Here is a 56743-nt window from a genome sequence, read left to right on the forward strand (position 1 = left end):
TAACAATCGAATTAAGTTGATTAAGCGACAAGCCTATGGCTTTATGAACTTTGATAACTTTCGAGCAAGGCTATTAGCTTGCTTTTCTGATTAGGTTTGCTTATCACCTTGACTCCAGAAGAGCCGAAGAGGGAAGAAGGAAGAAGGGAAAAGCGAAGCAGAAATCGGGGAATTGGCTTTGGCGGTGGATTTGCCAGTGGGGGCGGAGGATTTGGTCTTGGGGTTTTTGAGTAGTGTGGTAGATTGTGAAGTGCGATCGGCTTCGAGGGCTGCGCTAACGGCTGCTGGCTCAACTTTAGATATCAAAACAGTTTCTCCAACCCGCGAATGGTTGCAAGCTTTGCAGCAGGAATCTGGGATTGTACAAGCAGAATCAGCAGCTTTGGAAAAGTTGGCAACCAAGCTGACTGCTTGGGCTGCACCGCTGCAAAATCAACTATCTCAGCAAAATCAATTTCACACTTGTTTTCAACTAATACCGCCATCGCCAGGGAAAGTTAACTGGAGTTTAAATTATTGCTTGCAAGCAGTGGATGAAACCGATTTTTTGGTAGATGCGACAACTGTTTGGAACAACTCTGTCGAACGTTTAAATTATGCGGGGCGGACAATTGAATTGCCTCAAGAAACTTTACTCAGCGGTTTGGGCTTAGCCTCGAAACTTTATCCGTTAATTGAGCCGACTTTGCAAGCACAACGACCGCAATCTTGTCAACTAAATCCGCTGCAAGCTTACGAGTTTATTAAGTCTGTGGCTTGGCGGTTTGCTGATAGCGGGTTGGGCGTAGTTTTGCCGCCGAGTTTGACAAAGGCTGATGGTTGGGCGAGTCGTTTGGGTTTGAGCATTCAAGCGGAAACAACCCCCCCCAACCCCCCCTTGCTAAGGGGGGGAGCAGGAGAAAGTGGCGGCGGGCTGGGCTTGCAAAGTCTGTTAAGTTTTAAGTGGGAATTGACGATCGGCGGACAGCGCATTTCTAAGGCAGAATTTGACAACTTGATCGCGTTGAATTCGCCTTTGGTGGAAATTAACGGCGAGTGGGTGGAGTTGCGCGCAACCGATGTCAGGGCGGCTCAAAGTTTCTTTGCCAGTCGCAAAGAGCAAATGACTCTTTCTTTGGAAGATGCTTTGCGGTTGGCTTCGGGCGATTCTCAGATGATTGAAAAGTTGCCGGTGGTGAATTTTGAAGCAACTGGTCAACTTCAGGAATTGTTGAATACTTTAAATAATAATGAGGCCGTAAGTGCGATCGCGCCAGCTAGTTTCCGAGGAGAATTGCGGCCTTATCAAGCGTTGGGAGTTGGCTGGCTTGCCTTCTTAGAACGCTGGGGTTTGGGTGCTTGTCTCGCGGACGATATGGGTTGTGGTAAGACCCCTCAACTAATTGCATTATTATTACATTTACAAGAAAATCAAGCTCTGAAAAATCCCACATTACTGGTTTGTCCGACATCAGTCTTGGGGAATTGGGAACGCGAAGTCAAGAAGTTTGGCCCGACGTTGAAAGTATTACTACATTATGGAGACCAACGCGCTAAAGGCAAAGCATTTGCGGCCGCAATTAAGGGAAAAGATTTAATAGTTACCAGTTACTCCCTGGTGTTTCGCGATGCTAAAGAAATTCAAAGCACTAAATGGCAGGGATTGGTTTTAGATGAAGCGCAAAACATTAAGAATTCTGAGGCGAAACAGTCGCAAGCAGTGCGGCAAATCGAAGCATCTTTTAGAATTGCGCTGACGGGAACTCCGGTGGAAAATAGATTGCAAGAATTGTGGTCAATTTTAGAGTTTCTCAATCCCGGATATTTGGGCCCGCGCAATTTCTTTCAGCGCCGATTTGCTATTCCGATCGAGAAATATGGCGATAGAGAATCATTGCATACTTTGCGATCGCTCGTGCAGCCTTTCATCCTCCGCCGCCTCAAAACCGACAAGTCAATCATCCAAGATTTGCCGGAAAAACAGGAAATGACTGTATTTTGCGGGCTCGCGTCAGGACAGGCGGCACTATATCAGAAAGTAGTTGAAGAGTCAATCGCTAATTTAGAATCAGCCGAAGGCATTCAGCGCCGGGGCATGATTCTGGCTTTGCTGGTCAAACTGAAGCAACTTTGCAACCATCCTGCCCTTGTAAAAGCAGAAGGTAAGCCCAAAGAATTGAGCATTAACAGCCAAGAATCGGGAAAATTGCAGCGGTTGGTGGAAATGTTGGAAGAGGTGGTCGCTGAGGGCGATAGGGCTTTGATTTTCACTCAATTTGCTGAATGGGGAAAACTCCTGAAACCGCATCTAGAACAGCATTTGGGGCGAGAAGTTTTGTTTTTGTACGGCAGCATTAAGCAGCAGCAGCGGGAAGAAATGATCGATCGCTTCCAGCACGATCCGCAAGGCCCGCCGATTATGATATTATCGTTGAAAGCTGGCGGTACAGGCTTAAATTTAACTAGAGCTACTCACGTTTTCCACTACGATAGATGGTGGAATCCCGCAGTAGAAAATCAGGCAACTGACCGCGTATTTCGGATCGGTCAAACGAGAAATGTGCAAGTTCACAAATTTGTCTGTACTGGCACCTTAGAGGAGAAAATTCACGATATGATCGAAAGTAAGAAAGCTCTAGCCGAACAAGTAGTCAGCGCGGGCGAAAACTGGCTGACTGAACTCGATACTGACCAACTTCGCAATTTACTAATTCTCGATCGCAATGCTATCATAGAAACAGAAGAAGAATAATTTTTGTTGGTTCGTAGTGAGGACTTCAGTCCTTCTTAAACGCGGACTAAAGTCCTCACTACAAACCTTATTATTTTTTTCTTATTTTTGCGGACTAAAGTCCTCACTACAAACCTTCTTCCTTCTTCCTTCTTCCTTATTTTTGCGGACTAAAGTCCTCACTACAAACCTTCTTCTTCTTCCTTCTTCCTTCTTCCTTCTTCCTTCTTCCTTCTTCCTTCTTCCTTCGGCTTATGATTGACAGAGAATGGTGGACGCAACAATGGCTCGATTTAATCAATACCTACCGCTTCAAAAAGCGATTAGAACGTGGGTGGCAATATGCTCGCGAAGGTAAAGTTCTCAGTATTAAATTTCCCAATCAAGAAGTAATAGCTATAGTTCAAGGTAGCGAACCAAAACCCTATCAAGTTTCTTTGGGACTCGATACCTTGAGCGATGAAGATTGGGAATACGTGATTGAAAATATGTCGCAAAGAGCGGTTTTTTCAGCTAAACTATTAGCAGGAGAAATGCCTCACAATATTGAAGATGTATTTGCCGCGGCCGGAAAAACCCTATTTCCGTTAAGTTTGTCAGATATTCGATCGCGCTGTAGCTGTCCTGACCCGAAAAATCCTTGCAAACACATCAGTGCAGTATACTACTTATTGGGCGATCGCTTCGGCGAAGACCCCTTTGTACTGTTTCAACTGCGCGGTAGAACCAAAGAGCAAATTTTAACCGCACTCCGCCAGAGACGGGGTACCCAAGCAGAGGAAAATTCCCAGCCAAACACCGATGACAATTCCCCCGCCGCGAATGCTAAAGTGCCAAAGGTCGATCGCTTTTGGGAATACAACCAGCAGCTAGAATCATCTCTAGTCGTGATTGTGCCACCGCCCAGCAGCGAAACCGTATTAGATATTTTAGGCCCCATTCCCCTGGCAACCGACGCCAAACTGACAACTACCAAATCCTCCCCCGCATCAGACGCCATCAAACAGCATTTGAGCAAAATCTACCAAACAGTTAGCCAGCAAGCAGTTTTAGCCGCACTGAAACGAAGTGAAGCAGACTAAAAGATTATTCTTTCTTTGTTTCTGGGAATTACGCAAAGTCTAAGAAACCCGGTTTCTGAGAAAATATCTGCTGGGTAGCAAAACATTTCGAGAGAAACCGGGTTTCTGGGAATTATGCAAAGTCTAAGAAACCTGGTTTCTGAGAAAATATCTATATGGATGGCAAAACATTTCCATAGAAACAGGGTTTCGGCGAATTATCCATCAGGTTAAGAAACCCGACTCTAATAGCTGGTAAAAGTATAGTCATCTATGACATGACGTGGGAGGCATCAAGTCCCTCCCCTTTCGCTTTCACTTCGAGCGGATTGACCCGCCTCGGCTGAGCTACGCCCACGACCTATCCCATCGCTAAAAGCATTTGGGATTGCTTTTCTCAAAATATTATACCAAATTCAAAAAATAAGAGAACTAATTGCGCTTGGCAGAAGGCGGGTTGGTGAAACGCAACCAAGTTGCTAAAGTAGCTACGGCGAAAACTGAAGCAAAGCCGAACGTCAAGAAAGTTTCAAAGGCTGACATAATACTGTTCCTCTTTATTTTGAGCGATCGAGTAAATCTTTTCCTTTTTCTTTATATCAGCCTCAATCAATTTCTTCAACCTGTCCGGACATAAAGTATTTACTACTTTACAATGTAAAATATTTCTTTACAAAAAGTTACAGTCTTCCCAGATTACTCATAATATCGAGCAATTCCTGAGGCCGTTCAATCAAAAAATCGGGATTGTGTGCAGCCAAAACTTCCTGAGAATTAAAACCCCAACTTACCGAAATTACCTTAATACCAGTTTTTCTAGCAGCATCTATATCTCGGATTTCATCTCCTACATACACGACTTCTTCAGGATTTATATGCTCTTTTTTCAGCCATTTATTAATAACTTTATGTTTGCCAAAAGTTGAACCAGAGTAAACAAAGCTGAAAGTGTTTTGCAACCCGTTGATTTCTAGCAAGGCTAAGACATTCTCTTGGGAATTAGAGGTGATAATGCCTAGTTGAAAGCCAAGGTTCTTTAACTCCAGCAAAACTTCTTTAATTCCCGCAAATAATTCAATATTAGGCATTTCGCTGTGCAACTCTGCTTTCAATTTTCTAATCAGCAGCGGGAATTTGAAGAGAGAAATTCCAGAATACCGGAGGATTTGCCAAGAAGTTAAGTTGCTTAATTGAGCCAGTTCATCTTTTGTCGCAGACTTAAAGCCGAATTCTACTGACAAACGGTTGGTGATATTCAGGAGAATATCGATTGTATCTGCTAAAGTACCGTCAAAATCAAAAATAATTACTTTCGTCATTGGGGAAGATTACATCACGAAGGGTAAATCTCTTCTATATTACTCATTACCTCTTGATTGTTAACGCAAAAAAAGATAGCAACGGCGGGAATCGCACCCGCATCTCCCGGTATACTCCAGGGAATTCTACCATTTAAACTACGTTGCTGGTGGCAGCGAACCGAATCAAACGGTTGTCTCTCGCCTTGAAGAGGCGATCGCTCTACCACTAAGCTACACTGCCCCATTGCATTATACATTTTAAATGCCACAATTTGAGAATCGTAAAACTGATGCACCTAGACATAAATAACTATAAAGTAGGGTGCGTCAGTTGCGATAATTGTTATTTCCTGCTAACAATCTCAAAACTGACGCACCAATTTTTCCCGATGCGTCAGTTTTGAAATATTTCATTTATCTCAAATTTTTTCTAGCTGATGCACCCCACAAATAAATCATAAATCACAACTTCTTCCTTTTTCCTTCTTGCGACTTTCATCAAACAGAATTCGTGACATCCGCTACATCCGCTACATAATCCGTTGCCGAACTTCCTTCTTCCTTCTACTTATCACCAGGGCGAATCAGCATAATCTTTAAATAATTTACCATAAACATAGCGTTTCTCATTTATGCCCGCATAAATCGGGGCGCAAATTCGTGCCGCCGCATCTATCGCATCAAAAGGAGGTTGAACGCCACGTGCTTGCATCGTTAAAACTTGAGGATGAGGGTGTAGAAAACTCACCCATCCCGGATCGACTGCATTCATAAAAATCTTGTGTTTGGCGTACTCTTTGGCGCAGGTGCGAGTCATCATGTTCAGTGAGGCTTTTGCCATGTTAGTATGCGGGTGACGCCAAGATTTGTCACCGTCAAATTGCCCTTCTTTTGAGGAAATATTGATAATATATTTGCAGTTGTCTGGAAGATTGTTCATTAGTCGCTTGAGCCTGCTGTTGATTGCAAAAGGAGCGATTGCATTGATTACATGAACTTCTAACAACTCCAAAATGCTCACCTCATCGTCTTTCATCAGCCAACTGTTGAAAGGGCGCAAATCTATTTGCTGTCCGTCGCTATCGTACATCCCCACCGGAAACCAACTAGGGTTATCTTCCTCTGATATCAAGTTTTCTCCATCCAAAGAGACAGCTAAAGTGCTGAGAGTTTTACTGTCTGAATCTTCGGGTGCGATCGACTTTTTTGACATATCGCCACCAATATTATCAGCCAAAAAGTGCGTTCGCGCTACCAGCCGCTTAATTTCCGCAGGCAAAACCTCGAAAGGCAGAGCCTCTAAATCCCTCAAATGCTGGTAAAATTCCGGAGGACGACGAACGGTTTGAGCCGCATTGTTGACAATAATATCGAGTCGGGGATAGCAAGATGTGAGGTGTTCTGCAAAACGCTCAACCTTCGCAATATACCGCAAGTCTAACTCGTAAACGTGCAGGCGATCGCCCCAATCGCCAAAATCCAATTCTCCAGCATACCTTTGAGCAGCATCGCGAGGAAAACGAGTGGTAACAATTACCGAAGCACCAGCCCTCAGCAACCTCAGAGTTACAGCATAGCCAATTTTTACCCTCGCTCCCGTCACCAAAGCAAACAGTCCCTGCAAATTAGCCGTTTCGTTGCGTTTTGCATAATTCACTTCGCCACAATCACAACACAAACCGCTATAAAAAAAATGCGGCTGTTGAAAACTATTCTTGCAGACAAAACAGCGTTGCCGTTTATCCATATTCAATCCCTCATAGAAATCAAACAAGACTAATTATCATCTCCAAGCACATCGCGAAAGATTAGCTTCATTAAAAATCACCCCATCAATATTAGCTTTTTTCAAAATAGCACCGCTCAGATTAGCCTGTGTGAAATTAGCCCCGCTGAGATTTGCTTTCAGGAAATTTGCTCTTTTGGTAATAGCACCACTGAGATTAGCACCAGCTAAATTAGCCTTATTAAAATCTGCATCGCACAGGTTAGCTCCCGTAAAATCTGCTTGAGAAAAATCAGCATTTGTCAAATCAGTTTTCTCCAAATTAGCACCGCGCAAATTAGCTCCCGCAAAACAAGCACCTGCGAAGGTACTCCACCGCAGATTAGCTCCTGCCAAAACAAACCTATTAAAATTTGAGCCATTCAAGTTCGATCGAATTAATTTAATCCCCGCCAGATTTGCTCCTGTCAATTTTGCTCCCTCCAGATTGGCCAGACTCAAATCAGCACCAGTCAAATCCGCACCAGTCAAATCCGCACCGCTCAAATCAGCCCCACCAAGTTTAGCTTTTTTCAGGATAGTTTGACATAAATTAGCTTGGCGCAAATTAACTAAACGGAGGTTTGCTTGACTCAGATTTGCTCCCTGCAAATCAGCCCCGCTGAGATTCGAGCGACTCAGGTTAGCTCCACTCAAATCGGCATTTTTAAGATTACTTACTTCCAAGTTACTCTGAAAAATTTTAGCATTTTGTAAATTACAGCCTTCAAAACTTGCTCCTGCTAAATTAGACTCCCTCAAGTTAGCTCCACTCAAATTATATCCGCTCAAATTTGCCCAACTCAAATCTAAATATCCGCCCAATAAAAGTATATTTTGCACTCTCCATTTATTCCAGATTGTTGTACTTTTTTTAAGCAAGCTAATTTGTTCTTCCCGACAAAACATGGCAGCGGCGGCAGCTCGCACCCGCTCGTCACCATCGTCAAAAACTGTAATTGCTGCTTCTAAACCTGCTTCTGGGTAGTTCAAAGCATCCGAAAGTGCTGCTAACCTTGCTTCAGCTAGGGGGCTGGCTAAGCGTTGCTTGACTCCTGCTATGCCGCCCAAGACAGCAGCATTAATTGGAGGTGGATTTTTACCGCCCAAAATTGCATCGTATTGTGTGGGTTCATGGGCCGACATAAATTTGAGAAGCAGGAATAAGAAAAAAATACGGTAACTACTAATGATAGTATGTCCTTCGAGAATTCCTATAATAATATTGGTTCGTAGTGAGGACTTTAGTCCTTTCTTGGATGCGGACTAAAGTCCTCACTACGAACCTTTTGACTTTAGTCCTTTCTTGGATGCGGACTTTAGTCCTCACTACGAACCTTTTATTTGATTTGCTTTGGCATTTCTGCGTAGCATTTCGGGTTTAATTCGCCGCAGTGCCGAAGCTGTAAATCGGCGGTTCCATTCTTCATCGGAAATTGTGGCTAATTCTGCAAGCGTTGGTGCTATGTTTTCAGGATAAGGCTCAAATTCTGCAACATCCGTTGGTTTGGCAAATCGCTGATTCCAAGGACAAACATCTTGACAAATATCGCAACCTGCTACCCAACCTTGTAAATTAGATGCTATTTCGTCGGGCAGTTTTTCGGCCCGATTCTCGATCGTATGATAAGCTATGCACCGATCGGCATTCACGACAAAAGGCTCAGTAATTGCTTTCGTCGGACAGGCCTCAATGCAGCGAGTGCAAGTACCGCAATGTTCGGTGTGTGGCGCGTCGGGATCTAACTCCACATTAGTCAAGATTTCGCCCAAAAACATCCAAGAACCGTATTCCCGCGAAATCACATTGCCATTTTTAGCAATCCAGCCAATCCCCGCCCGCTGGGCCCACATTTTATCCTGAACCGGCCCGGTATCAGCATAATACCGTGCTTCAATTCCTTCGCCTTGCGATCGCACCCAATTTGCTAACAGCTTGAGTTTTTTGTGCAGAATTTTGTGGTAATCCCGCCCCCAACCGTAGCGAGAGATTTTAGCATACTCTCTGACTGCATCGTCTCCCTCCAACGAGGGATTCTCGGGGCGTTGGTGAGGCGTGTAGTAATTGAGGGCGACACATATTAATGACTGCACGTCTGGCACGAGCGATCGAATATCCAGCCGTTTCGGGTTGGTCATCCATGCCATATCCGCCTGATAACCGTTGTCCAGCCAAGCCTGCAATCTTTGTGCATCTACCTGGGTTTGGGTTTGTGCTGAGGCGATCCCAATCTTGTGAAATCCTAACTCTAGGGCTTTTTGCTTAATGCGATCGCTATTAATTGATATTTTCATAGGATTATAATCAAATGCACAAAATGCGTCACAAGTCTAGCAATCTTGAGCTTAATTTGGGACAGCATTGATAATACTTTTGCAACCTTTATATTTATAAATTTGAACTCTAAAATGTTAAAGATTTCACACAACGTTACATAATGTAATGAAGGGAGAATTCGATTCGCCTATTCAAGTACGCAAGTAAAACCCACAGCGAATCGCAGAATATACACATGGCAGTTAGTATTCAATCCGCTCAATCTATTTTCTCCAACACCGAGATTGCTAGTGCTGTTCCGGCTACTACCGACGCTTTCTACAAACTCAGCGTCGAAGACCAACTAGCACTGCTCTGGTATGCTTACACCGAAATGGGCATTTCTATCACCGCAGCAGCCCCCGGAGTAGCGAGCATGGCGCTTGTCGAAGGCGTGCTGGGCGAAATCAAACAGATGTCGCCGGCTGCTCAAAGCAAAACCATGTTTGACCTAGCAAGCAATGCCGACACCACCATCGGCCGGATTTACACTTCCTTGCGCGTCAACACTAAACTCGGTTTCTGGTACGAGTTGGGACAGTTGATGAAACAGGGCGCTGTCGCTCCCATCCCTGCTGGCTATCAAATGTCTCCCGAAGCAACCACAGTCCTTGAAAGCATCAAGAAGCTCGATCCGGGTCAACAAATTACTGTACTTCGCAACACCGTAGTTCACATGGGCTACGATCCCGATTTCAGCCAAGAATACGGCAAACGCTCTGCTCCTCGCAGCACTCCTACGGCTGTAGCAGAGCGGGTGAAAACCAAGATTGAGGGTATCAGCGAGCAAACTGTGCTCAGCTACATCGACAACATGAACGCCTTCGACTTCACCCCAGCCGTCGGTTTATTTGCTGAAGACGGTGCTCTCCAACCGCCTTTCCAAAAGCCGATCGTCGGTCGCGAAGCTATCCTCAACTATATGCGGGAAGAGTGCATCGGCCTGAAAATGCTGCCCGAGCGAGGTGTGTCGGAGCCGGCTGAAGATGGCTACCGCCAAGTCAAAGTCACGGGTAAAGTCGAAACTCCTTGGTTCGGCGCGAATGTGGGTATGAACATCGCGTGGCGGTTTATGCTCGATCCTCAAGGTCAAATTTTCTTTGTGGCGATCGACTTGTTGGCTTCTCCTAAGGAATTGATGAATTTGATGCGGAAATAGCATCTTCTTGTTTAACAAAGACTCTACAGCAACCCAGATGCCACGAGGTGTCTGGGTTTAGTTGATTTGAGATTTGAGATTTGAGATTTGAGATTTGAGATTTGAAGGATTCAAGGATTGGGAATGGCTGATGGCATAAGGGTTTGCGACTTGCCTACAGTTGCATTATTTTTGGTAACTGGTACGATTTCGGTCGATCGGCCTCAAAGCTCCAGGAGGCGCATAGCATTATTGATTTTTTAGATAAAATTTATGACCCTAGTTATATCTTTTGATGGATTTCCTGCGACCGAGAGAATGATTACATTAGATTTATTCATCTCAAATCACTTCTTATATGACCGCCACAACTCGACCTATTTTAACTCGCTCTATAAATATCGTCGGTGTCACAAAGCCTGCGGTACAGCAATATTTTGAAACTTTTAACGCGGGTGATTTTGAATCCACCGCTAATCTGTTTGCTGAGGACGGAGTTCTGCACGCGCCCTTTGAAGAGCCAATTATCGGCAAAAGCTCGATCGCCAGTTATCTAAAAACAGAAGCGCCAGGAATGCATCTCGAACCCCAGCAAAGTGTAAGCAAAATTTTAGAAGATGGAACAGTTGAAATTCAGGTCAGCGGCCGGGTGCAAACTCCCGCATTTGGTATTAATGTCGGATGGTTTTTTTTGCTCAATTTTCAGCAAGAAATTGTTTCTGTTACCGTCAAACTCTTAGCATCTCCCCAAGAATTGCTGACTCTACGGCCTAAGAAATTTGGTTCTTGATATAGGAATTATCCAGGGAGTGAGGCACAAATTGGTAATTGGTAATTGCCAAGAAAGCGACCGCAATGAAATTGTTTTATAGTGAGGAATAACCTCATCTCCAGAGGGAGCATCCCAATGAATGCAAAAAAGCAATTTTTTTACAGTGCTATCCCCGAAAAGCGAGTGTTGAATATATCGCTCTTCGGGGACAGCACTATAAAATCAAAACTGAGAGGCTCCCATCTATCTAAGCATAGCCAACGCTATAGAAAGCCGATTTTTTCAGTATTTATCAGCCCGCAACAGTACCTAGAGCAACCGCAGCCGACAGCTAAAACGTTGTTATGTTATACGATTTATAAAAAGTATTGGTACATAATTGTTGGGGATGAGTAAAACGAGGAGTTGTTTGCTTAACTCGCGATAGAGGTGCGTCGCTACTCTAAAAGTCGCTTTTCTTTACGGATTTTTAATAGCGACGCACCCTACAGCTACTGTTGCTTGTTTCTTCTTAATTCTTTCTTCTTCCTTCGGCTCTACAATCTTAGAGTCTGGTTAGAGAGGGACGAGATTGCAAGAAAAAGTGGCTGTCACCGCACGGTGCGACAGACAACCACTAGAATCAAAAACATTGTCAATCACTAATGACTAATGACTAATGACTAATGACTAAACGGTGCGACAGACAACCACTAGAATCAAAAACATTGTCAATCACTAATGACTAATGACTAATGACTAATGACTAATTAAGATTTTTCCGGCAAACTCGCTTCCAACTTCAGACAGTTACGACCGTCTAATTGCAAAGTGTAGTCCACCCGATCCATAAGTCGGCTCATAATCAGCCAGCCATAGCCACTTTCTTGTTTAGCTTCCGGCCTCGGGGGACTGTAAGTATCCATTTCGTAACCTTTACCGTAATCCCAAATTTCTAAACCAATATCCCGATTTTTTAAATTCAAGCGAATTAAAACTGGCAGATTGGGTTGATCTTTGTGAGCATGGCGGATCACGTTAGAATAGGCTTCTGCTAACACCAAGCGCAAACGATTCGACTGACGCGGCCAATCGACGTGCTCTCCTAGCTCAACTTCCAAACTGCTCAGCAACCAATTTTCAACTATTGTTAAAAACCGCAAGTCGCTTGGCACATGAAGCTCAGTATTCATAAAAAAATCCCGTAAGTTTGAAAACCCTGTGTCTTCAGACCAGGTTTGACACTCAAGCGGGCTAAAGCCGCTGAGATTCTACTGACAGAATTAGACAAAGGGTGTGACCTAAATCTAATCTCGTTACGACCGTCAAGCGCCGTCTACTTAGTCACTCATCGTCAAGCGATAGTTACTAGCTAATGATTGTTGTTTCTAATGCTTTCAGAATCCATCACGCTTGCCAAGACGCGGTACGCTCGACATCCTGCCATTATTAGCTCTTTTTGTGTTGCCTCTCACTCTTGCGTACTAAGTTGCAGGGATTTCTCCGATACTAGGATGTTTCAACACGTAGATGTTTTTGTTCTTACTCACAATCTAAATTGTATCATACTACGAAGAACACGGGGACTAAAGTCCTCCGCGTCACTTTCCTAGGAAGGACTAAAGTCTCTGAGTTTCCCGCATCCCGTATTAGTTTTATGAAACATGACGCACCAAATTTATCTGGCGTTAATATTTGCCACTACATAGAGGATACTCAATAGCGGGCGATCGATGCAATAGACTTTTTTGAAAGCGTCGATCGCAAAGCATCAGTTAAAAGTTAGGCATTGACCCGCCCAAAAACGGATACCGTGCCACCTACTTCAGTCGTGGAGAGATCCAAATTTTAGAGGAAAGTTCAAGCTCCCAGATTCAATGCGAGAGTCAAATCTAAAATCTAAAATCTAAAATCTAAAATCTAAAATCTAAAATCGACTGACGTGCTAGTTCTCTAACTTTTGCCGTTAGCGAAGCCCGCCCCTACGGGGGCTACGCCAACGAAGACGATCGCCCGCGTTCTCTGTATTAATCTGTAGGCCCTCAACTGACGGCTGGAGTTTTTGAGACCCAAAGCCCCCGACTCTTCGTCGGCATGACTGACAGATTCAGAGAACCTCCAGAGAGAGTATGGTTTGGTCATCTTCCTGAACGGGATTGTCAGCTCGGATGTAAGCCAACAAATTGTCCAAGTTGAAGGAACCAGGCTCTTGAATCAAAAGTTGCCAAAGCCCTTCTTGTTGTAGCATAGAACGGGTTTCTTCGCCCCCTGCGACCGCCTTAGTGGTCACGCTAGCTTCAGTAATCCCGTCACTTGTCAGCAGAAATACATCTCCTGACTTTAATTCGATCGCACCAGCTTTACCTTTCCAGACTGGCAATATCCCCAAGGGAATACCGCGAGCTTTGAGGAAATTCGGCTCTGCTGGTGTTCCACCGCTAGCTGCTTGAGCTTTCACCTCTGAGTTAGACCAAACGATGGGATAAATGTGACCGGCATTAGCAAAAGCCAGGTGTCCCGTTGACGGAGTGTAACGAGCTACAACCATGGTAATAAAATGGTTGTTGCCGATCAGATCGTCAGCCATACTGCTGTTCATATTCTGCATCACTCTCTCGGGTTCGGGAGAAACTTCTTGAGAAAGTTCGCGCCGCATCACCGAAATCGCGCTAGCCATAAATAGAGCAGCCGGAACACCCTTACCGGAAACATCTCCCACAGCTATCCAAATATCCCCTTGAGAGTGGACGTAGACCTCAAAAAAGTCACCGCCAACTTCCCGCGCGGGATAGCAACAAGCTTGCACCCTGACAGTTTCAAAATCCGGCCAACTTTGGCGCAACAAGTTTGTTTGGATTTGGCGGGCCACCTCCAACTCGTTTTGCATCTGATTGGCTAAATCCAGAGTGCGCTGATAGAGCTTAGCTTGAGACAGGGCGAGAGCAGCTTGAGCTGCTACACCTTCTATTAACTCTATCTCTTCTCCCGACCAAGGGTTAGTGCCACCTTGCTGACACAGGGCTAGTACCGCCAGCAAGTCTTGCTGATAAGTTAGGGGCACAGCAATCTCAACCGAGTTACCGTCAGCCCCACTGTTGGCGCTGACTTGAGTTTGGCGGCTGGCTACGGCTTGAACCAGCAAATTTTCATCAAAAGAAAAGCTGCTAGGTTCGGCGTTTTGGGCTTGGTAGGGAAAGGTACTGGGTAATAGTCGATCGACCTCTACCGGCCGCAGCATACAATAGTTGGCCTCAAAAGTTTGACCTACGGTTTGAACAATAGTTTGTACCATACTAGAGTAATCTAGCGACCCGCGAATCACGCTCATCACCTCATTAAACAGAGATTCCTTACGTAAAGCGCGACGCAGTGCAACGCTGCGCTGCTTGTAGTATTTGTAAGTTTCTGACGCTTGATTGATAACTGATTTCAGTTCTTCAGGATTCCACGGTTTGGTGATGTATTTGAAAACTTGACCTGCATTAATTGCCTCTACCAAGTCTTCAACATCGGTATATCCCGTCAGCAGAATCCGAATTGTATCCGGAAAACGTTCGACTGTTTTCCCCAAGAACTCGGTACCATTCATTTCTGGCATCCGCTGGTCAGATATAATCACCGCCATCTCGCCCTGTTCGTCTAGAACTTCCAGGGCGCTGAGGGCGCTATCTGCTTTGTAAACCTGAAAATCGCGTCGAAACGTCCGGTACAGCAAATCCAAGTTGTCGGGTTCGTCATCGACCACCATTAGTTTCAGTTTGCTTCCATCTCCCCGACTCATGCTATTCCCTACTCCTAGGCGAATTAATCAGGTCTAAAACTAGCTTGTCAAGTACCCTTGGCGGATTCAGCGGAGCCGAATCTGCGTGAGGGGTTCGGGTTTCATAGGTCAGTGCCATGACGCGTGATACTACAAGGAAGTTCGGAACTTGCATCCGGTCGCGGTCTTACCAGACCTCGCCGCCTTTGAGAGCTCGTCCTTTATTCCGCTTACTGCCGAATCAAGTTAATTTTTCTGCCAGTCTGAGCTTAGCAGAACGAGAGCGGGGATTTCTAGCAAGTTCGTCGGATTGGGGGACGATCGGCTTTTTTGTCAGTACCTGCAAACACTCTGTTGCTCTCAACTGGTGCTTGACCGGCCTGTCTTCGAGACTGTGAAAAGTAATAATTCCCATTCTCCCACCGGGTTTTAACCATTTAGGCGCTTGGCTGAGGAAAGTATCTAAAGACGCAAGTTCGGAGTTGACAGCTATCCTTAAAGCTTGGAAAGTGCGGGTGGCGGGATGGATTCTACCGTTGCGCTGCTTGGGTGGGAAGGTAGACGCGATCGCACCTGCGAGCTCTGTAGTAGTTTCAAAAGGACGCGATTGCACAATCCGCCTCGCGATGCGCCGAGACAGTCGTTCCTCGCCGTACTTGTAAATAATATCTGCTAGTTTAACTTCTTCCCAGTGATTGATAATCTCTTCTGCGGTCAAAGATTGCTGCTGGTCCATACGCATATCTAGTTGAGCTGGATGGCGAAAACTAAAGCCTCGTTCCGGTGTATCGAACTGAGCCGAGCTAACACCCAAATCTGCTATAATACCATCAAATTTGGCATCAGGAGACTGATATTGGGCAAAATTGCCGTGCCAAAACTCGACGGGCGAGTTAGCAAATCGGGCCCGGCAAAAACGGATGGCTTCTTCATCGCGATCGATCGCCACCACCGTCACATCAGGGGCGGCCGCCAAAATCAAACTCGTGTGTCCGCCGCCCCCAAGCGTCGCATCCAAATAGCGCCCGCCGGCACGCACAGCTAAACCCGTAATTAATTCATTACCTAAAACTGGAACGTGATAGGTGTCAGCGCAGACATCCGATCCAGGGGTGTCCTTCTCAGAGAGCTCGATATCCTTCATAATCTATAAAAGTGAAACAAAAATCAACAATAGTCAGTAATCATTAAGTCATTTAATTATGTCAAGAATCGAGACTAGAACCGAACCAATGGTGCTCAACATGGGCCCGCACCACCCATCCATGCACGGCGTACTGAGGTTGATTGTCACCCTAGACGGCGAAGACGTAGTGGACTGCGAGCCTGTTTTGGGCTATCTGCACCGCGGCATGGAAAAAATTGCCGAAAACCGCACCAACGTGATGTACGTCCCCTACGTGAGCCGCTGGGACTACGCTGCGGGGATGTTTAATGAAGCAGTCACAGTCAATGCACCGGAAAAGTTAGCGAATATAGCTGTGCCCAAACGGGCGAGTTACATTCGGGTAATCATGCTGGAGTTGAACCGGATTGCTAACCACTTGATGTGGGTGGGGCCGTTTTTGGCAGACGTGGGCGCGCAAACTCCCTTTTTCTACACTATGCGCGATCGCGAACCAATTCTCGACTTGTGGGAAGCAGCCACCGGCTACCGCATGGTAAACAACAACTACTTCCGCATCGGCGGAGTCGCAGCAGATTTACCCTACGGTTGGGTAGACAAGTGCGAAGATTTCTGCGATTACTTCCTTCCCAAAATTGACGAATACGAACGTTTAATCACCAACAACCCTATCTTCCGTCGCCGGATTGAAGGTTTGGGTACAATTTCCCGCGCCGAAGCGATTAACTGGGGACTCTCCGGGCCGATGTTGCGGGGTTCCGGCGTTAATTGGGATTTGCGGAAAGTTGACCATTACGAATGCTACGACGACTTCGACTGGGAAGTTTGCACTGAAGCTGCGGGCGATTGTTTAGCCCGCTACTTAGTCCGAATTCGCGAGATGCGCGAGTCAGTTAAAATCCTCTATCAAGCTTTGAAAGCACTCCCCGGCGGCCCTTACGAAAACTTGGAAGCCAAGCGCTTAGAAAGCGGGCCAAAATCTGAGTGGAACAGTTTCGACTATCAGTTTATTGGCAAAAAAGTAGCGCCAACTTTCAAGATTCCTAAGGGCGAACATTACGTGCGCGTTGAAAGCGGCAAGGGTGAGTTGGGAATCTATATTATCGGCGATGACAGCGTGTTTCCTTGGCGCTGGAAGATTCGCGCTGCGGATTTCAATAATTTGCAGATTTTGCCCCACATCGTGCGCGGTGTAAAGATTGCGGACTTGGTGGCGATTCTGGGCAGTATTGATATTATCATGGGTTCGGTGGATAGGTAGGTAGAGGAAAAGGGCGATCGTATTTTTGGGCTATTTGCTAAAAAGTGCGATCGCTACTTGTTAGCAGTATATTAATCTCTGTTTTGTCACTATTGGGAAAATTAACGATTTTGTGAGGATACAATCCACTGAAGATCGAGGTTTCACCTCAGTTGGACAAAAGAAGGTTAATAATCGCAGCTAAAAATGAGCTCAGTTTTGCACTGCGTGCAAATATACTCAGTAATATCCTCATCTACTCTTAACCAGCCCAAGTTTGTGCTGTTGCAGTAGGGGCAATACTGAGTGACAGATAAACTTTCAGTGGGGATACACTGCCATTTTGGTAACTTAACAGCTACCTCTGACTCTAGGGAAGTTAATTTATTAACAGGTAAACTCCATACCCTATCTAGTAATTCATTGACTTTGAAACTTAATTCATTAACATTTTCAACCCACAAATAGCCGCAGCGGACAGCACGACAGATCGAAACGTTTCTCTCTTCTTCAATAAATATAGAATTTCCCTTGGGGTCGATCGCCTCGCATTTCCACAATGTTAATACTATAGGAACTTCTTGTGCGTAATTCACTATCAAATCGGGAATATCATTAAGTTGCTGTTCTGTAAAACAAGCCACCCATATATCGCCGGCAATTCTCTTGCATCTTTCTAAAGAAAGGCAATTTTTTAACAAATTATCGAAGGCGATGATATCTTTGTCTAATTCATCGTGACCTAAGTAATTATTGCGTCTTTTTGTGTCTGCAAGATCGAAGATAACTAAATAAGCTGGTAATAATAACTCGCTCGATTTTTTGAACTCTTCTAAAAATGACTCTCTCGACATACAGAAGGATTATATTTAAAAGCTAAGGCTAGCTTATCACAGCGATAGAAAACTGCCAATCTCAAATCTCAATTTTGCGATCGGCTGCAAAATGATATAATAAATTTTGAAAAACAGAGATGTTATAGAATGAATGCCAAATTTATGAACATCAAAATTTCTCTCTTTTCTCTTCCTCTGCGCCCTCTGTGCCCTCTGCGGTAAAAAAATCTTTATTTCATAAATAAAATAACATCAACTATAAACTATGACAGTCCAGCAATTAGATATTAACGATAGCAACCCAGAACTCTGCGCTTTAATCAGCGAAAGAATTGCCGCAAGTCCCCAGCAGCGCATTACCTTTGCGGAATATATGGATTTGGCACTATATCACCCGCAGTATGGTTATTATAATGGCGATCGGCCGAACATCGGCAAACAAGGAGATTTTATCACCTCCCCTCATTGGAGTGCAGATTTTGCTGAAGTTTTGGGCGAGCAATTTGTGGAAATGTGGCAAATTCTCGGCAAACCTCATCCTTTTACTATAGTAGAAATGGGTGCGGGGCGGGGAATTTTTGCCACACATTTACTGCAATACCTACAACGACAATATCCCGATTTATTTAAAATTTTAGAATACATTATTGTTGAAATATCTCCTGTACAGCAAGCGGTGCAGCAGCAAAATTTAGCTGAATTTAAAATAGTCAAGTGGTGCAAGTGGAATGAAATAGCTAATAACTCGATTGTCGGCTGCTTCTTTTCTAACGAGTTAGTAGATGCTTTTCCAGTTCATCAATTTATCATCGAACAAGGGCAACTTCGGGAAATTTACGTTAGCGAATCCGCAGAACAAGACGAACAATCTGGAAGCAAGTTTATTGAAATAGTAGGCGAGCTTTCAAATCCTAAGATTGCCGAATATTTTGATTTAGTAGGAATTGATTTATCGGCGAGTGTCTATGCGGATGGTTATCGCAGTGAAGTTAATTTAGCAGCTTTAGAGTGGATAAAAACAGTTGCAGAAAAATTGCAGCGCGGTTATTTGTTAACAATTGATTACGGTCATCCGGCGCACCGCTATTACAATCCGAGACGCACAGAGGGAACGCTGCAATGTTATTATCGCCACCGCTATCACAGCAATCCTTATATTAATGTGGGGTGGCAAGATTTAACTGCCCATGCTGATTTTACGGCGCTGGAAAAACAAGGTGAATTGTGCGGCTTGGAGATGATGGGTTTTACTCAGCAGGCTTGGTTTTTGATGGTGTTGGGTGTGGGCGATAGAATTGCTTCTCTATCTGCAAATGATGCACAAGTATTGGATTTGGCAACATTTTTACGCAGGCGGGAAGCGCTGTATCAATTGATCGATCAGATGGGTTTGGGGGGGTTTGGGGTTTTGGTGCAGTGTAAGGGGCTGAGTGAGGAGGAGAAAGGGGAAAAGATTAAAGGCTTGAGAGTGCCAGATTAGTTATTTAGATTAGTTTTTTCAGTTGATATTTGGACTTAATTTGGTTCCAAAAATCTTGATTTACAGTCAACTAATAGAGTAAGAGGGCTGAAGCCCAACAACGTACCTCATCTTTCTGAGAATTGATATAATTTTACTTCCTGAGTTATTTCTAGTGGATCGCAAGACCGTATTTATGTGCGGACTCTAGAGAAACGTCTGGAAGGTTGAGCAGCAGTTCATCCCATGTAATGTGATTTTGTAAAGCCTCTACAACTACTCGCAGCGGCTCAGATAAAATGGTTTGAAAGTCTGCTTCTTCAGGAAACTGAATTTTAAATGCTAATTGCTCTTGAGGAGGTGTGAATTGAGCATTAACATTGTCGCGATTTCCTCTTGCATCAACGCGATACCAGCCTACTTTGGGTAAGTAAATGGCATTGAAACCGTGCAAGGTGTAGGGCGCACCTTTGTCATCAAAGCTCAATCTTTGGTAGCAAAAACCTGCGGGAATGTTGTTAGCCCTCAGCAATGCTGCTAATAAGTGACTTTTCGCAAAGCAATAACCTGTTTTGTGCTCCAGTACGTCTGATGCTCGACAGGTGACGGGATTCATCTGATAGTCGTAGCTGTGGCGAATTTCGTCTCGAACCCACTCAAAACTAGATTGGGCGATCGCCTCTGATGTATGATGTTGTGATGCTATCTTGTTCGCGAGTGCTAAAATTGCGGGATGATCGCGATCGATAATTTCAGTCGCTGCTAAATAGGTTTTCATTTCTGGAATCATTTTTTTGATAGCCTTTCTGCCTGAGAATTGCTACAATCTTCTCATAAACCTGATGATTCTCCCAATCGAAGCAGCAAAAAGTTATGTTTTGAGGAGCGCCGTTTTTTTGCATTTCTTCGTAGCAGATTTTGACTGCAATCTCACCTGCTAAATCCTTGGGATATTTGTAAATGCCGGTGCTAATGCAAGGAAATGCGATACTCTCGAACTTTTGCTCGATCGCGATTTCCATGCACTTGCGGTAACATTGGGCTAAGAGTTGGGGTTCTCCGCAGCCACCTCCTTGCCATACGGGGCCTACGGTGTGGATTATGAAGCGCGCAGGTAAGCGATATCCTTTTGTGAGTTTAGCATCCCCGGTTTTGCATCCTCGGAGCGATCGACATTCGTCTAGAAGTTCCGGGCCTGCTGCTTTGTGGATTGCGCCATCTACTCCACCACCTCCAAGCAAACTGGTATTTGCAGCATTGACGATCGCATCTACTTTCAGTTGTGTGATGTTGCCTAAAATAATTTGCATAAAAATAATTCAGCTTTAAAAGCCCATACATATAATGATACAGATGGAGTGAGTGCGATCGCCACGAAATGAACAATTTGCGATCGCATCAAATCCCAGATTCAGTACAAGCTAGATTCAAATCATCAATCAACCCCAATTGTTCGGCCCAGTCTGTTAAGTAACCCTGCTCCAAATGCTCAGCTTGGACTTTCATAATTCCCAAAACATCAGTCCATCGAAATTGAGACGAATGAAATGACCTCGTTCGGGGATGTAGTTTACCAAACTTCTTCTCCTTCTGGTTTTCCCCAAGAGATTTATTCGCTGGGTTCTATTTCGCCTGTTAATAGTTCATCTAGGGTATATTTGGAAATTTTCTGATTTACAGGTTCTATGACCATTTTTCCATTTTCTATACTGCAAATTACGGAATCATCTGCTTTCAGATTGAACAATTTTACAATATAGTCCGGTATTGGCAAAGCTAAGGAATTACCCAAGTTGCTGAGGTGTATTTTTGCTGTCATACATTTGCGATTTTAATGCTCAGGTTTATCTATTATAACCGCTAGATAAGGTTGGGCGCGATCGCGCGCAGGGGTTTAGAAACCGGGTTTCTTCGGAAAATCTCGTGGGGAGGCGTCAATTGTCGCAGAAACCCGGTTTCTTGGATTTCGCGGGGGGACTCAGAAACGGGGTTTCTTCACAAACCTAGTCAACGATTAAAGTTCAGACAAGTAGAAAATCAGGTAATCATCGATCGGAAAACTCCGTACATTTTCCATTAACTCATCCCGATTGCGTCCCAGAAGGAGGAAACTGCGAGAGGGTTTGACACTTATTGTTAATTCTGTCGAGAAAGCTTTCTGCTGCATCAAAACCGCTGCGATCGGCAATATAGTCCATAATGTTTTCTATATCCCGACTTGCCGGAACTGTAAATCTACAAATCTGATTCATCTATCTGCTTGCGTGCGACGTTGTTGCAGCTTTAAGCGCAAACTCCGAAACATATCTTCAGCATTAATTACTTCACCTCGATCGGCCGCATCCATTCCCAGACGAATTTCTTGCTGGAGTTCTTTGAATCGTCCTTTATAGATATCTTCCCATTTATCGGACTGCAAGAGTTTGATGAAAGCTAAGACTTCTTGTTGCCGATCTGGCGATAAGACCTTGACATTTTCCAAAATAGCTTGTTCGACGGTCATAATTATCTGTTTCCTTTTGATTGCTATTTGTACAATCGAGTAACAAGATTATATCAAACGGGTGGCTCAACAGCAATTCGGGGGTGAGTTCAATTGCGATCGGTTGTGGATCGCTCAATTAAATCGCAAATAACTTCCAGGTAGCGTCGCAACTGCTACAGTATTTCCCAACAGATCGAAAAACTAAATGATTAAGAAAATAGTCAATTTGACTCATCTCATCTAGATTAGTCTATTTTTATGCTATCGTCTGATTTGATTAAAGAGTAGCTCACCGACTTGTGCTACCGTCTAGGGGTTGCGATTGGCTTCCCTGGTGTCGCAGGCGATCGCGAGCCGGAAAAAATCCCATCCTCTTATCCCACATTCCCAATCCTCCATTATGATAGCTAAAAACTCTCCCACAATTGGACTGATTGAACCTCCAGCAACGGGACTCTATGATGCAGAAGGTAAAAATTGGACTTCTTTATACAGACATCGTTCCTTAATCAGCAAGCAAGTTTTGATTCCTGACTTGCAAGCTGGGGGATTTGATGCCCGATTGGTCAACCTCAGAGACGACAATTATAGTGAAGAATTTGGGGAAATTGTCTGGAAAGGGATGACCCTGCGGAAAACTTACGTTGGGGGCAAAATTGCTGCCCTAGATCCCCATGCCTTCGATGCTTGGGGCATTACAGTGAATTTCTCCCAAGACCGTCAAGTCACTTGTATGGTGATTGAGCATCTGGCTAAGGGAGGTCGTCCCATTGTCGTTGGTGGGTCGGATGCTTTCGCTGAACCGCACCACTACTTGAAGGCTGGCGCAGCAGCAGTCGTTCAGGATAAATCTGGGGCAGCGAATTGGGCTATTTTTGACTATGTACTGGGAAAAACCCCACGAGAAGAACTCACGGGTGTCATTCTCGCAGATGGTAGACAGTATCCCAGGAAGGCTAAAGCCAAAAGTCCAGAGGAGTGGGCACTACCATCGGTGGAAGTGGCGCGGGAGTGTTTAGGGACACTGCCCAATGTCCAGGGAACTGTTCCAGTAGGTTCGTTGGTAGCTGACATTGGTTGCGATCGCACCTGCGATTTTTGCATGACACCTACCTACGGCACTGGCTTTCGGAGAATGTCTCCTGAAACATCCCTCAAATGGTTGGCGATTCAAAAAGAAGCGGGAGCTCGATCGATCAATATCGGTTCCGATCAATTCCTCGCCCGCGGACTCTTTCCTGAGGGGCGACAAGAGATCCTCGACATTACCAATGGTGCGCGGGAGATGGGAATAACTCTCATGTGGCCCAATGGTTTAGAACTGAGGAAAACAACTCTGGGAGCTGGGCGTAACTACGAAAGCAGCGACCTCAGACCTGACGAAGAACTGATTGAAGCACTCTTTGGCTGGGACGGCAAAGTCGGTTGTCCTTTGGCTTATATCCCTGCCGAACGTCCCGTTTTTGGACGAGAAGCTTACAAGAAGCTCCTTCCTTGGCAAGAGCATTGTACCTTGATGAAATCTGTGGTCAGAACTGGTGTACCTGTGATTGCTTATGGCATCATTATCGGGCTACCCGATGATGACCATGAGGACTTGTTACTTCTTGAGGAAGCCATCTCAGAATTGGTCGATGAACTGGTAAAGATTAACCCGCAATTGGAATTTCAGACTTCGTGCTACAGCATTATTCCCTTGCCCGGAACTCCGCAATCTTATGACTTACGGAAATCAGGAATGCTACAGTTTGAAGACCCCTGTCTTTGGGGGGTATGGACAACGACTTCCAACACTAAGCACCTTACCTACGAGGAGGTTTCCGATTGGCAAATTCGTCTATCTAATATTCGGAGATCTCCGTCTGAATTTACCAACTATAACGGCGAATATTCAGCGATGGTTAGTGACGCTTCCTCCGACGACTCAAAGGTTGTGTTGGCAAATTTGAACTAAACACCGCTCGTGGGAGATTACATCGGCGAATTTGCGAGCGAGGATGCAGAAAATGAAGAGGAATCTGAGGTATAATCAATGCCTTTTTGACGCTTAGCAGAACGCTCGATTCCTCAATGTACAAACGATATTCCAAAACCCGGTTTCTCGGATGGTTTAGCTGGTTTCAGAAACCGGGTTTCTCTCTGGAATCTCTCACTTTCATCAAACATCGATATCAGTAACCGTCTAGAAATTAAGACAGATATACGAGTCCGATGCTAGCGGAGTTGATATAACTTCCAGGTAGCGTCACAACTGCTACAGTGTTTCCCAACAAATCGAAGAACTCAATGCTATAACCTGTTTCTAGTCCTTCAACGAGTGCTATTGATTTACCAGTCCTCGCAGTTCCTTAATGTCGATGTGGATTCCTTGACGTTTCAGATATTGGCTCAAGTTAATCTGGATGAATAAATCTTTGAGTTCTTCAGCAATCTCTGCCGGGGGATTGCCAGATAACGCAGTTGCAATTAGACGTTCTGCTATTCGTAATTCGCCACATTCGATCGCTAAAGATGCTGCGCTGCGGTGAAGCACAGAACGAGTGGGTTCAGCATCAAGGGCGCTAGCAATTAAGGTTGCGGCCTGAGTTTCTTGTTCAAAGGCTTGGCGCGTGAATTGTGCAGCCAACTCCAACGCACCTCTTAAGCTGGCGACTGCTGCTGCTTCGGCTAAATCCATTGCTTGTTTGTGGAGCGATTGAATCTGGCTCATTGGAGTACGGTTCCTTTAACTTGTTAATCTGGAATCAGAAAAACGTGCTTTCCGACAAAAGTGTTTCAATCGCTTTCATGGCCTGTCTGCATCATAATTGACTTGCAACAGGAATTTTTAACTTGACAAGGGATTTCTGTAGAACGCTGGGTTTAACGCTCAACCAAACTTGTTGGCGATCGTCTTTAGTGTAGCCAATGACAACAGCACCAACAGGCGAATCAATATCGGGATACATTTCTGGTGTCATCGAGCCGGTATCGAGAAAGTCGGAAATTTGAATAAGTCCTTTTACCTCTGCATCGCCAAGATTGACAAATACTCCAAAAGGTGCATGAAATTCTATCTTGCCGTATATGAGTTTTCCAAGTGGATACTTGGATTCGATCGAGTTCCAAAATTCTTGATTCATAGTCAACTATTGCTGTTTTAGGATTCTCGGAAACTGATTCAAAATGGGAAAAAGATTGTGCGGGATTGCTAGTTCAATACTTGGGCCGCCCTGATAGAATGTTTCCAGTGGCTTAAATGTTATCTCGTAAGTTTGCTTGTCTATTATCACCTCCAATATTCCTTGCTGGTAATGATTGTTATATTCTTCAGCCAGACTTCTCGAATCGGGGGCTGCGAAGTAGCATTTGCCATTTTCGTAGGGTGGATTGTGTGGAAAATCTGCTGGCTGGAAACCATCTTGCAGTAATTTTTGCGCTAACCCTGGTTGGGGAGCTTTGTAAATTGTGACTGTTTGAGTAGAATTATCTGATGTCATCTATCTAGTAACAACATTATATCAAACGGGTCGGGCAACAGCAATTTGGAGTGAGTTCAATGGCGAATCGCTCAATTAAATCACAAATAACTTCCAGGTAGCGTCACAACAGCTACAGCGTTTCCCTTGACCTTAAGTTGTGGTAATCTACAATGATTGTAGCCGATCGTCTTAGTCATTTGAGGAGCCACCATGAAAACAATTGGGCTAATTGGGGGAATGAGTTGGGAGTCTTCAATTGAGTATTATCGCATCATTAACGAGGTCACCAAGAGCAAGCTTGGGGGATTGCATTCTGCTAAAAGCGTGATGTACTCAGTTGATTTTGCAGAAATCGAGGCTTTGCAACATCAAAGTCGCTGGCAAGAAGCAGCAGGTTTTATGGTTGCAGCAGCACAAAGCATTGAACGGGCAGGAGCTGATTTTATCGTTCTCTGTACTAACACAATGCATAAACTTGCGGATGAGATTGAGGCAAATATTCAAGTTCCGTTTCTCCATATTGCGGATGCGACGGCTGAGAAGATTCAGTCCAGTGGCATTCAAAAGATCGGCTTGTTGGGTACTCGTTTTACGATGGAGGAGGATTTTTATCGAGGGCGACTGGTAGATAAACATGGGCTAGAGGTGCTCATTCCAAATGATGATGAACGAGAGGTGGTACATCGAGTCATTTATGAAGAACTGTGTCTTGGAATTATTAATCCAGAATCTAGAAAGCAATATATCAAGATTATGAATAGCTTAGTTGAATCCGGTGCAGAAGGCATTATTTTAGGCTGCACAGAGATTGAGTTACTAATTCATACTGGAGATGCTACGGTTGGATTGTTTCCGACAACGAGGATTCATGCAGAAGCGGCAGTAGAAAAAGCAACAACTGCCGTACTTATTTGCGATCGCAAATAACTTCCAGGTAGCGTCGCAACTGCTACAGTGTTTCCCAACAGATCGAAGAATTCAACACTATTTTGGGGCTGTTGGTGAGGAGTTAGAAACCGGGTTTCTTCCTGAATCTGGGTGGGGATGCCGAGATTGTCGTAGAAACCCGGTTTCTTTGATTTTGGGGTGATTGGTGGGGGGTTAGAAACCGGGTTTCTTTCCTAAATCTGGGTGGGGATTCGGAGATTGTCGCAGAAACCCGGTTTCTTGGACTTTGGCTATTCTTCAAAGGTTAGATGGTGGATTAATTTATCGCTAGTTAAGTCTTCTAAAAAGTAGCGATAAGCTTCTGCTGACTGAAATTGCGATCGCACTTCATCTATTTTAGGTAAACTCCCATGACGCAAATCGATATATTCTTAGCTGGAAAATTCCCAGTCTTCTGCTTTTTCAACTATGTTAGCAGAGACTGGGTTTAAGTGAATATAGCGAGTTAGGTGTAATAAATACTCTTCTCTATCTACATGAATCGCTTGAAACCTTCCCTGAAACAGCGAACCGACTTTTTGATAGCGTTTATTGATAGCCTTGACATAGGACAGAGTAAATGACTGCATCAGCTTAGAAAAACGATCGGTTTTCAGGTAAACCAATAAATGATAGTGGTTCGGCATCAAACAATAAGCGATAATATCGACACCATTAGTAATCAAATGGTGTCTTAATAGGCGTAAAAAATAAATATAGTTTTCTTGTTGAAAAAATATCAACTGACGGTCATTACCTCGGTTATAAACATGGTAGTAATTACCCGCTTGTAAGATAACTTCACGATGTGGCATATGGCATATCGGTGGGGAGTTAGAAACCGTTGGTGGGGAGTCAGAAACCGGGTTTCTCACCCAAATCTTGGCATCCTCACCAAGATCAAGATTATCGCAGAAACCCGGTTTCTTGGACTAGGCGCGGGGGCTCAGAAACCGGGTTTCTTTCCACAATCTCGGTGATGATGCAGAAATTATCGCAGAAACCCGGTTTCTCTGCTGTGATGCAGAGTTCCAGGTACACCGAGGCCTCAGAAACCGGGTTTCTTTCCACAATCTCGGCGATGATGCAGAAATTATCGCAGAAACCCGGTTTCTCTGCTGTGATGCAGAGTTCCAGGTACACCGAGGCCTCAGAAACCGGGTTTCTTTCCACAATCTCGGCGATGATGCAGAAATTATCACAGAAACCCGGTTTCTCTGCTGTGACGATAGAGCTCCTGGTACACCGAGGCCTCAGAAACCGGGTTTCTTTCCACAATCTCGGCGATGATGCAGAAATTATCGCAGAAACCCGGTTTCTCTGCTGTGACGCAGAACCCTAGCTACCCCCAATCCGAGCGACATCGCGAGCGTTTTCTTCAAATGCAGCCGTCAGCGCATCATCACCGCTCAAACCCGCAGCGATCGCCCTTTGGATGGCCTGCAACACCCGCTTGTAATCCTTCGGCATCACCTTCACAAACACCGGTAACATCCCATCCCAATTTGCCAAAACCTTCGATGCGATCGCACTTCCAGTCAAATCAAAATGAGTCTGAATTAACTGCCGCAAATCGGCAATTTCCTCAGCATCCTCCAGTGTTTCCAGCGCTACCATCGACATATTGCAGCGAGTTGCAAAATCACCGGCTTCATCCAAAATGTAAGCGACACCGCCACTCATTCCTGCTGCAAAATTGCGCCCGGTGGCACCCAAAACTACAACTTTGCCGCCAGTCATGTACTCGCAACCGTGATCGCCCACGCCCTCGACTACCGCATTCACGCCGGAGTTACGCACCCCAAAACGTTCGCCGGCCATCCCCCGGATGAAAACCTCCCCAGATGTGGCTCCGTAAAGCGCCACGTTGCCTGCAATCACGTTTTCTTCTGCGACGAAGGTAGAAGCTGGCGACGGGTACAGGACGATTTTGCCGCCGCTGAGGCCTTTGCCCAAATAGTCGTTGGCTTCGCCTTCGAGCTCTAGGGTGACTCCCTTGGGTACGAATGCCCCAAAGCTTTGTCCCGCACTGCCTTGGAAGTGCAGGTGCACGGTATCATCGGGCAAGCCTTCCCAGTGGCGTTTGGTGATTTCGTTGCCGAGAATTGTGCCGACAACGCGGTTGACGTTGGTAATCGGGAGAGTGGCTTTGACTGGTGTACCGTGTTCGATCGCACTTTTGCACAAATCCAGCAGTACACTAAGGTCGATCGACTTTTCCAAACCGTGATCCTGCGGCATCTGACAGTAGCGCCCGACATCCGCCCCAACTTCGGGTTGATACAGGATGTTCGAGAAGTCCAAACCCTTAGCCTTCCAATGTTCCACCGCTTGTTGTGCTTCCAAAACATCGGTGCGCCCTACCATTTCATTCAAAGTGCGGAAGCCCAACTGCGCCATGATTTCGCGGACTTCTTGGGCGATAAATGTCATAAAGTTTACCGTGTGTTGCGGATCTCCCGTGAAGTTTTTCCGCAGCAGGGGATCTTGGGTGGCAACGCCCACAGGGCAAGTGTTCTGGTGGCACACGCGCATCATGATGCAGCCCAATGTCACCAGCGGCGCGGTGGCAAAACCGAATTCCTCTGCGCCAAGCAGTGCAGCAATTGCTACATCGCGGCCGGTTTTGAGTTGTCCGTCGGTTTCCACGGCAATTCGGCTGCGGAGATTGTTGAGTACCAGGGTTTGGTGAGTTTCGGCCAATCCCAACTCCCAAGGCAATCCGGCGTGTTTGATCGAAGTTTGCGGTGACGCGCCCGTACCGCCGTCGTACCCGGAGATGAGCACGACATCGGCGTGGGCTTTGGCGACACCGGCTGCGATCGTCCCAACTCCCACTTCTGACACTAATTTGACGCTAATTCGGGCTTCCCGGTTGGAATTTTTCAAGTCGTGAATCAATTCGGCCAAATCTTCGATCGAATAAATGTCGTGGTGAGGCGGAGGCGAAATCAAGCCTACACCGGGAGTTGAGTGCCGGACTTTGGCAATCCACGGGTATACTTTTTTACCGGGTAACTGTCCGCCTTCTCCGGGTTTTGCCCCTTGCGCCATCTTGATTTGGAGCTCCTTCGCTTGGGAAAGGTACAAGCTGGTAACGCCGAAACGCCCGGAAGCAACTTGTTTGATCGCACTGTTTTTTGAGTCACCGCGATCGTTTGTCCAAGTATATCTTTCCGGATCTTCCCCGCCTTCACCGGTGTTCGATTTGCCACCAATGCGATTCATGGCGACGGCTAAAGATTCATGGGCTTCTTGGGAAATCGAACCGTAACTCATCGCCCCGGTTTTGAAGCGTTTGAGAATAGCTTCCACTGGTTCAACTTCTTCAATTGTGATCGATTCTCGCTGCTTGAATTCCAACAAACCGCGCAGGGTAAAATGCTGTTGATTTTGTTCGTTAACTAGCCCGGAATACTGTTTGAAAAGTGGATAACTTCCTTCGCGCACGGCTTTTTGCAGGGCGTGAATAGTTTGCGGGCTGAACAAGTGGGCTTCGCCTTCCTTGCGCCATTGGTATTCGCCGCCGACATCCAGGGTGTTGCCGCTGGAAGGGCGATCGGGGAATGCGTGAGTATGGCGTAAAATTGCTTCTTGGGCGATGACTTCGAGGTCAACTCCGGCAATTCGCGATGCTGTCCAAGTGAAGTATTTATCGACTACGGATTTGTTTAAGCCGATCGCCTCAAATATCTGCGCGCCGCGATAACTTTGAATTGTGGAAATCCCAATTTTCGACGCAACTTTGGTCACGCCTTTGGTTGCGGCTTTCACGTAGTTTTTGCAAGCTGTCTTGGTATCAACATTTACCAGCAAACCTTCGCGGATCGAATCTGCGATCGTCTCGAAGGCCAAATAGGGATTGATCGCACCGCAACCGTAGCCGATTAAAGTCGCAAAGTGGTGGACTTCGCGCGGTTCGCCGGATTCGAGCACCAGTCCCGCCCGCGTCCGCGTACCTTGGCGGATTAGGTGATGGTGGAGGCCCGCAACTGCTAGCAGCGCCGGAATTGGAGCGTTTTCGGCATCGATTCCCCGATCGCACAAAATGAGAATATTTACCCCAGAGGCGATCGCGCGATCGGCTGCTGCGAACACATCTTCTAAGGCTTGTTCCAAACCTTTGACACCTGTTTTCGGGTCGAACAAAATTGGTATGGTAATCGACTTGAAATTACCTTGGGAAACGTGTTTGAGTTTGGCCAATTCTTCATTGCTGAGAATCGGTGTTTTCAGTTCAATTAAATGACAACTTTCTGGTTCCGGCTTGAGCAAATTGCGTTCCGATCCAATCGTTGTTTCCGCAGAAGTCACAATCTCTTCACGGATCGAATCAATCGGCGGATTCGTAACTTGGGCGAACAGTTGCTGGAAGTATTCATAAAGCAATTTTTGCCTGTTCGATAACACAGCTAACGGCGTATCCGCACCCATCGCCCCGACAGCTTCCACTCCATCCCGTGCCATCGGTGCTAACAGCATCCGCAGTTCTTCAAAGGTGTAACCAAAAGCCATTTGCTGCTGCAATAGATCCACTGTCTCCTTGGGAGAGTTGGCTGAATCTGCGGGCGCATCTGGAAGTTTGGCAATCTCGACCATGTGCGTGTCAATCCACTCGCGGTATGGATGTTCGGAGGCAATTTGATGTTTAATTTCCTCGTCAGAAACGATGCGGCCTTCTGCTGTATTTACCAGGAACATCCGGCCCGGTTGCAAACGGCCTTTTGAAAGAATTCGTTCCGGTGCGATCGGCAAAACTCCGGCTTCCGATGCCATAATTACTAAGTCATCCTTAGTGATACAGTAGCGAGATGGACGCAAACCATTGCGATCGAGAACAGCGCCGATCGATGTACCATCAGTAAAGGCGATCGAAGCAGGCCCGTCCCAAGGTTCCATCAAGCAAGAATGGTATTCGTAGAAAGCCTTTTTCTCATCACTCATCGACTCGTGGGCTGTCCAAGGTTCCGGAATCATCATCATAATGGCATGAGGCAAAGAACGCCCGGCCAAAGTCAGCAATTCTAAAGCATTATCAAAGATAGTGGAGTCGCTACCCTCGACATTGATTAAATTGGGGATTTTCTTTAAATCGTCTCCGAACAAGTCCGACTCGAACATCGATTGCCGCGCGTTCATCCAATTGATGTTGCCGCGCATCGTGTTAATTTCGCCATTGTGGGCGATGTAGCGGTAAGGGTGCGATCGTTCCCAACTTGGGAAAGTATTCGTGCTGAAGCGCGAGTGAACCAGTGCTAAAGCGCTTTCCATGTCGGGGTCATGCAGTTCGGGATAATAATCTCCGACTTGCACCGGCATCAGCATTCCCTTGTAGACGATCGTCCGGCATGACAGCGTAGAATTATACCAGTACGGGTCTACCTTCTGCCTGCGGATCGCATTGTGAGCTCGCTTGCGGATGACGTAAAGTTTCCGTTCAAAACCCGCCTCGTCCATACCTGCGGCGCGACTCAGAAACACCTGCTGCATCAAAGGTTCGCTGGCTTTGGCGGTATCTCCGAGGGACGAGTTATCAGTAGGAACTTCGCGCCAACCGAGCACGGGACAACCTTCTTCGGCGGCGATTTCAGCAAAGATGCGTTTGCCGTTTTCCCGTTGAGTTCGATCGCGCGACGAATAAATCGCACCGACGCCGTACTCGCCTGCTTCGGGAAGTTCGATATTTAAAGCTGCGGCTGCTTTCTTAAGAAACTTGTGGGGCACTTGCATCAAAATGCCCGCGCCATCTCCGGTATTGGGCTCGCAGCCACACGCACCTCGGTGATCGAGATTCAGTAGAATTGTCAGTGCCTGTTCGACTATTTCGTGAGATTTGTTACCCTTGACGTGTACAATGAATCCGACTCCGCAAGCGTCGTGCTCGAACTGGGGATCGTACAGGCCTTGCTTTTGTGGCAGTCCGTGGTTGTTCATTTTGATGTGTCTCTCAAAGTGACGAAAAGATTTTGATCTAGAGTTGAGCGTGGAATGGCGATCGACCTAGTATCATGTATTATATGTGGATCTACTGCATTGGGTAGATCCATCAAAAAATCAAAGCTTGTGCGATCGAGTGACGGTGAAAAAATAGTTAAAGCTGAGATGTTACGCCATTGTCAGCAATAGGCATCTTGCCTGTTCATAAATAAGTAAAAAATAGTTTGTTGGTAATTAATTGATAAATTAGATATTTGGATTTTTTTTTAACCGCAGAGGCCACAGAGAGCGCAGAGGAAGAGAAGAGAGATGAGTAATTGTGATAGCGACTCACATCTAGAGGATATTCAAGCTGCGATCGCGCCGAATGAAGCTGGACACGATCGGGATCTGAACAGTGATAGGATAAAATCGCTACATCCGCTCTTTCTCTGCGCCCTCTGCGCCCTCTGCGGTTAAAAAAATCCAAAACAACCATAAATCTTATAAAATGTTCCCATTAAATAAAGAACCAGCCGCCCCAGATGAAGATTTGATGTAGATTTGGTCGATCGCACCCATCACAGGTGACAACTACTATAGTGATTTTGCTATGGTTGTTAAGGCTGGTCGATCGGGAAGAGCAGATTTCACAGTAAAATGTACAGTTCGCTAACCCTTCCGCGCAGGTGAGGTTAGATTTTAACAACAAATTAGCTCACCTCAAAAACCAACATCGTTTACTAAAGGCTTCAACAAGCAATCCCGAAGGAGTAAAAAATCATGGTTCAAACTCAAGAACTTTCTCAAACATTAACTCTGCTTGCATCTGCTGCACCCAACGGAATTTCCGCTACAGAATCACGCCCGTGGGGTTCTTTTACAACACTTGAAGAAGGCCCGGGATACAAAATTAAGCGGATCGAAGTCAAGCCGGGACACCGCCTCAGCCTGCAAATGCACCACCACCGCAGCGAACACTGGATCGTAGTTTCCGGTACTGCTAAAGTTACTTGTGGCGAAACCGAAGAAGTTCTATTTACAAATCAGTCTACCTATGTTCCACAGTGCATTTCTCACCGTCTGGAAAATCCGGGAGTGATTCCCCTGATTTTAATTGAAGTGCAGAATGGTGAATATCTAGGAGAAGATGATATTGTGCGCTTTCAAGACGATTACGCGCGGACAGAATCTAAGGCTAAATAACCTATAAACTGGTTATTTGTTATTTGTTGTTTGTTATTTGTTATTCGCACCAATCAGTAACCAGTAACCAATAACCAGTAACCAATAACCAATAACCAGTAACCAATAACCAGTAACCAATAACCAATAACCAATAAAATTAATGATTCATCTAAGCAAAACAGCAGCCACAGAAGTAAAGCGCCTCAAGTCAAAGTATCCCAATCCCAATGCTTTGTTTCGTCTGGGCGTAGAATCGAGCGGCTGTTCCGGTTTGTCCTATACAATGGCATTTGACGATGCACCCGTCCCAGAAGACACTCTCTGCGAGTCTGAGGGAGTTCAAGTTGCGATCGACCCCCAGCACTTAAAATATCTCAATGAGCTAACCTTGGATTATTCAGAAGACTTGATGGGCGGAGGTTTCCGGTTCCACAATCCCAATGCAGCCCAAAGCTGTAGCTGCGGTAACTCCTTTTCTACGAGGTAAAAATTAATATGATGACACTCAAAGACTTAGAAAAAGTCCAAAAAACCTTCAAAGAAGCCGGTCAAGACTACCAACTTGAACTAGAAAGCGGGAAAATTATCATTGTGGGCCCCTCAGATATTGTATCAAGTGAAATTGGTGTACTTTTCATTTGGCTGCTTGCCAATTGGGTTTATCCCCGGCGTTTGGGCCGAATTTTTGACTCCGCAGGTGGCTTTATTTTGCCTGACGCGACGCTCACAGCACCCGATGTTTCCTTTGTGCGGGCCGCCCGGATCCGGCAAAGTACCCGTTATTTCGCAGAATTAGTCCCAGACTTGGTAGTAGAAATTAAATCACAGAGCGATCGTATTAAACCGCTCGAAAAAAAGATTCTCAATTTTATCCAACTCGGCGCACAAGTAGGCATTCTGATCGACCCGGATGAAGAAACTGTTACAGTTTACCGTCCCGAAGGCGAACCAATTGTGCTGGGTAATGGAGATATTTTGACGGTATCCGAACTTTTTCCTGGTTGGGAATTGCCCATTGCTGAACTTTGGCCGCCAATTTATACTGAAGCTGAAACTGAAGGATAATCTCGCATTTTAATATAAGTAGTTTGAACGAACCGCGAAGGCGCAAAGGACGCGAAGGAAGAGAGGAGAAGAGAAAAGAAAGATTTAACAATGGCTAATAAATCAGAAGAAACTCAAGATTGGTATAGTGAATATACCACTACCTACAGTTACGAACAGCGAAAAAATTGGTACAGCGAAATAGCAGGTTTCTACAACAAAACTAGACCGCGCTATCCCCAACAACTAATTAATCGCGTTGTCGAATTAGCCGAACTTCCCTCAAACGCCAACATTCTTGAAATCGGATGCGGCCCCGGAATAGCCACTGTTCCGTTTGCGGAATTAGGCTTTGCAATGCTTTGTCTCGAACCCAGTCAGCCAGCTTGTCAGCTAGCGCGACAAAACTGTAAAACTTATCCATCTGTAAAGATTAAAAATCAAACTTTGGAAGAGTGGGAATTAGAAACTGATAAATTCAATGCTGTGCTGGCGGCGACTTCTTTTCATTGGGTGTCACCAGAGATTCGCTATCAAAAAACGGCCGCCGCATTAAAAGATAAAGGTTCATTGATTTTGCTCTGGAATGCCGGAGTTTTGCCAGAAGATGAAGTTTACCGAGTTTTAAATGAAGTTTGTCAAACTCAAGCTCCATCTCTAGCAGTATATCATGCCAAAGAAAGAGTCAATCAAGCAGAAAGTATCAAAGAAATCGGACAAAATATCATCGACTCAGGCCTGTACGAAGATTTAATTTACGAACAGTTAGTATGTGAAATTACCTACAGTATTGAGGATTATCTGAATCTTTTGCAGACTTACTCGGAGTACATCGCGCTAGACGAGCAAAAAAGAAAATCATTGTTAACAAATTTGGGGGAAGCGCTCGCAAAAAACTGCGTAAATATCATCAAAGCTTCCTATATTTCAGCATTTCACATTGCCAAAAAACTTTAGCACTTTTTCTCTTCTCTTCCTTCGTGTCCTTTGCGCCTTCGCGGTTCGTTAAAAAAACCTTATTTACCAATCTAAGAAGGTTCGTAGTGAGGACTTTAGTCCTCTAAGAAGGACTAAATTCCTCACTACAAACCTATTGTAGTATAGCTGCTGAGAATAACCCACTGCATTAACTGCTGCCATTCGGGAGATTGAGTTAATAAATCTGCATCCAATTCATTGCCCGCATCCTGCGAAAATTCCGTAAAACACTCCGCCCAATTAATTACTGTTTCCACTGGCAAATAAGGCGTATAATTCCAAGAACGCTGCAAAAATTCTGCCATCTCAACAGGATGACCGGTGCGGTGCAAATACCAAGCAATCCAAACCAACGTACTGTACTTGATTTGCTTTTCCAACAAACGTATTTTATCCGGCACTTCGGGCCGCGCAAAAAAATTGTCCATTACCGCCGCCAAGGATTTAGCCTGCGGTAAACCTTTGTACATGGCACTTTGTTCGTGCTGGCGGTAGCAAACTGTTATTTGCCGCAGCCATTCTGTTTCGCATCCCATTAATGCTAAACGCAGCGCTAAATCTGTATCTTCAGCCGGGGGAAATCGAGGATCGAAACCGCCAGCGCGCTCTAACCATTCGCGGCGAAACATCATTGCGCTGGGCAATACTGGTTTCCACCGCAGCCACATTTCTAGGTCTAATTTAGGGACGTTTTTCCAGGGTTTGACATCTTTAATCCGTTCGCCTATACTGTTGACTTGACGCCAGCCACTGTGGACTATTCCTAGATTTGGTTGCGCTCTGAATACAGCAATTTGTGCTGCTAATTTCTCGGGTAAAAAGTAGTCATCTGCATCGAGAAAGGCGATGAATTCTCCTTGCGCTAGTTCGATGCCGCGATTTCGGGCAATGGAAACTCCTTGATTTTGTTGGTAAATGTAGCGAATGCGATCGCCATATTGCTCTAAAACTAATTTGGTGTCGTCTCGGGAACCATCGTCTACTACAATAATTTCCCAGTCAGTATAGGTTTGGCGCAGCACGCTATCTACGGCTTGGCCGACGTAAGCAGCACAGTTGTAAGCCGGAATCACCACGCTTACCTGCGGAGTTCGATCGCTCATCATGAATATCAAGTCCGAAGCATTAGAATCTATATAGGCTGGGCGGATTTACTAAAATGCTGGCTGTGAAATCCAGAAAAATTATACACTCGCCCCTCAAAGATTTATTTATCAAATCTAGTTGCGTCTTTATTATAATACGTTTAAGGTGCGACAGAGACTGACGCACCGGATAAGGGATGCTTTTTGAGCATAAATTTGGTTCAAGAATTTGCCAAAGTAAGTTGCCGCGAATTCAGTAAATTGTCGGGGCGAATTCCTAAAGGGTTGCGATCGCCTTTTACCTTTAAATACTTCTGAGCTATTTGCAAAACCTGTTCCGGATTGGGCGGCTTGCTCAAAAAATCGGAAGCACCTGTAAGTTTGGCTCGCGTGCGATCGATTATACTGTCTTTACCAGTCAAAAACACGATCGGAGTTTCCCGAAAACTAGGTGTTTGTCGCAAAAAATTGCACAAAGCAAAGCCGTTTGTCTTCGGCATTACCACGTCCATAAAAATTAAAGCAGGCTTTTGTTTGGCAATGATGCCCACTCCATCCATCGGATCTTGAATTTTTAGAACTCGATACCCCGCCGGCAATAAAATTTGTTGTAAAAATTCGCATACTGTCGGACTGTCATCAATACAGGCAATCAAAGGGCGAACCTGCCCAGCCATCGACGCAGCAAGGCGCCACTGTTCTATAGGCGACGGTAAGTCTGGTACTGTGCGGAAATTTACTAAACCCTGCTTCATGTAATTAACTAAAGCGCGAGTTGCGACTGTCACGCACTGCTTTTTCTTCAATGCAATATCCCAAAGAGTATTCTCGCCGTTAAATACGTTAGCCAAAGCTATCAAAGAGTTAGAACTAAATCGATTTTCCTGCAACTGGGCAGACGCTTTTAAAAGGGGTGCTTGTTCTGGTTCTACCAGCCACAAACCCATGCCTTTCCACTTCTGCCAAATTAGTTCTGTAGAGTACAGAATTTGTTCTACTTCCGTTACAGACAGCAGCAAAGAAGATATTATTTTAGAAAAATATTTTTCCGACGGACGCCACTCCCGACGCAAACCCGATTGACCGATCAGAGCAAACAAAACTTCGGAAATGCTGCTGTGGACGATCGCCTTAGCTTGTTGCAAACTCATTTCGCTGGCAGCTAGCCCTTGCTGAATCAGTTGATATTCCCACAGTTCCCGAGCCTCCAGATCTCTAAGATCCACTTGAAAGTTGGGACAGTGTTGTCCAATAGCCCTGTACCAGCGCCTCGCTCTGTGCGCTCCTCCTGTGGCATAAACCAAACTACCCTGAAAAAAGTATAGTTGCCACTGTTGCTCACCTTGCTCTAATAGCAGTTTTCCCGTTGCTTGTTTCTGGCTGAGGACTGCCAAAGTATGAGAAAGCATTTTGTACCCGATTGCGGTAGCAGACATATCAACTCGCATTCCCTGTACTCCTGTTTTCCCTATTATATCGCTGCTGAGTTTGGGAAAAAAACAGTAATATTACTGAATTGCGTTCAAAATAACAAATTACCTGATGCTAGTTTAAACAGTTGACAGTTGACAGTTGACAGTTGACAGTCTTAATCAGTTGACAGTTGACAGTTGACTAACGACTAATGACTAATAACTAACGACTAATGACTAATGACTAATGACTAATCGCTATCTTTGGGAGGTACGGGATCGTAACCCCCCGGATGAAAAGGATGACAGCGCAAAATCCGCTTAACTGCCATCGAGCCGCCGCGGGCTGGCCCAAATCTTTCTATGGCTTCGATCGCGTATTGGGAACAAGTGGGCTGAAATCTACAGGCGTTAGGCAAATAAGGAGAAATCCCCATTTTGTAGCCTCGAATTAATCCGATCAGCAATACTTTCACAATCTTCACCTCAGCGCTTAATTAAATTAATCGCAAAATCTTGTCCCATACCGCTGAAAGCTAGGTTAATCCACAGCATTCCCAAAGGTTCCAACAATCTAGCTTGTTGGAGTGTCCCTGCATCTACAACTTCAAATCCGATATCTTTCGCAAGATTGGTGACAATTTTCTTCGCCTCTACATCGTCTCCGCAAATAAAAGCAGTTGCTGTTTGCGAACCGAACTGCAAGTTCTCAAAACAGCTTGCGCCAATGTTGTTAAACGCTTTTACAACTTGCGATCCGATCGCCCATTTGGCAATTTCTTCGGCTGCCGAGGTAGTGTATCCGATTGTCAGTCCAGCAGCAAGTCCAGCGGGTGTCATCTCGATCGGGTTAGTGGCGTCAATTATAATTTTGCCAGTCAAATCTCCCGCAGCGGCGATCGCCTCTTGCGTGCCATTCCAAGGCGTAGCTAAGATCAAAACTTGACCGTGACTTGCAGCTTCCCCAACGCTAGCTGCTCGCGCATTTCCTCCTGTCGCTTCCACCGCCGACTGCACTTTTGCACTCTGGGGGTCTCTAACGCCAAATACAATGGAGTGACCTTTTTGAGTTAAAATGCGTCCCAGAGTTCCGCCAACATTTCCAGCACCAATTATACCTATTTTCATTTTCACCTCTTGGATACCTAAAAGACAATTTGAGGAGACAATATGGTAGTTGTATCTGAGTTTGCTACCTGACCGATACCTAAAAAATTACCATCTCGATCGTAAACTTGCAAGGGATAGGGAGGTTCGGGTATTAAGTTTTCAGGGGGATTGTTGCTACTTTTCTCGGCTTCTATCGTCGTTTCGGGAATCGGGAGGCGCTGTCCTTGAAACCAGCGTTTGGTATATTCAGGAGAAAGGACGATCGCACCTAAGTGTCTCAAAACCGCCGATGGCAAAATCGGGCTGAATGTATTCTCCTGCAATTGCACTTCTAATTCTTCAAACGTGAGACTTTGGTCGATCGAGAAACCGCTGCTTTCGGTGCGAGTCAAACCAGCCAAAGTACCGCCTGCATTCAATAGTGCGCCCAAGTCTCTGGCGATCGCCCGAATGTATGTACCGGCCCCGCAGGCGATCGACAAATCCAATTCTGGAAAATCGCCGGGCCGCCAACCCAAGATATCCAGCCGAAACACCTCAACATTCCTAGCCGCAACTTCCACAGTTTCGCCTTTTCTAGCTAACTCATAAAGCCGTTTTCCTCCCACCTGCACTGCACTAAAACTCGGCGGAAATTGCTCGATTTTGCCGATAAAATTCGGCAGTGCAGCTTGCACTTGTTCTAAACTCAACTCCGGGACAGGTTGAGAATTCAGGATTTCTCCTTCTAAATCGTCCGTAGCGGTAGTTAAGCCAAACCGAATCGTACCTCGGTAAGCTTTGTGGTGTTGGAGGAATTGCAGCAGTCTGGTTGCTCTTCCAAGGGCGATCGGCAAAACGCCAGTCACAGCCGGATCGAGGGTTCCTCCGTGTCCCACTCGTTTGAGTTTCAACATTCGGCGCACTCGCCCCACGCAGTCGTGAGATGTCATGCCGGCAGGTTTGTTGAGATTGAGAAAACCGTCAATAGTCATTAGTAAGAAAGAAGGAAGAGGGAAGTTCGGCAACGAGCAGTGTACGGGATATAACGGATGTAATGGAAATCGGTTCGAGGGAAGATGGAACAAGGAACAAGGAACAAGAAATAAGGAAAAAGAAACGTTTTGACATTGCTTTGTTGGTCGCAACGCTTCCGGTTTTCAGTTAAAAAGTTCAACATTGAAAACTTAAAACTAAAAAGTACCCGCAAGCCCAATTACCAATTACCAATTACCAAATTCTCAATCCCCATTACCAGAAATAATTGGTTGAAAGCCTCTCCGTTTTAGGGGGAAATTAAAATCAGACGATTCATTAATGCAATCCTCGGACTTATAAGTAGAGGTTCCTCTCAAACTGTCAACTGTCAACTGTTAACTGTCAACTGTTGAACCATTCCCAATTAAAAAATAAAGTCCGTCCGAGAGATAGTAACTCCCAATACAGTAGCCAGAGTTTCCTTGGTACTTGTAAACTGAACAATTGTACTCGGCACGGTTCCGGGCCCAGCAGAAATGGTGAGTTCGGCAAAAGTGAGGTCAGCTCTCAAGCGAATTTTATCCGTACCAACAGTAAAATCGGTAATCACATCGCCATCTGCCGATCGCCCGATCGAAAAAGTATCATTCCCTGCGCCACCAGTTAAAGTATCTCTGCCGCGATCGCCCGACAAACAATCATCGCCCAGCCCACCAAACAGCGAGTCATCGCCGGCACCGCCAAAAAACGTATCATTGCCCGCGTCGCCCAACAAAGTATCGTTGTCTTGGTTGCCAAACAGCAAATCATTGCCATCATCCCCGCTTAACGAGTCAGCACCTTTCCCCCCGTAGAAAGTATCGTCGCCCGCGCCGCCCAAAACGCTGTCGCGGGCTGCACCGCCGAACAGCAAATCATTACCAGCGTCGCCCTGTATTGAGTCGTCGCCGTCACCGCCGTAGAGGCTATCGTCTCCCCCCAAACCTAAAATGCTGTCAGCGCCTCCCAAACCGAAGATCAAGTCAGCGCCGGCAGTACCGCTGAGGGAGTCAGGGCCGCTGGTGCCATTGCGAGCGGTAGCAGAGCCTCCGGGCCTTGTACCCGGGCTGGTTGGGGTTGGGGTTGTGACTACGATCGTAACTGGTACTGCTGATGGCATGGTTTTGAAGACTTCTAGAAATTTGCCATTCTAACTTAGCGTAAAAGTGTAAGTTACAGAAAGTACCACGAACACCTGGTGTCTTCATGCGGGGAAGTGGTAAAAAATCTGTTAGCAGCCTTGCTTGTTTGAGGATAAATTCAAGTAGCGTTGGCTGGCAAACAATTCTGAATTTAAATTGCATATTTGGAGCGGCGTCTGAGGAACGGCTCACTCCTGGTTTGATTATTTCTTGATGTCTAATTTCAGTGCCGAGCGAGCCGATCGCCTTTGACGAAATAAATCTGCCCATCAATAGTTACGATCGTATAGTTTGGCAGTTGGTTCAATACATAAAATTTAGGTATAACCTTCATTCAGTTGACTTAAGAAAAATCTGACTTGCCCAAAATGGCTATATTGCCAGAAAATCGTCAGATGAAATTCATCAAAAGCATTAAGTAAACCGTATTGAAATACAATCCACTCCATCAAGAGAAGAGTTTTGAACCGTATTGGGGCGCTTTTGGCGCAGAGGGAAGAGTATTGCGAGGGTTTTGGATGTCGTAAAAAAACCTTTTATCCCTCCCCTCTCTGTGTTCTCTGTGTTCTCTGCGGTAAAATCTTCTTAATATCTACTTCACCTCTTTATAATCCAAAAATCGTCAGATGAAATTCATCAAAAGCGTTAAGTAAACCCTATTGAGGTATAACCGTAAAATTATTCTTAAAAATTACAGTTATAGTAAAATTAAATATATGCTACAAATAGGCTATAGCTTTTAAGAGATAAATGAGAAGCGCGAAAGAATTATTCCTCACCAGCTTGACCGCTATTACTATGAGTTGGGTTTTCGGGACTCCTATTCAGAGGATACCAGGGGCGATCGCCCAGACAAAGGTTCCGATGAGACTGCAACACGGGGAAGGAACCTATACCCTTACGGTGTCGGAGGCGGACACCACAAAATCTGCCTATGGGGGTCAGTTGCGACTCTATGACGTGCACATCGCTAAGATGTTTGAAGTGACCTATGCTGATTGCCAGGAGATACCCAGGGCTGGCTTTAGAGATTGGGAGTACAGGGCCGGAAATGGCAGAATTAGCATGGGGACATTCAGAATCACCTGTCTGTTGGCGGGAGATATTGCGAAGACTTACGGTTTAGGCAAACCAGAGCGTAGTGCGATCGAATATTCTCAGGAAGAAGCAGGGCCGCCAATATCCAGAACTCGTTCTATCCCAATGTTAGACATTACTGGCAATAAAGTCGATCGCTGGCTGAATTTTGTGCAGAGTTTTCGACCAATTTAAAAATAACTTCGAGGAGGCTATAAAAATGACAACCATATCCAACGAACAAGCAGCGATTATCCGTACAGAAAGAGGACTGTCGATCGCAGGTACGCGCATCACGATCTACGACATCATGGACTATGTAACGGCTCAATATCCGCCCAAGTTTATCAGGGGATTGTTCGATCTGACAGAGGAACAAATTAATGCGGCTTTAGCTTATATTGAGGCAAATCGCGCTGATGTTGAAGCTGAGTATCAAATGGTTCTTAAGGAAGCTGAGGAACTTCGGCTGTATTATGAAGAAAAAAATCGCGATCTGATTGCCCGAATTGCCGCCCTACCACCAAGGCCAGGAACAGAAGCAGCTTGGGAAAAGCTGCGAGCAGCCAAGGCCAAACTTAAGTCTCAGTCATGAATTTTTTGGGCGATCGTAATTTGGAATGAAAAACTCTATTTTTCATCCACTAGCTGAACAAGTATTAATTGATGCTATAACTTATTTATAAAGTCATTAGCTAGAAATCCATAAAGGAGAGTGCTTTAATATGTTAACTAAATACATCCAAGCTGCCATGAAGCAAGCTAAGTATGAAATTTTCCCTGATGATGGGACTTTCTACGGAGAAATTCCTATCTGTGAAGGAGTCTATGCAAATGCTGTAACTCTCGAAGCTTGTCGGGAAGAATTGCAAGAGGTATTGGAAGACTGGATTTTACTTGGTCTCACCATGAATCTTCCTTTACCGATCCTCGATAATATCGACCTTACAATTACCAAAGATGTTGCCTGATGCCACCTTTGATTCCAAAGTATGATAGAATTAGTGTATCATAAAACCCTTAAATATTATGACCATTGAAAATCTTGAAGCTGAGGTTATGGCATTGCCAAGGGATTCTCAAGCAATATTGCTATCGCGACTCCTAAAGCACTTGGGACAAAGTAGTGAAATCGATCCAGAAGTGGCATCTGTCTGGGTCGAAGAAGCCCAAAGGCGCGATCGAGAAATGGATGGCGGCCAAGTCACTGGTATTCCGGCTGAACAAGTGTTTGAGAAGATTCGTGGGCTTCTGCAATGAAAAACGTGATATTTCATCCACTAGCCGAACAAGAATTAATTGATGCCACTGCCTATCACGAAGAACAAAAACCTGGGCTTGGGTTAGAGTTTTTGGGAGAAGTAGAAGACGCAGTAAACTTCCTCATGCTATATCCTGAAGCTGGTTCAAAGGTTAAAAGTTCTGTTCGTCGGGTGATTTTACCAAAGTTCTCCTACTCTCTGCTTTATCGTATTTTAGAAGGCGATCTGATTCGCATTTTAGCGGTTGCACATCACAAGCGTAGAACACAATACTGGGTTGATCGAAAGTAGCAATCTAAAATCAGATGTTAATGAGGTGCGATCGCTATTTGATTACCAATAAATATAGCGTGTGTAACCAAGGAAGAAGCAAAACTTTTTTCTTTAGCTAAACTAAAGCTCTATAATACAACTATCCAATAGTTTTCAAGGGACAAATGAGAGGCACAAAAGAATTATTGCTAACAAGTTTAGGTGCTATTACTTTAAGTTGGGGAGCTGTAACTCCCATTCAGAGGATACCAGAGGCGATCGCTCAAACACAAGTTCCAATGAGATTACAACACGCAGAAGGAACCTATACCCTTACGGTGTCAGAAACCAATACCACAAAATCTGCTTATGGGGGTCAGTTGCGCCTCTATGACGTGCATATTGCCAAGATGTTTGAGGTGACATATTCTGATTGTCAGGAGATACCCAACGCTGGCGGTAGGACTTGGTATTACCGCGCCGGAAATGGTAAAATTGACATGGGGCAATTCAGAATAAATTGTCAGTTGGCTAGCGATATTGCTAACACTTATGGTTTAGGGAAGCCAGAGCGTACTGCGATCGAATATTCTCAGGAGGAGGCTGGGCGGCCAATATCAAGGACTCGTTCTATTCCAATTTTAGATATTACTGGTAATAAAATTCAGCGGTGGACTAATTTTGTGCAAGGGTTTCGCCCTCAGTCTGCTAATTCTGAAGCTGGTAATTCTCAATCGAGTATTTCTTTTCCAGTTCGTGAAATTCTTTCGCACATGGAAGGTAAGACGAGAGTCCCAATTTTTCTACCCAGTCAGCTTCCATTCCCAAAACAAATTTACTTGGAAAGCCGAGTCGAAACGCAGAGCTATAGCGTTGTAATGAGCTCCATACCTAATTGCAGCGGTACGCCGTGCTACATCGGGAGTATCTCAGCAGAAAGAGGTGGACAAGCAGCAACACCAGCGCCTAGAGGATTTAGGGGTGAATTCAAAACTATTCAATTAGCTGGCAGAACACAAGGAGTTTTTTCTAATGGTTGTGGTGCTTACTGCACGGCTTTAGTTGAATGGCAGTATCAAGGTGTTTTGTACCGAGTAACGATGAAGAATGGGCAAGAGAAAATGCTCGTTCAGATAGCCAATTCTGCAATTGAAGCTGGGCCTCGCTAGCTAAAAGTGGAGATAACAGTTAGGGAAACTATACTTTAAAAAAGTAGCGCGCTTGATCGCGCCGTTTCCCTATTTTGCTGTTAGACTAGCAAATATTATATCTGTCTCAATCTCTGTCAAACTCACTGTAGGATAAAGTTTACGATGCTACCTCAAATTACAATCGCTAACAAGTTGATTAGCAAGTTTTTAATTGTCGCATTTTTATGTTTTGGAATCCTCCTAATGCACCCGGCTCAAGTCAGAGCAGAAGGAAGTCCACCTAATGTCACTAAAAAAACTGATTGCTTTTTAGTTTTCGGACAAGGAACTTGTGGCAGTAAAGACTCTACAAGCAATGCAGTAGCCACTGAAACCGAAATCAAACCAGGTGCTAACCTCAGTGGGAAGAATCTACAAGGTGTTAACCTGCATAATGCTGATTTGAGAAGATCCGATTTGAGTGGTGCAAATTTGACTGGCGTAGACTTAACAGGTGCTGACTTGAGTGAAGTCAAAATCAGCAAAGTTAAAAACCCTGGCAACTTAGATTTCCAGGGATTTGACTGGAGTAAAATTAGATTGAGTAAGGAAGATTCCATCAAAATATTGACAGTTAACTTGAGCAAGCAAGATTTAGTCAATTTCATCAAAGCTGACCCTAGTAACTTGGATTTCAGCGGGTTAGACTGGAATAAAGTTAACTTAAGCCAGCAAGATGTACAGAAGCTAGTCAACTCTAAGCTAAATCAGCATGATTTAATTAACTTAATCAAAAGCGATCCTAATCAGGTAAATCTTAGTAAGGACGAATTACTAGGGTTAATTCAGCTACATCTAAATAACAGCGCTTTATGGCGAAGTTCCACGCTAAATAGCCAAGACTTACTAAATTTACTAGCAAACAAGTTGAGTGCAGTAGACTTAAGTGGGGTTGACTTACAAAAAGCCAACTTTACTGGTAGCAACTTACAGCAAGCTAACCTGAGTGGTGCAGACTTGAGACAAGCAAATCTAAATGGGGCAAAAATGCCTGATGGCACTCTCTATCGACGTTAGTTTTACTTGGTAGAGTGTGTCACCTGCTCAAATGTATCTGTTCGATCGCAAATTCCTATAAAGGTGATGTACTCTACTAATACTGGTTATTCTTTACAATCAACCGATCGCAAATTATCCCGATCGCAATTCTGGCAAGCCATACAATCCTTAACCCGACGCAGCTTAGTGGAAAAAGTGTTAGTAGGAGGGCGATCGCAATTTCAGATTAATCCTGTATTTAAAGAATATATTCAATCCAAGTAACATTCCACCCATTTATTTCTTAGTCTGCGGAGGCAGACTTTGTTTTTGTAGACGCGGTTTCAACCGCCGGGTTTGTTAAATCATCGATCGCATAAAAGCATTCACCGCATCATATTGATCCGCCATCCGCGAATAAAACTCGATCGATCGCAAATCCAACTCCGGTAACAGTTCGCTCTTACTAACCAACTCATACCCCGTAGAGCGCAAACAATAAACCGAAATTACACCATCCTCCCAAAACCAAACCTCCCGCACTCCTATCCGACGATAGATTTCCAGCGTATCAATTCCACCACTTGTCACCGTCACTTCAATTGCCAAATCAGGAACTGACTTGCGCGTACCCAAACAATAAGACTCATCTGGTTCTTTCCGTGCACCCAACTCCTTCATCCCGATAGTTGTACTACCACGGGCGTAGAAACGAATGTCCTTCGTCCGCATATAAACTTCTAAAACCTGACCTAAAGTTTTTTTAGGTTCTTCATGAGCATCAGATAAAGGAGCCATAATTTCTAAACACCCATCCAAATAAGTTAAACGCGCCCCAGTTCCCGCCAAATCTGCATCCAACTTTTCCAGAGTCTCCCACGTCACGTTTGACAGGAAAGCCGCACCTGTACCCAATCCTGCTTTAGAAATTGCGACAACCATTTGACTTACCTTTTACGATCGCTTTCATAAATCAATACACTAACAGGACTTACGAACGAGGCAAAAAACCCGGTTTCTGCCTCAACATTAATTCCTGTAGGGGCGGGTTCGCCAAAATCCTTACTAAAAACGAAAAATCCTATAAACCCGCCCCGGCCTTGAATCGAGGTCAATTTACCAGACACGATCTAAATCATATCGCTAAAAAATATATTTTCCCAAACAAAAAGCGCCCCCCTTGCGGAGAGCGCTTTTTGTAATCTCAGACTAAAACTTAGCCATTGATGGAAGGAGCAACCAAAGCAACTGGAGTGGTTTCGCCAGCAGCCAAGTCGAGAGGGAAGTTGTGAGCGTTGCGCTCGTGCATTACTTCCATACCCAAGTTAGCGCGGTTGATGACATCAGCCCAGGTATTGATTACGCGACCTTGAGAGTCGATAATCGATTGGTTGAAGTTGAAACCGTTCAAGTTGAATGCCATTGTGGAAATACCCAAAGCGGTAAACCAAATGCCAACTACTGGCCATGCACCTAACAAGAAGTGCAAGGAACGGCTGTTGTTGAAGGAAGCGTATTGGAAGATCAAACGACCGAAGTAGCCGTGGGCTGCAACGATGTTGTAGGTTTCTTCTTCTTGACCGAATTTGTAACCGTAGTTTTGTGACTCGGTTTCAGTTGTTTCGCGAACCAAAGAAGAGGTAACTAAAGAACCGTGCATAGCGGAGAACAAGCTACCACCGAAGACACCGGCAACTCCCAACATGTGGAAGGGGTGCATCAGGATGTTGTGCTCGGCTTGGAACACGATCATGAAGTTAAATGTGCCGGAGATACCCAAGGGCATACCGTCGGAGAAGGAACCTTGACCAATTGGGTAGATCAAGAATACTGCGGTAGCTGCTGCTACTGGAGCAGAGTATGCTACGCAGATCCAAGGACGCATACCTAAGCGGTAGGACAATTCCCATTCGCGACCCATGTAGCAAAATACACCGATCAAGAAGTGGAAAATTACCAATTGGTAAGGGCCGCCGTTGTACAACCACTCATCCAAGGAAGCAGCTTCCCAGATTGGGTAGAAGTGCAAGCCAATCGCGTTTGAGGAAGGAACAACAGCACCGGAGATGATGTTGTTACCCAGCATCAAGGAACCAGCAACTGGTTCGCGGATGCCGTCGATGTCCACTGGAGGAGCAGCGATGAAGGCGATGATGTAGCAGATTGTGGCAGTCAGCAAGGTAGGAATCATCAAGACTCCGAACCAACCTACATAAATGCGGTTGTCGGTCGAAGTGACCCAGTTGCAAAACTGCGACCAGATATTAGCGCTTTCGCGCTGCTGTAAGGTTGCTGTCATGTGTTTATGATTGCTATTGGTTTTTCAATGTTCGGATGATGTCTCTATTATTAACGGTCTTGTTAAGCTTTGTAAAGGGGTGTAACGACAGCTTAACTGATGGGAGTCATCAGGAAAGCTGATGAAACGATCGAGAGGGGAAAAAAGAGTGCACCGCTTCGATCGCACTTAACCCTAACGGGGAACAGGAGCTACCGGAGGTGGAGCAACTGGAGAAGGTGGAGCAACTGGAGCGATCGCAGGTGCAGGGCTGCGAGGAGGTGGAGCACTGCTGAACTGTTGCAGTTGCTGCGGGGTGAGCGATCGCAAAATTCTCAGTCCCAGAGTGTTTCGGGAAATGCTCAGGGCGTAGTTTGGCTCTAAATACGGGCGGAACTTTGATTTGTTGTTCAAATAGCTTTCCATGAAGGCTAGGCTAAGTCCGTTGAGGTAGCGGCGGGCTAAGGCGGGTTCGGGCCCGATCGCCTGTGCTGGTGGCAAAAAGACGCTTTGAGGGGATTGGTCGATCGTGGAAAAGTGAGTCCCGTTGTTCATCAGCACCAGATATTTGTTGGGCGATGTCAGCCATGTGAAGGGTTGAATTTGTTCGAGCAAAGCCGGGGCGACGGTATCGGCGGTGCCTGCGATTACCATGATTGGGATTTGGATTTTGCTGAGGTTTGTTTCTCCTAAAATGCTGCTGGCGATCGGGTTGATGGCGATCGCAGCTTTGATGCGCGGATCGCTGAAATTGTACTGGTTGCGCTCTAGGCTGCGGGCGCGGCACTGCAACAGCAGCGAGAGGTTCCAAGTTTCGTTTTCCAGCTTGCAGTCTTTGTCTAGCTGTGCAAAGTTAATCTCGGCTCCCGCTAATGTTAAAGCCGTATAGCCTCCGAAAGATTGGCCGATGACGCCGACTCGCTGCAAGTCTAGCTGTCCTCGGTAGACCGGATTGCTTGTCGAAAGTTTGGTTAAATAATCGAGCAGCTCTTTGATGTCTAGGGGGCGGTTGACAAATTCTGCTGGTTCTGCTACTTCGCTGGCTCTGCCTGTTACTAGGTCTTGGATTTGTTGGGCGTTGCTCCCGGGGTGTTCGGGGACGGCGACGGCAAAGCCGTAGGAGGCTAGGTGTTTGGCTAAATACTCGTAGGAAATGCGATCGGAACCTAAACCGTGAGAAATTACTACGACTGGAGCCGGTTGCGGACTTTTGAGCGGCAGGTAAATGTCGATATCAAAGGTACGATCGCGATTTGGACTCGTCAGAGTTACCGATGATTTTTTCCAATTATAGGGGCCCTTTTCCTGGATCTGTAGCATTTCGGCGGGCGGTATCCCAGACTCCTCGGCTGCTTGTGTTTCCGACAAGTTGGTGACTCCGGCGATCGTCCGATTGGAACGGTTGATCAGCGATGTCAGCTCGTTGGCGATACCCAAGCCGCGTGCAATGTCAATCCTGATGCCGTAAGTGGGGAATTTCCGCAGCACGTTGAGAATTGTCATGCCTTCTGGATCTGAGGCAGCTAAAATTAGGGCTGCTCGGATGGCATAAAATCCGGGCTGCCGAGCTTTGGTTTGAATTACTCGCCCCAAGCGTTCCAGCAGCACTTCTCCTTGAGGCGTGTAGAGGAATTGGGCTATTGTCACGTGGCTGATTTCTGCTTTCGCTTGCAAGCCGTTGCGAATCTCCGCTAGCTGTGATTCTTTGGCGTACTGAGCAAAGCCGTCCAAGTTTGAATCGATTTTGCCTTCTTTGGCAAAGAGTGTCAGGGATTCGATCGGCACTGATACTTCTAGCGGCCCGTAAGTTATATAGATTCGTTCTGCTCCCAAGGCCGGTGCAGCGGTGCAAACAGCCGTGAAGGCAAACAATCCTAGGTATTTTGGGGCGATCGACCGCCGAGCGCGAATGGCCGCAGTAGAGAGACTCCGAAACAGACAGTTCATAACTTTAACACCTAGAACTTCTAATAATTAGTCGGTGAAACGATGTAAATTGTTTCACTAATACTTAATACCAAAAAATCGATCTTTTACTTGGGAAATTAGGTTATCGTGGGAAGTATATCCAAAAGAGCAATTTTCTGACCTAACAAGACTAGCTGAACTTTAAAATTCAACCCCGAGGGGTGAATGGATTTGAGAGTTGAGAGTTGAGATTTGAGATTAACTCGGCAGATGAATCTGGAAGCTGAAACTTGGGTCTAAAATTTGGGAGCATCTAGGACTTAAGCCTGCGCTTGTATCCGTCTTTGGGCGAGGGGTCAAACCTATTCTAATGCCCATTGATTATTGTTTCAGCTATCCCAGATATTTGCGATCGAGTTTGCAACTATAGCCTGAGTGAGAGAATTTATCATGTTCAATGCAACTGCCATCCTGATTGACGCTTTTGTACAAGAGCTACAGGCCGGCTACCGCCGCACCTACGGCAAGTACAAGCCTGACTACCCTGAAATTATCGCCTGGGCGGGGACTATGGCTCTCGAAAACATCGCTAACTGCGATGCTCTTTACCACAATGTGGAACACACAATGCTCGTGGCCTTGGTGGGACAAGAGATTCTCCGGGGCAAGCATATTCGCGAAGGAGGTGTGTCACCGGAAGATTGGCTGCACTACCTGATCTCGCTGCTGTGCCACGATATCGGCTACGTGAAAGGTGTTTGCCGCCAAGACCAAGAATCTGTGGGACTCTATGCTACTGGTATTGATGGAGGCATGGTTTCTGTGGCGATCGGCGCCACTTCTGCTAGTTTAACTCCTTATCATGTCGATCGAGGAAAACTCGTAATAGACGAACGCTTCGGCGGCCACACATTAATTGATGCCGAACAAATCAAGCGCAATATTGAGTTGACACGCTTCCCAGTTCCTGCTAGCGAAACCCATCAAGACAGAAACAACTATTCTGGACTCGCCAGGGCCGCCGATTTGATCGGTCAGTTGAGTGACCCAAATTACCTCCGCAAAATCAGCGCCCTATTCTACGAATTTGAGGAAGTCGGCACTAATAAAATCTTGGGCTACAAATCCCCGGGAGATTTGCGCCAAAATTACGCCAAGTTTTATTGGAACGGAGTTTTCCCATACATTCCAGCAGCTTTGAACTACTTGGAATTGACCCAGGGTGGCAAACAGATTATTGCCAACCTATACGCTAACGTGTTTCAAGTAGAACACGCTGAACCGCTTGCTTTCACCAAGCCGAACTCTCAAGATTCGATCAAATCCCGCGCCAACGGCAACTCGAATGGCGAAAAAGATGGTGATAATCTTCAACCTTCCATGTCCGGGGGGGATAACAACAAGAAGTTTAGCGATTTTTCCGACCTGAATTTGTGAGAGTGTTTTCGCATAATTCATGATTTATCGATGCGAGTCATCATTAGAAAGTTTTAAGATTTTCTACTTGCTGGCTCCTTTTTGTTTGAGCTACAATAAATACTGTTTACTAGATTCGTAATACAAATTAGGTACGTTGTTGGGCTTGGGCCCTCTTTATAATATTCGGAAAGAGGGCCCAAGCCCAACAACGTACCTCATCTGCTTCCTTGCTCTTGTAGGACAAGATTAAGTAAAATGTATTGAGTTATAATAAAATCAAGAAATCGTTGTCCCTTAGGGAAATTCAGGTCATGGCAACCAACAACATTGAAGTCGTTTTTAGCTTTGATACAACTGGCAGTATGTACCCTTGCTTGACGCAAGTTCGTAGGAAAATCAAAGAAACGGTAACAAGATTGCTTGATGAAATTCCTGGCATTCGCATTGGCATTATTGCTCATGGCGACTATTGCGACGCCGGGAGCACCTACGTGACTAAACACCTCGATTTGTCGGGCGATGTCGGCAAGATTTGCAATTTTGTGGAAAATGTCGAACCTACTGGCGGCGGCGATGCTCCAGAATGTTGTCAGTAACTCAGCTCTCTCATAGACTGAGCTTGTAAGAAATTGCAAGCTGTGTTGACCAGCCTAAGTCTTAACTGACTACGTTATTTGGGTCACGACACCAAGCGAATGCTCTCGCTAGTTCCTTGCTCTGTCATCTGCAATTAAACAGTCTTAAAGTCACTGAGACAGTGTTGCAGATCTAACAAGCTCTTATAACATTGGCGAAGCTAACATTACACGCAAGTGGAGGGACACAACAATGTCCAATTTTATTTTCGTACTTGATACAAACAAGAAACCGCTCACACCTTGCAAGCCATCAATGGCTCGTAAGTTATTAACTGCTGGTAAAGCAGCAATCTTCAGAAGATTCCCTTTCACCATTATTCTCAAAAAAGCAGTAACAGCAACCGTCAAATCGATCGCTCTCAAATTAGATCCAGGTTCAAAAACTACAGGCATCGCATTATTGCAGGGTGAGAAAGTGATTTTTGGTGCTGAGTTAACCCATCGCGGTCAAGCTATTAAAGCAAGTCTTGAATCTCGTCGCTCACTGCGTCGAGGAAGGCGAAATCGCCATACTCGTTACCGTCAAGCAAGGTTCTTCAACCGTACCCGCAAAAAAGGTTGGTTAGCGCCATCCTTGCAGCACCGTGTAGAAACAACCCTGACTTGGGTCGATAAATTACGCAGGCTTGCACCTATCGGTTTAATCTTTCAAGAGCTGGTCAGATTTGACCTGCAACAATTACAAAATCCTGAAATCTCAGGCATTGAATACCAGCAAGGCGAACTACAAGGCTACGAAGTTCGGCAATATTTGCTTGACAAATGGAACAGGAAATGCGCTTACTGCGGCACTGAAAATGTAGCTTTGCAGGTTGAGCACATTCATCCCAAAGCCAAAGGTGGAAGCAATCGAATTTCTAATCTTTGCCTTGCTTGCGAGAAATGCAATCTCAAGAAAGGCACTCAAAACATTGAACAATTCTTAGCCAAGAAGCCTGACATTTTGAAGCACATTATTGCACAAGCCAAACGTCCGCTCAAGGACGCTGCTGCCGTGAATTCGACTCGATGGGCGTTGTTCTCTGGACTGAAAGAAACGGGGCTGACTGTTTTAACTGGTTCGGGTGGATTGACTAAGTTCAATAGAGTACGGTTTAATTTACCTAAAACTCATTGGCTTGATGCTGCTTGTGTCGGTCAAGTTGAATCGCTCGAAGTATTAACAAATAAACCACTGCTAATCAAAGCAACTGGATACGGAACTCGTCAAATGTGTCGCACAGACAGGTTTGGCTTTCCATCTCGATACGTTCCTCAAAACAAGTTTGTTAAAGGCTTTCAAACTGGTGACATTGTAAAAGCAGTTGTCACAAGTGGCAAGAAAATAGGTGAATATGTTGGTCGGGTTGCAGTTAGAACGACGGGTTCGTTCAATATCTCAGCATCAGAATTGGTGCAAGGGATTAGCCATAAATACTGCAAAATAGTTCACAGAAAAGATGGCTACAGTTACGCATTTTAAGACTGACGGGGACTGAAGTCCCCCTTATAGCTTCCCTAAGAAGGGCTAAAGCCGCGCTCGTTTCCCCTATCCCGTATTAATTTTTATGAGTCAGCAGAATTGCGGGCTGTCAAACCGGGGAGATTTCAGATTCTGGAAGTAGACAATGAGATTTCGATTAAAGCTTTTGTTCTGGAAAATGGTTTGGCTTTTAAAACCGGGCGCGGGTTTTATGAATTTACCAAAACAGAAACTATCCAAGGTAAGAAAGAAATTGTGCTGATGGAGCGTTCGACAGGGGATTTGTTTGAAGGAGAAGCGGCGCGAGAAATGTTGGGTTTGCCAATGGGTGAGACAGTTCGCATCAAGCCGAGCAATCTAGAAAAGTATGCGGTTTTTGTGCAAAGTACCTCGGCTAATCGCAAGCTGATGGGGGGAACTCGTTTCCTTTATGAGGTTGAAGATTGGGATCGTTAATTGATTTTAAATGTTCTAAGTACAATCGCAGAGCAGGGCAGATCATGCTAAGATTTTTATGGTTTGTGTTTGTAGCTTTTCTCAAAAAGATGAGGTATGACTGATAGTTTAATATAACTACTAAATTAGGGGGGCTAAAGCCCAACTACGTACCTGACTTTTGGAGAATTGCTTAAATTAGGGGGGCTAAAGCCCAACTACGTACCTGACTTTTGGAGAATTGCTTAAATTAGGGGGGCTAAAGCCCAACTACGTGCCGGATCTTTTGCGGTTAGACAATATACGCTTTTAAATTAATATGCAACCAGAAATTCAGCAGCGAGTTAAACAATTGAGGCAGCAGCTACAGGAAGCTAGCTATGCTTATTATGTTCTTGATGCGCCGATTATGGCTGATGAGGTGTACGATCGCCTTTACCGACAGTTGCAAGAGTTAGAATCAGATTATCCTGAATTGATTGTTGCGGAAAGTCCGACTCAGCGCGTGGGAGAAAAGCCGGCTTCTCAATTTTTTAGCGTGAAGCACAATATTCCTCTCTACAGTTTGGAAAATGCTTTTAATTTTGAGGAATTGACCAAATGGCAGGAACGCTGGCAGCGAATTGCACCCCCCCTAACCCCCCCTTATCAAGGGGGGGGACAAGAGGGAAATGCACCTCCCCTAAACCCCCCTTATCAACAGGGAAATGCACCCCCCCTAACCCCCCCTTATCAAGGGGGGGGACAAGAGGGAACTGCACCTCCTCTTAGCAACGACTCTAACCAGGAAATTACTCCCCCCCTTGCTAAGGGGGGGCTGGGGGGGGTTTCCTACGAGGAAATTACTCCCCCCCTTAGCAAGGGGGGGCTGGGGGGGGTTTCCTATGTTTGCGAGTTAAAAATTGACGGTTCTGCTTTAGCGTTAACCTATGAAAATGGGATTTTGGTTCGCGGTGCAACGCGGGGTGATGGGATTGCGGGAGAGGATATCACTCAAAATGTTAAGACGATTCGATCGATTCCTCTCAAACTTAATTTAGATAATCCGCCGCCGGTGGTGGAAGTGCGGGGTGAGGCTTTTTTGTCTTTGGCTGTGTTTGAGGAAATTAATCGGGAACGAGAAAAATCGGGGGAACAATTGTTTGCTAATCCTCGCAATGCTGCGGCGGGTACGCTGCGACAGTTGGATTCTAAGATTGTAGATAAGCGACGGTTGGATTTCTTTGCTTATACTCTACATTTAGATGAGGGTAATGAGGAAAAGACGCAAGGGGAATCTTTGGAATTGTTGCGAAGGATGGGGTTTAAGGTGAATCCCAATCGGAAAATTTGCTCTTCGTTGGATGAGGTGCGGGAGTATTACGAATATTGGGATACTGAACGGCGAAATTTACCTTACATGACTGATGGGGTTGTTGTTAAGATTAATTCGATCGCACTGCAACGACAGTTGGGTTTTACTCAGAGGTTTCCGCGTTGGGCGATCGCCCTTAAGTATCCGGCCGCCGAAGTCCCTACAATTGTAGAAGCAATAACTGTACAAGTCGGGAGAACCGGGGCTCTGACTCCCGTAGCGGAACTCAAACCGGTGCAGTTGGCTGGAACGACGGTTTCGCGGGCTTCTCTCCACAATAGCGATCGACTTTCCGATCTCAATCTCCACATCGGCGATACTGTAATTGTCAGAAAAGCTGGGGAAATTATACCAGAAGTTGTCCGAGTTTTAGCAGAACTTCGTCCCGAAAATGCTCAACTTTTTCAAATGCCTAGCTGCTGTCCCGAATGCACGCAGCCTGTGGTTCGCGAAAAAGGGGAGGCCGTGACTCGCTGCATCAACACGTCTTGTCCGGCGATTTTGAGGGGTTCCCTGATTCATTTTTGCAGCCGGGATGCTCTGGATATTAATGGTGTTGGGGAAAAGTTGGTGCAGCAGATGGTGGATAGCAATCTGGTGCATTCGGCGGCGGATTTGTTTGATTTGACTGCCCAAAGGTTGATGGGTTTGGAACGGATGGGTAAAAAGTTAGCAGAAAAGTTGGTAAGTGCGATCGCGCGATCGAAAAATCAACCTTATGCGCGGGTACTCTACGGCTTGGGCATCCGCCACGTCGGCAGTGTCAACGCTCAATTGCTGACTGAAAGGTTTGCCAATGTGGAAGAGTTAGCAGCGGCATCGGCGGCATCGATTGAGGGAGTTTACGGCATCGGCCCGGAAATTGCACAAGCAGTTTATCAGTGGTTTCGAGTTCCGGCAAATCAAAGTTTAATTGCACGGTTGCAAACTGCGGGATTGCAATTGCATTCTGAAGTAAAAAGTCAAAACTTAGCAGACCAAAATTTACAACTTGCAGGTAAAACTTTTGTACTTACGGGAACTTTGCCGACTCTCAAACGAGATGAAGCTAAAGATTTGATTGTCAAAGCAGGAGGAAAAGTCACAGGTTCTGTAAGTGCTAAAACCGATTATGTGGTTGTGGGCGAAGATGCAGGTTCCAAATTAGAAAAAGCCCAATCTTTGGGAATCGAACTACTTTCGGAAGCTGAGTTATTGGAACTTTTGGCAACTTGAAAATTTGTGATTTTTAGTAAGGTGTATCCCATTAGCAAGGTTCGTAGTGAGGACTTCAGTCCTCTGA

The 56743-nt window shown here is 45.4% G+C and carries 57 protein-coding genes, 2 tRNA genes and 1 pseudogene; 27 read left to right on the forward strand and 33 right to left on the reverse strand.

All coding sequences use genetic code 11. The features are described from left to right. Positions 1 to 10: 10 nt before the first annotated feature. From QZ938_RS21135 to QZ938_RS21145, 3 genes are all read left to right on the forward strand, one after another. The gene (locus tag QZ938_RS21135; RefSeq protein WP_293158237.1) at positions 11 to 94 is read left to right on the forward strand and encodes a transposase; all 84 of its coding nucleotides are present in this window, start codon (positions 11 to 13) and stop codon (positions 92 to 94) included. A 78-nt stretch (positions 95 to 172) separates the two neighbouring features. Further along, a complete protein-coding gene (locus tag QZ938_RS21140) occupies positions 173 to 2731 on the forward strand; it encodes a DEAD/DEAH box helicase (RefSeq protein ID WP_293365636.1) in 2559 nt (852 codons plus the stop codon). 233 nt (positions 2732 to 2964) lie between these two features. Further along, entirely contained in the window at positions 2965 to 3792 is an 828-nt protein-coding gene (locus tag QZ938_RS21145; RefSeq protein WP_293350496.1) for an SWIM zinc finger family protein, read from the forward strand. 250 nt (positions 3793 to 4042) lie between these two features. Here the strand turns inward: QZ938_RS21145 and QZ938_RS33110 are convergent. The 7 genes and pseudogenes from QZ938_RS33110 to queG form a co-directional block, all read right to left on the reverse strand. Next, positions 4043 to 4181: pseudogene (locus tag QZ938_RS33110) on the reverse strand (RNA-guided endonuclease TnpB family protein); the annotation flags it as partial. Between the two features lie 270 nt (positions 4182 to 4451). Beyond that, a complete protein-coding gene (locus tag QZ938_RS21150) occupies positions 4452 to 5090 on the reverse strand; it encodes an HAD-IA family hydrolase (protein ID WP_293350499.1) in 639 nt (212 codons plus the stop codon). 76 nt (positions 5091 to 5166) lie between these two features. Further along, positions 5167 to 5238: transfer RNA gene (locus QZ938_RS21155), tRNA-OTHER, on the reverse strand. After that, positions 5238 to 5313: transfer RNA gene (locus QZ938_RS21160), tRNA-Glu, on the reverse strand. The genes QZ938_RS21155 and QZ938_RS21160 overlap by 1 nt, the downstream gene beginning before the upstream one ends. A gap of 330 nt (positions 5314 to 5643) precedes the next feature. Next, positions 5644 to 6819 carry an SDR family oxidoreductase gene (locus QZ938_RS21165; protein ID WP_293350502.1) on the reverse strand — a complete coding sequence of 392 codons (1176 nt, stop codon included), beginning with the start codon at positions 6817 to 6819 and terminating at the stop codon, positions 5644 to 5646. Between the two features lie 36 nt (positions 6820 to 6855). Then, positions 6856 to 7983 (reverse strand): pentapeptide repeat-containing protein, encoded by a 1128-nt coding sequence (locus QZ938_RS21170; protein WP_293350505.1) that lies wholly within the window; start codon positions 7981 to 7983, stop codon positions 6856 to 6858. A 183-nt stretch (positions 7984 to 8166) separates the two neighbouring features. Beyond that, positions 8167 to 9132, reverse strand: coding sequence for a tRNA epoxyqueuosine(34) reductase QueG (gene queG, locus QZ938_RS21175; RefSeq protein ID WP_293350508.1), 966 nt, complete (start codon positions 9130 to 9132; stop codon positions 8167 to 8169). Positions 9133 to 9350: 218 nt separating this feature from the next. On the opposite strand from queG, the gene QZ938_RS21180 reads away from it, so the two are divergent. Together QZ938_RS21180 and QZ938_RS21185 are read left to right on the forward strand one after the other, a co-directional pair. Beyond that, complete coding sequence (locus QZ938_RS21180) at positions 9351 to 10313, forward strand: orange carotenoid protein N-terminal domain-containing protein (RefSeq protein ID WP_293350511.1); 963 nt, start codon at positions 9351 to 9353, stop codon at positions 10311 to 10313. A 337-nt stretch (positions 10314 to 10650) separates the two neighbouring features. Beyond that, the gene (locus tag QZ938_RS21185) at positions 10651 to 11082 is read left to right on the forward strand and encodes a nuclear transport factor 2 family protein (protein WP_293331952.1); all 432 of its coding nucleotides are present in this window, start codon (positions 10651 to 10653) and stop codon (positions 11080 to 11082) included. A gap of 731 nt (positions 11083 to 11813) precedes the next feature. Here the strand turns inward: QZ938_RS21185 and QZ938_RS21190 are convergent. The 4 genes from QZ938_RS21190 to rsmH form a co-directional block, all read right to left on the reverse strand. After that, positions 11814 to 12236 carry an anti-sigma regulatory factor gene (locus QZ938_RS21190; protein ID WP_293150468.1) on the reverse strand — a complete coding sequence of 141 codons (423 nt, stop codon included), beginning with the start codon at positions 12234 to 12236 and terminating at the stop codon, positions 11814 to 11816. Between the two features lie 760 nt (positions 12237 to 12996). Beyond that, on the reverse strand, positions 12997 to 13185 hold the full coding sequence (locus QZ938_RS21195) for a hypothetical protein (protein ID WP_293150471.1): 189 nt from the start codon (positions 13183 to 13185) through the stop codon (positions 12997 to 12999). Beyond that, positions 13151 to 14824: a SpoIIE family protein phosphatase gene (locus QZ938_RS21200; protein WP_293150474.1), complete on the reverse strand. Its 1674-nt coding sequence runs from the start codon at positions 14822 to 14824 to the stop codon at positions 13151 to 13153. Before QZ938_RS21200 ends, QZ938_RS21195 begins: the two co-directional genes overlap by 35 nt. A 220-nt stretch (positions 14825 to 15044) precedes the next feature. Beyond that, a complete protein-coding gene (gene rsmH, locus QZ938_RS21205; RefSeq protein ID WP_293350514.1) occupies positions 15045 to 15947 on the reverse strand; it encodes a 16S rRNA (cytosine(1402)-N(4))-methyltransferase RsmH in 903 nt (300 codons plus the stop codon). A gap of 58 nt (positions 15948 to 16005) precedes the next feature. Here rsmH and QZ938_RS21210 point away from each other — a divergent pair, with 58 nt between their 5' ends. Next, complete coding sequence (locus tag QZ938_RS21210) at positions 16006 to 17190, forward strand: NAD(P)H-quinone oxidoreductase subunit H (RefSeq protein ID WP_293122540.1); 1185 nt, start codon at positions 16006 to 16008, stop codon at positions 17188 to 17190. 167 nt (positions 17191 to 17357) lie between these two features. Here the strand turns inward: QZ938_RS21210 and QZ938_RS21215 are convergent, their stop codons facing one another. Further along, positions 17358 to 18023: a hypothetical protein gene (locus tag QZ938_RS21215; RefSeq protein ID WP_293350517.1), complete on the reverse strand. Its 666-nt coding sequence runs from the start codon at positions 18021 to 18023 to the stop codon at positions 17358 to 17360. Positions 18024 to 18270: 247 nt separating this feature from the next. Here QZ938_RS21215 and QZ938_RS21220 point away from each other — a divergent pair, with 247 nt between their 5' ends. Beyond that, positions 18271 to 19485 (forward strand): class I SAM-dependent methyltransferase, encoded by a 1215-nt coding sequence (locus QZ938_RS21220; protein ID WP_293350520.1) that lies wholly within the window; start codon positions 18271 to 18273, stop codon positions 19483 to 19485. 151 nt (positions 19486 to 19636) lie between these two features. Here the strand turns inward: QZ938_RS21220 and QZ938_RS21225 are convergent, their stop codons facing one another. The 5 genes from QZ938_RS21225 to QZ938_RS21245 all read right to left on the reverse strand — a co-directional run bounded on the left by QZ938_RS21225 (position 19637) and on the right by QZ938_RS21245 (position 21967). Next, positions 19637 to 20254, reverse strand: coding sequence for a transglutaminase family protein (locus tag QZ938_RS21225; RefSeq protein ID WP_293350523.1), 618 nt, complete (start codon positions 20252 to 20254; stop codon positions 19637 to 19639). Continuing rightward, entirely contained in the window at positions 20217 to 20774 is a 558-nt protein-coding gene (locus QZ938_RS21230) for an O-acetyl-ADP-ribose deacetylase (protein WP_293350526.1), read from the reverse strand. Before QZ938_RS21230 ends, QZ938_RS21225 begins: the two co-directional genes overlap by 38 nt. 299 nt (positions 20775 to 21073) lie before the next feature. Next, the gene (locus QZ938_RS21235; protein WP_293350529.1) at positions 21074 to 21283 is read right to left on the reverse strand and encodes an AbrB/MazE/SpoVT family DNA-binding domain-containing protein; all 210 of its coding nucleotides are present in this window, start codon (positions 21281 to 21283) and stop codon (positions 21074 to 21076) included. A 262-nt stretch (positions 21284 to 21545) separates the two neighbouring features. Next, positions 21546 to 21716, reverse strand: coding sequence for a type II toxin-antitoxin system RelE/ParE family toxin (locus QZ938_RS21240; RefSeq protein WP_293350532.1), 171 nt, complete (start codon positions 21714 to 21716; stop codon positions 21546 to 21548). After that, on the reverse strand, positions 21713 to 21967 hold the full coding sequence (locus tag QZ938_RS21245) for a hypothetical protein (RefSeq protein ID WP_293350535.1): 255 nt from the start codon (positions 21965 to 21967) through the stop codon (positions 21713 to 21715). Before QZ938_RS21245 ends, QZ938_RS21240 begins: the two co-directional genes overlap by 4 nt. Positions 21968 to 22349: 382 nt before the next feature. On the opposite strand from QZ938_RS21245, the gene QZ938_RS21250 reads away from it, so the two are divergent. Continuing rightward, complete coding sequence (locus QZ938_RS21250; RefSeq protein ID WP_293150504.1) at positions 22350 to 23903, forward strand: radical SAM protein; 1554 nt, start codon at positions 22350 to 22352, stop codon at positions 23901 to 23903. 366 nt (positions 23904 to 24269) lie between these two features. Here QZ938_RS21250 and QZ938_RS21255 read toward each other — a convergent pair whose 3' ends face one another. From QZ938_RS21255 to QZ938_RS21265, 3 genes are all read right to left on the reverse strand, one after another. Then, positions 24270 to 24659, reverse strand: coding sequence for a hypothetical protein (locus tag QZ938_RS21255; RefSeq protein WP_293350538.1), 390 nt, complete (start codon positions 24657 to 24659; stop codon positions 24270 to 24272). 91 nt (positions 24660 to 24750) lie between these two features. After that, the gene (locus tag QZ938_RS21260; protein ID WP_293350541.1) at positions 24751 to 25071 is read right to left on the reverse strand and encodes an RNA-binding protein; all 321 of its coding nucleotides are present in this window, start codon (positions 25069 to 25071) and stop codon (positions 24751 to 24753) included. A 6-nt stretch (positions 25072 to 25077) separates the two neighbouring features. After that, on the reverse strand, positions 25078 to 25428 hold the full coding sequence (locus QZ938_RS21265; protein WP_293350544.1) for a hypothetical protein: 351 nt from the start codon (positions 25426 to 25428) through the stop codon (positions 25078 to 25080). A 192-nt stretch (positions 25429 to 25620) separates the two neighbouring features. On the opposite strand from QZ938_RS21265, the gene QZ938_RS21270 reads away from it, so the two are divergent. Further along, positions 25621 to 26337, forward strand: a complete 717-nt coding sequence (locus tag QZ938_RS21270; protein WP_293350547.1) for an aspartate/glutamate racemase family protein — start codon at positions 25621 to 25623, stop codon at positions 26335 to 26337. A gap of 251 nt (positions 26338 to 26588) precedes the next feature. On the opposite strand, the gene QZ938_RS21275 is transcribed toward QZ938_RS21270, so the two are convergent. The 4 genes from QZ938_RS21275 to gltB form a co-directional block, all read right to left on the reverse strand. Then, complete coding sequence (locus tag QZ938_RS21275; RefSeq protein WP_293350550.1) at positions 26589 to 26717, reverse strand: hypothetical protein; 129 nt, start codon at positions 26715 to 26717, stop codon at positions 26589 to 26591. 12 nt (positions 26718 to 26729) lie between these two features. Further along, on the reverse strand, positions 26730 to 27152 hold the full coding sequence (locus QZ938_RS21280; RefSeq protein ID WP_293350553.1) for a transposase: 423 nt from the start codon (positions 27150 to 27152) through the stop codon (positions 26730 to 26732). Between the two features lie 91 nt (positions 27153 to 27243). Continuing rightward, positions 27244 to 27510 carry a hypothetical protein gene (locus QZ938_RS21285; protein WP_293350556.1) on the reverse strand — a complete coding sequence of 89 codons (267 nt, stop codon included), beginning with the start codon at positions 27508 to 27510 and terminating at the stop codon, positions 27244 to 27246. A gap of 165 nt (positions 27511 to 27675) precedes the next feature. Then, entirely contained in the window at positions 27676 to 32271 is a 4596-nt protein-coding gene (gltB, locus tag QZ938_RS21290; RefSeq protein ID WP_293350559.1) for a glutamate synthase large subunit, read from the reverse strand. Positions 32272 to 32583: 312 nt separating this feature from the next. Here gltB and QZ938_RS21295 point away from each other — a divergent pair, with 312 nt between their 5' ends. The 5 genes from QZ938_RS21295 (at position 32584) to QZ938_RS21315 (ending at position 35442) form a co-directional block, all read left to right on the forward strand. Beyond that, positions 32584 to 32733 (forward strand): hypothetical protein, encoded by a 150-nt coding sequence (locus tag QZ938_RS21295; protein WP_293332014.1) that lies wholly within the window; start codon positions 32584 to 32586, stop codon positions 32731 to 32733. Positions 32734 to 33036: 303 nt separating this feature from the next. Then, positions 33037 to 33459, forward strand: a complete 423-nt coding sequence (locus tag QZ938_RS21300; protein WP_293150540.1) for a phosphomannose isomerase type II C-terminal cupin domain — start codon at positions 33037 to 33039, stop codon at positions 33457 to 33459. A 142-nt stretch (positions 33460 to 33601) separates the two neighbouring features. Continuing rightward, positions 33602 to 33928, forward strand: a complete 327-nt coding sequence (locus QZ938_RS21305) for an iron-sulfur cluster assembly accessory protein (protein WP_293150543.1) — start codon at positions 33602 to 33604, stop codon at positions 33926 to 33928. Between the two features lie 11 nt (positions 33929 to 33939). Next, positions 33940 to 34506: a Uma2 family endonuclease gene (locus QZ938_RS21310; protein WP_363318802.1), complete on the forward strand. Its 567-nt coding sequence runs from the start codon at positions 33940 to 33942 to the stop codon at positions 34504 to 34506. A gap of 90 nt (positions 34507 to 34596) precedes the next feature. Continuing rightward, a complete protein-coding gene (locus tag QZ938_RS21315) occupies positions 34597 to 35442 on the forward strand; it encodes a class I SAM-dependent methyltransferase (RefSeq protein WP_293350562.1) in 846 nt (281 codons plus the stop codon). A 125-nt stretch (positions 35443 to 35567) separates the two neighbouring features. On the opposite strand, the gene QZ938_RS21320 is transcribed toward QZ938_RS21315, so the two are convergent. The 6 genes from QZ938_RS21320 to QZ938_RS21345 form a co-directional block, all read right to left on the reverse strand. Then, positions 35568 to 36566 (reverse strand): glycosyltransferase, encoded by a 999-nt coding sequence (locus QZ938_RS21320; protein ID WP_293150609.1) that lies wholly within the window; start codon positions 36564 to 36566, stop codon positions 35568 to 35570. Positions 36567 to 36769: 203 nt separating this feature from the next. Then, positions 36770 to 37984: a response regulator gene (locus QZ938_RS21325; protein WP_293350565.1), complete on the reverse strand. Its 1215-nt coding sequence runs from the start codon at positions 37982 to 37984 to the stop codon at positions 36770 to 36772. Positions 37985 to 38211: 227 nt separating this feature from the next. Continuing rightward, positions 38212 to 38436 carry a membrane protein insertion efficiency factor YidD gene (gene yidD, locus QZ938_RS21330; protein ID WP_293350568.1) on the reverse strand — a complete coding sequence of 75 codons (225 nt, stop codon included), beginning with the start codon at positions 38434 to 38436 and terminating at the stop codon, positions 38212 to 38214. A 10-nt stretch (positions 38437 to 38446) separates the two neighbouring features. After that, the gene (locus tag QZ938_RS21335) at positions 38447 to 39088 is read right to left on the reverse strand and encodes an NADPH-dependent F420 reductase (RefSeq protein ID WP_293350571.1); all 642 of its coding nucleotides are present in this window, start codon (positions 39086 to 39088) and stop codon (positions 38447 to 38449) included. A gap of 17 nt (positions 39089 to 39105) precedes the next feature. Beyond that, the gene (truB, locus tag QZ938_RS21340) at positions 39106 to 40044 is read right to left on the reverse strand and encodes a tRNA pseudouridine(55) synthase TruB (RefSeq protein WP_293350574.1); all 939 of its coding nucleotides are present in this window, start codon (positions 40042 to 40044) and stop codon (positions 39106 to 39108) included. A gap of 407 nt (positions 40045 to 40451) precedes the next feature. Beyond that, positions 40452 to 41186, reverse strand: coding sequence for a calcium-binding protein (locus QZ938_RS21345; protein WP_293350578.1), 735 nt, complete (start codon positions 41184 to 41186; stop codon positions 40452 to 40454). Positions 41187 to 41958: 772 nt separating this feature from the next. Between QZ938_RS21345 and QZ938_RS21350 the strand changes: the two genes are divergently transcribed. The 8 genes from QZ938_RS21350 to QZ938_RS21385 all read left to right on the forward strand — a co-directional run bounded on the left by QZ938_RS21350 (position 41959) and on the right by QZ938_RS21385 (position 46252). Further along, positions 41959 to 42480 (forward strand): hypothetical protein, encoded by a 522-nt coding sequence (locus QZ938_RS21350; RefSeq protein WP_293350581.1) that lies wholly within the window; start codon positions 41959 to 41961, stop codon positions 42478 to 42480. Between the two features lie 25 nt (positions 42481 to 42505). Continuing rightward, entirely contained in the window at positions 42506 to 42880 is a 375-nt protein-coding gene (locus QZ938_RS21355) for a DUF433 domain-containing protein (RefSeq protein WP_293350584.1), read from the forward strand. A gap of 130 nt (positions 42881 to 43010) precedes the next feature. Continuing rightward, a complete protein-coding gene (locus tag QZ938_RS21360; RefSeq protein WP_293150573.1) occupies positions 43011 to 43256 on the forward strand; it encodes a type II toxin-antitoxin system HicB family antitoxin in 246 nt (81 codons plus the stop codon). Positions 43257 to 43344: 88 nt separating this feature from the next. After that, positions 43345 to 43545, forward strand: coding sequence for an addiction module protein (locus tag QZ938_RS21365; protein ID WP_293363103.1), 201 nt, complete (start codon positions 43345 to 43347; stop codon positions 43543 to 43545). After that, entirely contained in the window at positions 43542 to 43838 is a 297-nt protein-coding gene (locus QZ938_RS21370; RefSeq protein WP_293332050.1) for a type II toxin-antitoxin system RelE/ParE family toxin, read from the forward strand. The genes QZ938_RS21365 and QZ938_RS21370 overlap by 4 nt, the downstream gene beginning before the upstream one ends. A gap of 146 nt (positions 43839 to 43984) precedes the next feature. Then, entirely contained in the window at positions 43985 to 44968 is a 984-nt protein-coding gene (locus QZ938_RS21375) for a hypothetical protein (RefSeq protein ID WP_293350587.1), read from the forward strand. A gap of 225 nt (positions 44969 to 45193) precedes the next feature. Continuing rightward, the gene (locus QZ938_RS21380; RefSeq protein ID WP_293350590.1) at positions 45194 to 46006 is read left to right on the forward strand and encodes a pentapeptide repeat-containing protein; all 813 of its coding nucleotides are present in this window, start codon (positions 45194 to 45196) and stop codon (positions 46004 to 46006) included. Positions 46007 to 46069: 63 nt separating this feature from the next. Then, positions 46070 to 46252, forward strand: a complete 183-nt coding sequence (locus tag QZ938_RS21385; protein ID WP_293363105.1) for a hypothetical protein — start codon at positions 46070 to 46072, stop codon at positions 46250 to 46252. Between the two features lie 75 nt (positions 46253 to 46327). Here QZ938_RS21385 and QZ938_RS21390 read toward each other — a convergent pair whose 3' ends face one another. The 3 genes from QZ938_RS21390 to QZ938_RS21400 all read right to left on the reverse strand — a co-directional run bounded on the left by QZ938_RS21390 (position 46328) and on the right by QZ938_RS21400 (position 50192). Further along, positions 46328 to 46909 (reverse strand): Uma2 family endonuclease, encoded by a 582-nt coding sequence (locus QZ938_RS21390; protein ID WP_293350596.1) that lies wholly within the window; start codon positions 46907 to 46909, stop codon positions 46328 to 46330. A 274-nt stretch (positions 46910 to 47183) separates the two neighbouring features. Continuing rightward, a complete protein-coding gene (gene psbA / locus QZ938_RS21395; RefSeq protein WP_293350599.1) occupies positions 47184 to 48266 on the reverse strand; it encodes a photosystem II q(b) protein in 1083 nt (360 codons plus the stop codon). 174 nt (positions 48267 to 48440) lie between these two features. Beyond that, on the reverse strand, positions 48441 to 50192 hold the full coding sequence (locus tag QZ938_RS21400) for an alpha/beta hydrolase (protein ID WP_293350602.1): 1752 nt from the start codon (positions 50190 to 50192) through the stop codon (positions 48441 to 48443). A gap of 411 nt (positions 50193 to 50603) precedes the next feature. Here QZ938_RS21400 and QZ938_RS21405 point away from each other — a divergent pair, with 411 nt between their 5' ends. The 5 genes from QZ938_RS21405 (at position 50604) to ligA (ending at position 56676) form a co-directional block, all read left to right on the forward strand. Next, complete coding sequence (locus QZ938_RS21405) at positions 50604 to 51590, forward strand: Npun_R2479 family HD domain-containing metalloprotein (RefSeq protein ID WP_293350605.1); 987 nt, start codon at positions 50604 to 50606, stop codon at positions 51588 to 51590. A gap of 293 nt (positions 51591 to 51883) precedes the next feature. Further along, positions 51884 to 52168, forward strand: a complete 285-nt coding sequence (locus QZ938_RS21410; RefSeq protein WP_293158378.1) for a VWA domain-containing protein — start codon at positions 51884 to 51886, stop codon at positions 52166 to 52168. Positions 52169 to 52400: 232 nt separating this feature from the next. Beyond that, entirely contained in the window at positions 52401 to 53672 is a 1272-nt protein-coding gene (iscB, locus tag QZ938_RS21415; protein ID WP_293350608.1) for an RNA-guided endonuclease IscB, read from the forward strand. A gap of 99 nt (positions 53673 to 53771) precedes the next feature. Continuing rightward, positions 53772 to 54128 (forward strand): hypothetical protein, encoded by a 357-nt coding sequence (locus QZ938_RS21420; RefSeq protein ID WP_293151278.1) that lies wholly within the window; start codon positions 53772 to 53774, stop codon positions 54126 to 54128. Between the two features lie 298 nt (positions 54129 to 54426). Next, positions 54427 to 56676 (forward strand): NAD-dependent DNA ligase LigA, encoded by a 2250-nt coding sequence (ligA, locus tag QZ938_RS21425; protein WP_293363108.1) that lies wholly within the window; start codon positions 54427 to 54429, stop codon positions 56674 to 56676. Positions 56677 to 56743 lie beyond the last annotated feature (67 nt).

The organism is Microcoleus sp. CAWBG27 (assembly GCF_020883145.1).
In the GTDB taxonomy this organism is placed as follows: Bacteria; Cyanobacteriota; Cyanobacteriia; order Cyanobacteriales; family Microcoleaceae; genus Microcoleus.

What these genes read in the sequence shown, in the direction of transcription:
- QZ938_RS21145 (WP_293350496.1), top strand. Translation starts at nt 2,965, where the DNA reads ATGATTGACAGAGAATGGTGGACGCAACAATGGCTCGATTTAATCAAT.
- QZ938_RS21150 (WP_293350499.1), bottom strand. Translation starts at nt 5,090, where the DNA reads ATGACGAAAGTAATTATTTTTGATTTTGACGGTACTTTAGCAGATACA.
- QZ938_RS21165 (WP_293350502.1), bottom strand. Translation starts at nt 6,819, where the DNA reads ATGGATAAACGGCAACGCTGTTTTGTCTGCAAGAATAGTTTTCAACAG.
- QZ938_RS21170 (WP_293350505.1), bottom strand. Translation starts at nt 7,983, where the DNA reads ATGTCGGCCCATGAACCCACACAATACGATGCAATTTTGGGCGGTAAA.
- queG (WP_293350508.1), bottom strand. Translation starts at nt 9,132, where the DNA reads ATGAAAATATCAATTAATAGCGATCGCATTAAGCAAAAAGCCCTAGAG.
- QZ938_RS21180 (WP_293350511.1), top strand. Translation starts at nt 9,351, where the DNA reads ATGGCAGTTAGTATTCAATCCGCTCAATCTATTTTCTCCAACACCGAG.
- QZ938_RS21185 (WP_293331952.1), top strand. Translation starts at nt 10,651, where the DNA reads ATGACCGCCACAACTCGACCTATTTTAACTCGCTCTATAAATATCGTC.
- QZ938_RS21190 (WP_293150468.1), bottom strand. Translation starts at nt 12,236, where the DNA reads ATGAATACTGAGCTTCATGTGCCAAGCGACTTGCGGTTTTTAACAATA.
- QZ938_RS21195 (WP_293150471.1), bottom strand. Translation starts at nt 13,185, where the DNA reads ATGACCAAACCATACTCTCTCTGGAGGTTCTCTGAATCTGTCAGTCAT.
- QZ938_RS21200 (WP_293150474.1), bottom strand. Translation starts at nt 14,824, where the DNA reads ATGAGTCGGGGAGATGGAAGCAAACTGAAACTAATGGTGGTCGATGAC.
- rsmH (WP_293350514.1), bottom strand. Translation starts at nt 15,947, where the DNA reads ATGAAGGATATCGAGCTCTCTGAGAAGGACACCCCTGGATCGGATGTC.
- QZ938_RS21210 (WP_293122540.1), top strand. Translation starts at nt 16,006, where the DNA reads ATGTCAAGAATCGAGACTAGAACCGAACCAATGGTGCTCAACATGGGC.
- QZ938_RS21215 (WP_293350517.1), bottom strand. Translation starts at nt 18,023, where the DNA reads ATGTCGAGAGAGTCATTTTTAGAAGAGTTCAAAAAATCGAGCGAGTTA.
- QZ938_RS21220 (WP_293350520.1), top strand. Translation starts at nt 18,271, where the DNA reads ATGACAGTCCAGCAATTAGATATTAACGATAGCAACCCAGAACTCTGC.
- QZ938_RS21225 (WP_293350523.1), bottom strand. Translation starts at nt 20,254, where the DNA reads ATGATTCCAGAAATGAAAACCTATTTAGCAGCGACTGAAATTATCGAT.
- QZ938_RS21230 (WP_293350526.1), bottom strand. Translation starts at nt 20,774, where the DNA reads ATGCAAATTATTTTAGGCAACATCACACAACTGAAAGTAGATGCGATC.
- QZ938_RS21235 (WP_293350529.1), bottom strand. Translation starts at nt 21,283, where the DNA reads ATGACAGCAAAAATACACCTCAGCAACTTGGGTAATTCCTTAGCTTTG.
- QZ938_RS21240 (WP_293350532.1), bottom strand. Translation starts at nt 21,716, where the DNA reads ATGAATCAGATTTGTAGATTTACAGTTCCGGCAAGTCGGGATATAGAA.
- QZ938_RS21245 (WP_293350535.1), bottom strand. Translation starts at nt 21,967, where the DNA reads ATGACCGTCGAACAAGCTATTTTGGAAAATGTCAAGGTCTTATCGCCA.
- QZ938_RS21250 (WP_293150504.1), top strand. Translation starts at nt 22,350, where the DNA reads ATGATAGCTAAAAACTCTCCCACAATTGGACTGATTGAACCTCCAGCA.
- QZ938_RS21255 (WP_293350538.1), bottom strand. Translation starts at nt 24,659, where the DNA reads ATGAGCCAGATTCAATCGCTCCACAAACAAGCAATGGATTTAGCCGAA.
- QZ938_RS21260 (WP_293350541.1), bottom strand. Translation starts at nt 25,071, where the DNA reads ATGAATCAAGAATTTTGGAACTCGATCGAATCCAAGTATCCACTTGGA.
- QZ938_RS21265 (WP_293350544.1), bottom strand. Translation starts at nt 25,428, where the DNA reads ATGACATCAGATAATTCTACTCAAACAGTCACAATTTACAAAGCTCCC.
- QZ938_RS21270 (WP_293350547.1), top strand. Translation starts at nt 25,621, where the DNA reads ATGAAAACAATTGGGCTAATTGGGGGAATGAGTTGGGAGTCTTCAATT.
- QZ938_RS21280 (WP_293350553.1), bottom strand. Translation starts at nt 27,152, where the DNA reads ATGCCACATCGTGAAGTTATCTTACAAGCGGGTAATTACTACCATGTT.
- gltB (WP_293350559.1), bottom strand. Translation starts at nt 32,271, where the DNA reads ATGAACAACCACGGACTGCCACAAAAGCAAGGCCTGTACGATCCCCAG.
- QZ938_RS21295 (WP_293332014.1), top strand. Translation starts at nt 32,584, where the DNA reads ATGAGTAATTGTGATAGCGACTCACATCTAGAGGATATTCAAGCTGCG.
- QZ938_RS21300 (WP_293150540.1), top strand. Translation starts at nt 33,037, where the DNA reads ATGGTTCAAACTCAAGAACTTTCTCAAACATTAACTCTGCTTGCATCT.
- QZ938_RS21305 (WP_293150543.1), top strand. Translation starts at nt 33,602, where the DNA reads ATGATTCATCTAAGCAAAACAGCAGCCACAGAAGTAAAGCGCCTCAAG.
- QZ938_RS21310 (WP_363318802.1), top strand. Translation starts at nt 33,940, where the DNA reads ATGACACTCAAAGACTTAGAAAAAGTCCAAAAAACCTTCAAAGAAGCC.
- QZ938_RS21315 (WP_293350562.1), top strand. Translation starts at nt 34,597, where the DNA reads ATGGCTAATAAATCAGAAGAAACTCAAGATTGGTATAGTGAATATACC.
- QZ938_RS21320 (WP_293150609.1), bottom strand. Translation starts at nt 36,566, where the DNA reads ATGAGCGATCGAACTCCGCAGGTAAGCGTGGTGATTCCGGCTTACAAC.
- QZ938_RS21325 (WP_293350565.1), bottom strand. Translation starts at nt 37,984, where the DNA reads ATGTCTGCTACCGCAATCGGGTACAAAATGCTTTCTCATACTTTGGCA.
- QZ938_RS21335 (WP_293350571.1), bottom strand. Translation starts at nt 39,088, where the DNA reads ATGAAAATAGGTATAATTGGTGCTGGAAATGTTGGCGGAACTCTGGGA.
- truB (WP_293350574.1), bottom strand. Translation starts at nt 40,044, where the DNA reads ATGACTATTGACGGTTTTCTCAATCTCAACAAACCTGCCGGCATGACA.
- QZ938_RS21345 (WP_293350578.1), bottom strand. Translation starts at nt 41,186, where the DNA reads ATGCCATCAGCAGTACCAGTTACGATCGTAGTCACAACCCCAACCCCA.
- QZ938_RS21350 (WP_293350581.1), top strand. Translation starts at nt 41,959, where the DNA reads ATGAGAAGCGCGAAAGAATTATTCCTCACCAGCTTGACCGCTATTACT.
- QZ938_RS21355 (WP_293350584.1), top strand. Translation starts at nt 42,506, where the DNA reads ATGACAACCATATCCAACGAACAAGCAGCGATTATCCGTACAGAAAGA.
- QZ938_RS21360 (WP_293150573.1), top strand. Translation starts at nt 43,011, where the DNA reads ATGTTAACTAAATACATCCAAGCTGCCATGAAGCAAGCTAAGTATGAA.
- QZ938_RS21365 (WP_293363103.1), top strand. Translation starts at nt 43,345, where the DNA reads ATGGCATTGCCAAGGGATTCTCAAGCAATATTGCTATCGCGACTCCTA.
- QZ938_RS21370 (WP_293332050.1), top strand. Translation starts at nt 43,542, where the DNA reads ATGAAAAACGTGATATTTCATCCACTAGCCGAACAAGAATTAATTGAT.
- QZ938_RS21375 (WP_293350587.1), top strand. Translation starts at nt 43,985, where the DNA reads ATGAGAGGCACAAAAGAATTATTGCTAACAAGTTTAGGTGCTATTACT.
- QZ938_RS21380 (WP_293350590.1), top strand. Translation starts at nt 45,194, where the DNA reads ATGCACCCGGCTCAAGTCAGAGCAGAAGGAAGTCCACCTAATGTCACT.
- QZ938_RS21390 (WP_293350596.1), bottom strand. Translation starts at nt 46,909, where the DNA reads ATGGTTGTCGCAATTTCTAAAGCAGGATTGGGTACAGGTGCGGCTTTC.
- psbA (WP_293350599.1), bottom strand. Translation starts at nt 48,266, where the DNA reads ATGACAGCAACCTTACAGCAGCGCGAAAGCGCTAATATCTGGTCGCAG.
- QZ938_RS21400 (WP_293350602.1), bottom strand. Translation starts at nt 50,192, where the DNA reads ATGAACTGTCTGTTTCGGAGTCTCTCTACTGCGGCCATTCGCGCTCGG.
- QZ938_RS21405 (WP_293350605.1), top strand. Translation starts at nt 50,604, where the DNA reads ATGTTCAATGCAACTGCCATCCTGATTGACGCTTTTGTACAAGAGCTA.
- QZ938_RS21410 (WP_293158378.1), top strand. Translation starts at nt 51,884, where the DNA reads ATGGCAACCAACAACATTGAAGTCGTTTTTAGCTTTGATACAACTGGC.
- iscB (WP_293350608.1), top strand. Translation starts at nt 52,401, where the DNA reads ATGTCCAATTTTATTTTCGTACTTGATACAAACAAGAAACCGCTCACA.
- ligA (WP_293363108.1), top strand. Translation starts at nt 54,427, where the DNA reads ATGCAACCAGAAATTCAGCAGCGAGTTAAACAATTGAGGCAGCAGCTA.